This is a genomic window from Bradyrhizobium sp. BWA-3-5, from assembly GCF_032917985.1.
GTDB lineage: Bacteria > Pseudomonadota > Alphaproteobacteria > Rhizobiales > Xanthobacteraceae > Bradyrhizobium.
In genome coordinates this window covers 5,538,392-5,595,166 of record NZ_CP136626.1, presented here as the reverse complement: position 1 = coordinate 5,595,166, position 56,775 = coordinate 5,538,392, and the positions used below count along the sequence as shown (strand labels likewise).

General features: G+C 57.9%; 51 protein-coding genes and 10 pseudogenes (2 of these 61 only partly in view). 37 read left to right on the top strand and 24 right to left on the bottom strand.

Annotated elements, in window-relative coordinates; genetic code table 11:
* Positions 1-758, top strand: the 3' portion of a protein-coding gene (locus RX331_RS26940) for a TlpA disulfide reductase family protein (RefSeq protein WP_317252663.1). It extends 424 nt beyond the left edge of the window; 758 of the gene's 1,182 nt are visible here — the last part of the coding sequence; its start codon lies beyond the left edge, outside the window; the stop codon is at positions 756-758.
* A 1,983-nt stretch (positions 759-2,741) separates the two neighbouring features.
* Here RX331_RS26940 and RX331_RS26935 read toward each other — a convergent pair.
* Complete coding sequence (locus RX331_RS26935; RefSeq protein WP_317252662.1) at positions 2,742-2,999, bottom strand: hypothetical protein; 258 nt, start codon at positions 2,997-2,999, stop codon at positions 2,742-2,744.
* Positions 3,000-3,264: 265 nt separating this feature from the next.
* Positions 3,265-3,352, bottom strand: a pseudogene (locus RX331_RS26930) (IS5/IS1182 family transposase); the annotation flags it as partial.
* Between the two features lie 3 nt (positions 3,353-3,355).
* Here RX331_RS26930 and RX331_RS26925 point away from each other — a divergent pair.
* Together RX331_RS26925 and RX331_RS26920 are read left to right on the top strand one after the other, a co-directional pair.
* Positions 3,356-3,587 (top strand): annotated as a pseudogene (locus RX331_RS26925) (IS701 family transposase); the annotation flags it as partial.
* Between the two features lie 144 nt (positions 3,588-3,731).
* Positions 3,732-4,700, top strand: a complete 969-nt coding sequence (locus RX331_RS26920) for a metallophosphoesterase (RefSeq protein WP_317252661.1) — start codon at positions 3,732-3,734, stop codon at positions 4,698-4,700.
* A gap of 3,862 nt (positions 4,701-8,562) precedes the next feature.
* On the opposite strand, the pseudogene RX331_RS39055 reads toward RX331_RS26920, so the two are convergent.
* A pseudogene (locus RX331_RS39055) lies at positions 8,563-8,797 on the bottom strand (hypothetical protein).
* A 2-nt stretch (positions 8,798-8,799) separates the two neighbouring features.
* Positions 8,800-9,036, bottom strand: a pseudogene (locus tag RX331_RS26910) (transposase domain-containing protein); the annotation flags it as partial.
* A gap of 305 nt (positions 9,037-9,341) precedes the next feature.
* Between RX331_RS26910 and RX331_RS26905 the strand changes: the two are divergent.
* Positions 9,342-9,521: a hypothetical protein gene (locus tag RX331_RS26905; RefSeq protein WP_317252659.1), complete on the top strand. Its 180-nt coding sequence runs from the start codon at positions 9,342-9,344 to the stop codon at positions 9,519-9,521.
* Positions 9,508-11,577 (top strand): annotated as a pseudogene (locus tag RX331_RS26900) (recombinase family protein). Before RX331_RS26905 ends, RX331_RS26900 begins: the two are co-directional and overlap by 14 nt.
* Positions 11,578-11,601: 24 nt before the next feature.
* Here RX331_RS26900 and tnpC (RX331_RS26895) read toward each other — a convergent pair.
* From tnpC (RX331_RS26895) to RX331_RS26875, 5 genes and pseudogenes are all read right to left on the bottom strand, one after another.
* A pseudogene (tnpC, locus tag RX331_RS26895) lies at positions 11,602-13,029 on the bottom strand (IS66 family transposase); the annotation flags it as partial.
* 45 nt (positions 13,030-13,074) lie between these two features.
* Complete coding sequence (gene tnpB / locus RX331_RS26890) at positions 13,075-13,422, bottom strand: IS66 family insertion sequence element accessory protein TnpB (protein ID WP_317252658.1); 348 nt, start codon at positions 13,420-13,422, stop codon at positions 13,075-13,077.
* Positions 13,419-13,826 carry an IS66-like element accessory protein TnpA gene (gene tnpA, locus RX331_RS26885; protein WP_317252657.1) on the bottom strand — a complete coding sequence of 136 codons (408 nt, stop codon included), beginning with the start codon at positions 13,824-13,826 and terminating at the stop codon, positions 13,419-13,421. Before tnpA (RX331_RS26885) ends, tnpB (RX331_RS26890) begins: the two co-directional genes overlap by 4 nt.
* Positions 13,827-14,081: 255 nt before the next feature.
* Positions 14,082-14,327 carry a hypothetical protein gene (locus tag RX331_RS26880; RefSeq protein ID WP_317252656.1) on the bottom strand — a complete coding sequence of 82 codons (246 nt, stop codon included), beginning with the start codon at positions 14,325-14,327 and terminating at the stop codon, positions 14,082-14,084.
* Between the two features lie 1,631 nt (positions 14,328-15,958).
* On the bottom strand, positions 15,959-16,180 hold the full coding sequence (locus RX331_RS26875; RefSeq protein WP_317252655.1) for a hypothetical protein: 222 nt from the start codon (positions 16,178-16,180) through the stop codon (positions 15,959-15,961).
* Between the two features lie 588 nt (positions 16,181-16,768).
* On the opposite strand from RX331_RS26875, the gene ald reads away from it, so the two are divergent.
* Entirely contained in the window at positions 16,769-17,881 is a 1,113-nt protein-coding gene (ald, locus tag RX331_RS26870; protein ID WP_317252654.1) for an alanine dehydrogenase, read from the top strand.
* Between the two features lie 315 nt (positions 17,882-18,196).
* The gene (locus RX331_RS26865) at positions 18,197-18,562 is read left to right on the top strand and encodes a hypothetical protein (protein ID WP_317252653.1); all 366 of its coding nucleotides are present in this window, start codon (positions 18,197-18,199) and stop codon (positions 18,560-18,562) included.
* A gap of 782 nt (positions 18,563-19,344) precedes the next feature.
* Here the strand turns inward: RX331_RS26865 and RX331_RS26860 are convergent.
* From RX331_RS26860 to RX331_RS26845, 4 genes are all read right to left on the bottom strand, one after another.
* On the bottom strand, positions 19,345-20,025 hold the full coding sequence (locus RX331_RS26860; RefSeq protein WP_317252652.1) for an HAD family hydrolase: 681 nt from the start codon (positions 20,023-20,025) through the stop codon (positions 19,345-19,347).
* Positions 20,026-20,034: 9 nt separating this feature from the next.
* Entirely contained in the window at positions 20,035-21,621 is a 1,587-nt protein-coding gene (locus RX331_RS26855) for a hypothetical protein (RefSeq protein WP_317252651.1), read from the bottom strand.
* A 1,201-nt stretch (positions 21,622-22,822) separates the two neighbouring features.
* Positions 22,823-23,698 (bottom strand): enoyl-CoA hydratase-related protein, encoded by an 876-nt coding sequence (locus tag RX331_RS26850; protein ID WP_317252650.1) that lies wholly within the window; start codon positions 23,696-23,698, stop codon positions 22,823-22,825.
* A complete protein-coding gene (locus tag RX331_RS26845; protein ID WP_317252649.1) occupies positions 23,695-24,771 on the bottom strand; it encodes a LacI family DNA-binding transcriptional regulator in 1,077 nt (358 codons plus the stop codon). The genes RX331_RS26850 and RX331_RS26845 overlap by 4 nt, the downstream gene beginning before the upstream one ends.
* Positions 24,772-25,071: 300 nt before the next feature.
* Here RX331_RS26845 and RX331_RS26840 point away from each other — a divergent pair, with 300 nt between their 5' ends.
* Together RX331_RS26840 and RX331_RS26835 are read left to right on the top strand one after the other, a co-directional pair.
* Positions 25,072-25,983, top strand: coding sequence for a CoA transferase (locus tag RX331_RS26840; RefSeq protein WP_317252648.1), 912 nt, complete (start codon positions 25,072-25,074; stop codon positions 25,981-25,983).
* Entirely contained in the window at positions 25,877-26,284 is a 408-nt protein-coding gene (locus RX331_RS26835; protein ID WP_317258252.1) for a CoA transferase, read from the top strand. The genes RX331_RS26840 and RX331_RS26835 overlap by 107 nt, the downstream gene beginning before the upstream one ends.
* Positions 26,285-27,190: 906 nt before the next feature.
* Here the strand turns inward: RX331_RS26835 and RX331_RS26830 are convergent.
* Positions 27,191-27,478, bottom strand: coding sequence for a hypothetical protein (locus RX331_RS26830; protein ID WP_317252647.1), 288 nt, complete (start codon positions 27,476-27,478; stop codon positions 27,191-27,193).
* Positions 27,479-27,655: 177 nt separating this feature from the next.
* Between RX331_RS26830 and RX331_RS26825 the strand changes: the two genes are divergently transcribed.
* Positions 27,656-27,952 (top strand): hypothetical protein, encoded by a 297-nt coding sequence (locus tag RX331_RS26825; protein WP_317252646.1) that lies wholly within the window; start codon positions 27,656-27,658, stop codon positions 27,950-27,952.
* An 8-nt stretch (positions 27,953-27,960) separates the two neighbouring features.
* Entirely contained in the window at positions 27,961-28,500 is a 540-nt protein-coding gene (locus RX331_RS26820; protein ID WP_317252645.1) for a hypothetical protein, read from the top strand.
* An 85-nt stretch (positions 28,501-28,585) separates the two neighbouring features.
* Here RX331_RS26820 and RX331_RS26815 read toward each other — a convergent pair whose 3' ends face one another.
* Positions 28,586-28,807: a hypothetical protein gene (locus RX331_RS26815; protein WP_317252644.1), complete on the bottom strand. Its 222-nt coding sequence runs from the start codon at positions 28,805-28,807 to the stop codon at positions 28,586-28,588.
* Between the two features lie 296 nt (positions 28,808-29,103).
* On the opposite strand from RX331_RS26815, the gene RX331_RS26810 reads away from it, so the two are divergent.
* Positions 29,104-29,319 (top strand): hypothetical protein, encoded by a 216-nt coding sequence (locus tag RX331_RS26810; RefSeq protein ID WP_317252643.1) that lies wholly within the window; start codon positions 29,104-29,106, stop codon positions 29,317-29,319.
* Positions 29,320-29,359: 40 nt separating this feature from the next.
* Here RX331_RS26810 and RX331_RS26805 read toward each other — a convergent pair whose 3' ends face one another.
* From RX331_RS26805 to RX331_RS26790, 4 genes are read right to left on the bottom strand one after another with little or no spacing between them, the layout of a single operon-like run.
* Positions 29,360-29,599 (bottom strand): hypothetical protein, encoded by a 240-nt coding sequence (locus RX331_RS26805; RefSeq protein ID WP_317252642.1) that lies wholly within the window; start codon positions 29,597-29,599, stop codon positions 29,360-29,362.
* Between the two features lie 8 nt (positions 29,600-29,607).
* Positions 29,608-29,799, bottom strand: a complete 192-nt coding sequence (locus RX331_RS26800; RefSeq protein WP_317252641.1) for a hypothetical protein — start codon at positions 29,797-29,799, stop codon at positions 29,608-29,610.
* 57 nt (positions 29,800-29,856) lie between these two features.
* Complete coding sequence (locus RX331_RS26795) at positions 29,857-30,126, bottom strand: DUF1883 domain-containing protein (protein ID WP_317252640.1); 270 nt, start codon at positions 30,124-30,126, stop codon at positions 29,857-29,859.
* Between the two features lie 59 nt (positions 30,127-30,185).
* Positions 30,186-30,371: a YjzC family protein gene (locus RX331_RS26790; RefSeq protein WP_317252639.1), complete on the bottom strand. Its 186-nt coding sequence runs from the start codon at positions 30,369-30,371 to the stop codon at positions 30,186-30,188.
* 283 nt (positions 30,372-30,654) lie between these two features.
* On the opposite strand from RX331_RS26790, the gene RX331_RS26785 reads away from it, so the two are divergent.
* The 6 genes and pseudogenes from RX331_RS26785 to tnpC (RX331_RS26760) all read left to right on the top strand — a co-directional run bounded on the left by RX331_RS26785 (position 30,655) and on the right by tnpC (RX331_RS26760) (position 34,461).
* Complete coding sequence (locus RX331_RS26785; protein ID WP_317252638.1) at positions 30,655-30,954, top strand: DUF1778 domain-containing protein; 300 nt, start codon at positions 30,655-30,657, stop codon at positions 30,952-30,954.
* A complete protein-coding gene (locus tag RX331_RS26780; protein WP_317252637.1) occupies positions 30,942-31,463 on the top strand; it encodes a GNAT family N-acetyltransferase in 522 nt (173 codons plus the stop codon). The genes RX331_RS26785 and RX331_RS26780 overlap by 13 nt, the downstream gene beginning before the upstream one ends.
* Positions 31,464-32,020: 557 nt before the next feature.
* Positions 32,021-32,350, top strand: coding sequence for a transposase (locus tag RX331_RS26775; RefSeq protein ID WP_317252636.1), 330 nt, complete (start codon positions 32,021-32,023; stop codon positions 32,348-32,350).
* Positions 32,316-32,444, top strand: a complete 129-nt coding sequence (locus RX331_RS26770) for a hypothetical protein (RefSeq protein ID WP_317258380.1) — start codon at positions 32,316-32,318, stop codon at positions 32,442-32,444. Before RX331_RS26775 ends, RX331_RS26770 begins: the two co-directional genes overlap by 35 nt.
* Positions 32,441-32,794 carry an IS66 family insertion sequence element accessory protein TnpB gene (gene tnpB / locus RX331_RS26765; RefSeq protein ID WP_317252635.1) on the top strand — a complete coding sequence of 118 codons (354 nt, stop codon included), beginning with the start codon at positions 32,441-32,443 and terminating at the stop codon, positions 32,792-32,794. The genes RX331_RS26770 and tnpB (RX331_RS26765) overlap by 4 nt, the downstream gene beginning before the upstream one ends.
* A 69-nt stretch (positions 32,795-32,863) precedes the next feature.
* Positions 32,864-34,461, top strand: a pseudogene (tnpC, locus tag RX331_RS26760) (IS66 family transposase).
* Between the two features lie 70 nt (positions 34,462-34,531).
* Here tnpC (RX331_RS26760) and RX331_RS26755 read toward each other — a convergent pair.
* On the bottom strand, positions 34,532-34,891 hold the full coding sequence (locus RX331_RS26755) for a hypothetical protein (protein WP_317252634.1): 360 nt from the start codon (positions 34,889-34,891) through the stop codon (positions 34,532-34,534).
* A gap of 533 nt (positions 34,892-35,424) precedes the next feature.
* Between RX331_RS26755 and RX331_RS26750 the strand changes: the two genes are divergently transcribed.
* Positions 35,425-35,925 (top strand): hypothetical protein, encoded by a 501-nt coding sequence (locus RX331_RS26750; RefSeq protein ID WP_317252633.1) that lies wholly within the window; start codon positions 35,425-35,427, stop codon positions 35,923-35,925.
* 1,618 nt (positions 35,926-37,543) lie between these two features.
* On the opposite strand, the gene RX331_RS26745 is transcribed toward RX331_RS26750, so the two are convergent.
* Positions 37,544-39,001, bottom strand: coding sequence for an IS4 family transposase (locus RX331_RS26745; RefSeq protein ID WP_317252632.1), 1,458 nt, complete (start codon positions 38,999-39,001; stop codon positions 37,544-37,546).
* Positions 39,002-39,194: 193 nt separating this feature from the next.
* Here RX331_RS26745 and tnpA (RX331_RS26740) point away from each other — a divergent pair, with 193 nt between their 5' ends.
* The 3 genes from tnpA (RX331_RS26740) to tnpC (RX331_RS26730) all read left to right on the top strand — a co-directional run bounded on the left by tnpA (RX331_RS26740) (position 39,195) and on the right by tnpC (RX331_RS26730) (position 41,626).
* Entirely contained in the window at positions 39,195-39,596 is a 402-nt protein-coding gene (gene tnpA / locus RX331_RS26740) for an IS66-like element accessory protein TnpA (RefSeq protein ID WP_317252346.1), read from the top strand.
* Positions 39,593-39,940: an IS66 family insertion sequence element accessory protein TnpB gene (gene tnpB, locus RX331_RS26735; protein WP_135176416.1), complete on the top strand. Its 348-nt coding sequence runs from the start codon at positions 39,593-39,595 to the stop codon at positions 39,938-39,940. The genes tnpA (RX331_RS26740) and tnpB (RX331_RS26735) overlap by 4 nt, the downstream gene beginning before the upstream one ends.
* A 93-nt stretch (positions 39,941-40,033) precedes the next feature.
* Positions 40,034-41,626, top strand: a complete 1,593-nt coding sequence (tnpC, locus tag RX331_RS26730) for an IS66 family transposase (RefSeq protein WP_317258116.1) — start codon at positions 40,034-40,036, stop codon at positions 41,624-41,626.
* Between the two features lie 46 nt (positions 41,627-41,672).
* On the opposite strand, the gene RX331_RS26725 is transcribed toward tnpC (RX331_RS26730), so the two are convergent.
* Positions 41,673-43,130 carry an IS4 family transposase gene (locus tag RX331_RS26725; RefSeq protein ID WP_317252632.1) on the bottom strand — a complete coding sequence of 486 codons (1,458 nt, stop codon included), beginning with the start codon at positions 43,128-43,130 and terminating at the stop codon, positions 41,673-41,675.
* A gap of 559 nt (positions 43,131-43,689) precedes the next feature.
* On the opposite strand from RX331_RS26725, the gene RX331_RS26720 reads away from it, so the two are divergent.
* From RX331_RS26720 to RX331_RS39050, 15 genes and pseudogenes are all read left to right on the top strand, one after another.
* Positions 43,690-44,028, top strand: a complete 339-nt coding sequence (locus RX331_RS26720) for a hypothetical protein (RefSeq protein WP_317252754.1) — start codon at positions 43,690-43,692, stop codon at positions 44,026-44,028.
* A 216-nt stretch (positions 44,029-44,244) separates the two neighbouring features.
* A complete protein-coding gene (locus tag RX331_RS26715; protein WP_317252753.1) occupies positions 44,245-44,814 on the top strand; it encodes a hypothetical protein in 570 nt (189 codons plus the stop codon).
* Positions 44,815-45,189: 375 nt separating this feature from the next.
* A pseudogene (locus RX331_RS26710) lies at positions 45,190-45,441 on the top strand (cation:dicarboxylate symporter family transporter); the annotation flags it as partial.
* 1 nt (position 45,442) lies between these two features.
* Positions 45,443-46,090, top strand: a pseudogene (locus RX331_RS26705) (5-methyltetrahydropteroyltriglutamate--homocysteine S-methyltransferase); the annotation flags it as partial.
* A 539-nt stretch (positions 46,091-46,629) separates the two neighbouring features.
* Positions 46,630-47,067, top strand: a complete 438-nt coding sequence (locus RX331_RS26700) for a VirK family protein (RefSeq protein WP_317252752.1) — start codon at positions 46,630-46,632, stop codon at positions 47,065-47,067.
* 213 nt (positions 47,068-47,280) lie between these two features.
* Positions 47,281-48,354 carry an aromatic ring-hydroxylating dioxygenase subunit alpha gene (locus RX331_RS26695; protein WP_317252751.1) on the top strand — a complete coding sequence of 358 codons (1,074 nt, stop codon included), beginning with the start codon at positions 47,281-47,283 and terminating at the stop codon, positions 48,352-48,354.
* Positions 48,355-48,616: 262 nt separating this feature from the next.
* Positions 48,617-49,345, top strand: a complete 729-nt coding sequence (locus tag RX331_RS26690) for a PDR/VanB family oxidoreductase (RefSeq protein WP_317252750.1) — start codon at positions 48,617-48,619, stop codon at positions 49,343-49,345.
* Positions 49,346-49,774: 429 nt separating this feature from the next.
* Positions 49,775-49,906, top strand: a complete 132-nt coding sequence (locus RX331_RS26685) for a hypothetical protein (protein WP_317252749.1) — start codon at positions 49,775-49,777, stop codon at positions 49,904-49,906.
* Positions 49,907-50,602: 696 nt separating this feature from the next.
* Positions 50,603-51,325 (top strand): hypothetical protein, encoded by a 723-nt coding sequence (locus RX331_RS26680; protein ID WP_317252748.1) that lies wholly within the window; start codon positions 50,603-50,605, stop codon positions 51,323-51,325.
* A 232-nt stretch (positions 51,326-51,557) separates the two neighbouring features.
* Entirely contained in the window at positions 51,558-52,139 is a 582-nt protein-coding gene (locus RX331_RS26675) for a hypothetical protein (protein ID WP_317252747.1), read from the top strand.
* The gene (locus tag RX331_RS26670) at positions 52,140-52,865 is read left to right on the top strand and encodes an isopentenyl transferase family protein (protein WP_317252746.1); all 726 of its coding nucleotides are present in this window, start codon (positions 52,140-52,142) and stop codon (positions 52,863-52,865) included.
* A gap of 37 nt (positions 52,866-52,902) precedes the next feature.
* Entirely contained in the window at positions 52,903-53,409 is a 507-nt protein-coding gene (locus RX331_RS26665) for an LOG family protein (RefSeq protein WP_317252745.1), read from the top strand.
* Between the two features lie 203 nt (positions 53,410-53,612).
* Complete coding sequence (locus RX331_RS26660) at positions 53,613-54,641, top strand: IS110 family transposase (RefSeq protein ID WP_317252744.1); 1,029 nt, start codon at positions 53,613-53,615, stop codon at positions 54,639-54,641.
* Positions 54,642-54,929: 288 nt separating this feature from the next.
* Positions 54,930-55,172, top strand: a complete 243-nt coding sequence (locus RX331_RS26655) for an AbrB/MazE/SpoVT family DNA-binding domain-containing protein (protein WP_317252743.1) — start codon at positions 54,930-54,932, stop codon at positions 55,170-55,172.
* On the top strand, positions 55,126-55,506 hold the full coding sequence (locus RX331_RS39050; RefSeq protein ID WP_317258392.1) for a type II toxin-antitoxin system PemK/MazF family toxin: 381 nt from the start codon (positions 55,126-55,128) through the stop codon (positions 55,504-55,506). The genes RX331_RS26655 and RX331_RS39050 overlap by 47 nt, the downstream gene beginning before the upstream one ends.
* A gap of 455 nt (positions 55,507-55,961) precedes the next feature.
* Here RX331_RS39050 and bluB read toward each other — a convergent pair whose 3' ends face one another.
* Both bluB and cobS read right to left on the bottom strand, forming a co-directional pair.
* On the bottom strand, positions 55,962-56,594 hold the full coding sequence (bluB, locus tag RX331_RS26650; protein WP_317252742.1) for a 5,6-dimethylbenzimidazole synthase: 633 nt from the start codon (positions 56,592-56,594) through the stop codon (positions 55,962-55,964).
* Positions 56,594-56,775, bottom strand: a pseudogene (gene cobS / locus RX331_RS26645) (adenosylcobinamide-GDP ribazoletransferase) (it continues 606 nt past the right edge of the window). Before cobS ends, bluB begins: the two are co-directional and overlap by 1 nt.

Genomic DNA, 56,775 nt, shown 5'->3' with positions numbered 1-56,775 from the left:
ATGAAGTTTTGCCGAAAGTTTTCAATGGCATCTGGCGCACAAGCGATGAAGCTAAAGCCGCCGATACGAAGCGGATCGCCGAAGGTCAACGCAGAACGCGCGAAACACGCAAGCGAGCGTTGACCAAGACGATCCTTGCCAAACTGCAGCCAGCAATGAAGGCTGGGGATTGGGCGAGGGCGCTTTCGGTGGTCGAAGAGGCCGTCGCTGTGATGCCGGACGACATCAAGTTCCGCGTCCTTCAAGTGGATCTTTTACTTCACAAAATGCATGACATGCGGACCGGCTTGCCGGTCCTGCGCCAACTGGTTCGTGACGCGATCAACCAAAAATCCGAGGTCTGGATGGCCGGCGCAATGCGCGAACTCTTTGATCCGGCGAAGGACAACTCCTACTTCCCGTCAGCCGAGCGCTTTGCCATAGGCAAGGAGTTGTCGGAGCACATCCTGGCACTCAATCCTCCGCAACGCGACGATGGCCCCAAGTTCCTGTCCTATGCGGCGGTCGCTCACTATTATTACGAGAGCGGCAACAAGGATCGCGCGATCGAGTTGGTCGAGCTCGCTCTGAAGTCACTGGACAGTCCGGAGCCTATCCAGGACGAACTGAAACAGCATGTCTTGTCGCCGTTGCTCCAAGCCCTGGCCAACTACAAGGGCGAGAAGGCTTGTTACTGGGGTTCTTGTTCGGTTCCGCAAGCCAAGTCTGCTGAAGTGCCAAAGCGCAGGCGCCGCGGAAAAAATGAAAGAAAGGGGTGATAATCGGAATTTTACTTACTGGCCGACTCGTCCATTTCTCTGGCAGCCCATTCGCAAGTGGCGTCCAAAACACCTGATATTGACTTAGATCGATCAAGTGTCAGGAGAAGAGACTGGCCAAGAGTTGCCATAGCAATAGGCTGAGCTACCGAATGCTGAGGACAGTATCGGTGGGCATCGCACCTCGTATGCCAAAGCGAGTTGTGGCCCATTCGAAGCTCGGATGTGAGTGGCCGATGGCCCGCTCTATGGCGGAACTCCTCGCACCTCTTGATGTTCGGCGTCTCCTGCCGCTTCTGCCCTGAGGAGCCCCCGAATTTGTAATCAGCCGGGCGACTGTGGCTCCAGATAGCCTTTGTCAGCGTGGAGCCGCTCGATGGCGTTGCCGATCGGCGCCTCCATTTCCGGGATCACGGTTGCAAGCGCATGACGATCATAACGCAGCGCCTTAATATGGTAACGTGCTTTGGCATGCGCCTACCTCGTGGCCACCGAGACAGGGCACGGCGCCTTCACTGAGGACACGAGGTATCATGCGACGAGCGATGAGGGTATCGCAATTACTTCATTGCGGCAGTCGCTCCGGGGGGCGGCTCAATCCGACGGCCGCTATTCCTTTTGTGATGGGTGACCGCGTCCCATTGGATCTCGTGCTCACCTCTTATTGCTGCACTCCCGGCCCGGTCTACCCAAACAGCTGTATGATGTCCCACGCTTCGAAAATGCGACAAAGACGTAGGCGGTCGTTACGGTTGCAACAAAAGAGGCCGACCGCCTAATGGGGCGGCCCAGAACCCGATTATAAAGCCGAGATAAATGGGGGTGTGACACAGGTTTATAGTACTACAGCTGGGTTTGGGAATTGCGGGGCCGGCATGTCGCGGCCCTTGTGATCTGAACAATTCGAAGTGATTGATCAGAAAGCGTGCTCTTCAGCACGATCATTCAACCGATGAGTGAGACTGTCGCAGTTGTCGCCGCGACATAACGTTTCTGAATCTGCCAGATAATTGCCGGCAACAGGGTGCCACTACTCGCTTGCAGCGCAAAAGTACTTCGGTCAATGCACTTCGGCACATAGTGTCTCCAACAATCTTTGAAGCGCTTGCGCGCCACGACGCTGTGTCGAATGACAAACAGAGCCCTCAAGGCTGTCTCCGGCAAGCGCTTCCGTGCACGTAGGTTGGCCCGTGTCGATCGTCCTCGGCACGAGCAGGCCGCTTGCGAAGCCGACAGCACATAGAATTGTGATGAAGAAAGCGATGTCCGCGGCTGATCCGTGGAGAAAACTGACGATTCTTGAGATCCCAGTTCCGGAAGGCTCCTGAGGGATTCGTGCCATGATCGACTACGCTAAGCCCAACCTGCCGCACGCAGAAAGGCGGCGCCGAAGAATAGTAAAATAACGCGCTCAAAGCCATAGGCGCTTGGCTTGTCGCTAACATGACAAGAGTTTTTCTTGAGGACTGAATCGCTCGGAAGGTACTCAACAAGGAGCAGGTCTTCTCGATTCTGGTAGCGGACAGAAACAATGAGAGGTGTAAAGTGGATATGTATCTTCCGCCCAATCGGCGGACTGGTAATGCCCCGGGCCAGCCCCTCTTCTTGGATTGGACGAAGTCTGCATACTACCTATGCATGCCACTCGAACGTGATTTGTCGGATGATGCCTGTTGGCTCCTGGCGGACGTTAAACCAGCGCTCTGCTTGCTACTGGGTAAAGTGGACATGGCAGATGTCGGCGGCTCACCGGCCACTTTTATTAGGGTCAGAGCTCATTAATTTCTTTGCGCTCACAGTACGATCCTGATTCGTTTTTGGAAGGGGCTAGGATCGTGCGCAAGAATCTCTTTTGGCTGAGCGACGAACAGTGGGGGCAGATCGAACCGCATCTGCCGATGGATGTCCGTGCTGTCGATCGTGCCTGCGCAGCGACCGCTGCCGAGCCGGGGAAGTGCCGAAAAAGTCCGACGTCAGTGGCATTCATTTGTGATTCGTCAGCTTCTCGAAAGCTGTCCGTCCCAAAATGGAACTTGAAACAACTGTGCTCGCGGCGAAAAGAATGACCACCGAACGCCGCAGAAGACTCCACTCTCGCTCACGATCTCCTGCGGCAGCAGCAGCGGGCGCAGCAACAGCCAGGCGACCTGAGCGCACAAACCAGCTCACCGGGATGCCCATCCACGGATCAACCGAACCTTGAGCAGCAGCTAAGTGACTTGCGGCCGATCCATCAAACATCAGATTCAGCTGTCACTTTCGCACATTCCGAGATTGGATCCTCTTCGGCTCTGACCACTGGCAATGAGAGCGCGCGCTATCCAGGAAAGCGAGCGGTGCCCAGCCGCATCCTTTGTCAGGGGACGTGCCGAACTTGCCGCATCGCTGGCCGGAGCGAGCCTTGAGGCGCTCAGGAACGAGATCAGGCTGGCTGAGCAGCGAACGGAATCGATCATTTGCGTCTGCATTGCGCGCCCCCGGCCGGAAAGCTCACGGAATAGGTTTTCCCAGACCCCGCGTCTTGCCCAGCGCACAAAGCGATTGTAGATCGTCATCGGAGGACCATATTCGGCCGGGCAATCGCACCAACGGCGTTTGGACGTTATCACTTCGAGGGGCGATCATGGCAAGGTCTTCATCGCGACGCCCTCATGACAATGATTGCCCACGCCTTCCTGCAACATCGTCGCATCGCACACGCGGGGCGGAAAAAAAGAATCAACGGACCTCCGCTTCAGCCAACCATGCCCGCCGTACGTCACGCGATCGTCGATCTCTCCTTCGGCCGCCGTCTCAAAGGTGTCCATACTGCCGAAAACAAATCCTTGAAAAACGCTGCGCAAACAGATTCTGCCAAACTGGTGCTAGCCTGCTACGCCATGGCCTGAAATTGCGCGCGGCCCGGTGCCGACTGGACCAATCATGCCATTCATGCTTTTGTTTGGAACGGCCTCCCAATGGCGAGATTAGAACTTGGATCCTCTTTCGAACTTTGCCGCCGGAACATCTCTGCAAGACCTGATCGAGCGAATTGGCTCAGAACATGTTGAGCGGCGACTGAAAACCGAAGTCGAGCGCGAGGCCCAGCTGTTTGGCCAGGGACTGATCTTTTTCAACCTTGAAAACTGGTACTCAGCACCTTGGATTATCAGAACTGCGCTTAAGCTGACTGGACTTTATGGCCGTGCGCGTCGAAACGCTGACCACGTCCTTGTCAAAAAACACAGCGTGGCTTTCGCGAATCTTCCCTCGGCATTTCACAATTTCACTATCCTTCACATTAGCGATCTGCATGCCGACGTAAGTGTAGGCGCGATGCGGCATCTGGTTAGCGTGGTCGGCCGCCTTCAATACGACATTTGCGTCTTAACCGGCGACTATCGCGGCAAAACATATGGTCCATTCGAAAAATGTCTAGAAATCATCGATGAACTGCAGGCCCAATTGAATGGGCGAATTTATGGGGTGCTTGGTAACCACGACAGCATCCGTATGGCCCCTGCAATGGAAGCCATGGGAATCTGCATGCTATTCAACGAGTGCGAACCGATTGTTCGCGATGGACAGCGTATTTTCTTGGCCGGCGTTGACGATCCGCATTTCTATCGGGCAGACGACATTGAGAAAGCCGCGTCGCAGATTCCTTCAGATGCATTTTCGATTTTGTTGGCGCATACGCCGGAAGTTTACGATATAGCGATGAGCGCCAGATTCGATCTCATGTTATGCGGACACACCCACGGAGGTCAGCTTTGCCTACCCGGCGGAATTCCGATCAAGCTGGAGGCGGCCTTACCTAGATTCATGGGCGCTGGACCATGGCGCTATGGCTCGATGGTCGGATATACCTCTGTAGGCGCTGGCACGAGCCTTCTGCCAGTGCGGTTAAACTGCCCGCCGGAAATAACTCTGCACACCTTGCGCGAGGTAAAGCAGCTCTAGTTCACGGGCCAGTGGCAGAAAGAATGCGCTATCAAAATTTGGGCCGCGGTATCAAATCAGAGCCAACGCGCCGCATAAGATCACGCCTAACGGCCCTCGCAGTGCTCTCTATTGATACCATGAAGGCTGTGGAGCACTACGCTTTGGTGAATGGCGATGGGAGTGGGCCATGATTTCACCTTCCTTCCGAAGGCGCCGTCACCGCGAGATGCGGCGCGCATGACGCGTCGAGCTCAAAGAACACGAGACAAGTACGCCGGACGCAAAGTTGGGACCCAGACGTTTCAATTAGATTAGCGATTTCGAGTCTTCCAGCGGCCGCGACAATCGCCGCGAAGCAGTAGTCTTTCGCACGCCAACACTGCGGATGCTTGTCCGCTTTCTGACAGCAATACACGGCTGTCGGGTTCAGAACACCGCCAACGCTCGCCGGGCAGAAATTTTAAAGAGAATCGGAGACCAAGCTGTTTGAACGCGGATGGCATGGCTGTTGCTTTTGAGAGGCAGCAACACTGAGAGAGGCGAGGGCATTCAGACGCGCAGGACGAGCGATGCTCTCCTTAAACCCGTGTGTCCATTTCTGAGAGAGAGCAACGAGCGCGCGGAAAAAGCGTTGACAATCGGAAGGAGAGCAACATGCCTTCAGGCGAGACAAAGCATGATCTTTGGCGAGGGTGGCATCGACAAGTCGAACTGCTCGCAGAAACGTTAACGGCAATGGCCGGATCGGCCACAAGATACGTGCACGAAATGGCGAGCACTATCGCCGGAACCGCGAATGCGGGATCGGACGGTGCCAGTGATGCTGACGAGGGTTTTTTGTGGGTTTGCCGCGCGATCCCAAGGCGGATCTCACCGGATTTTCCGCACGTGAAAGGCGCAGGACGGGCTTTGCTGCGAACCAGCCACCTTCTGGGATCTCGAAATCGGTGCCGTGATGAAGATGGGCTACAAGAACGATCTGGTGCATCGAACCCAGCGGTCCAGGGTGGGTCAAGGCCTTGTCATTCGATTAACTGTTTGGAGGAGATCGTCGCCCTGGCGCGGTTGTAGAATGCGCGTCGGGATCCAAGGAGGCCGATCACTATCGCATGCTTGAAACCAAACTAAACAAATACTCGGCAAAGGTATGACCCAATCTAGAATCGAGCACAGCATTGCGGATGAGGTCGGAAGTCCATCATCCGCAGGGCAGTCGCTTAAGTCCTCGCTTGATGGAGAGCTAAATGACTTCGCCGGTGGCTTCTTCCGCACTTCAGGGAAGCTCGTCCGCATTCTTGGGAGCTCAGGGCTTGGATGTCGTGCGCGAAAAAGCTTCGCGCGATCCATCGCTGGCTCGGTAATGTGCGGCTGTTCGTTCTGCTGTCCGCGATGTCACTCGATGTACGGGGGCGCACGCTGAATGGCTCGTGGTATAAGTGGTTGATGCCGAAGAGCAGCGTGAACACGGCTAACGCAAGCGCGATCATGCGATAGTGCCATTCGACCGAGATCTGGCTGATACTCGCGCTGAGCTTGAAGAGGGATTGTCACATCGATCCATCGGCGGCGATTTGTCTGTAGTGTGCGTAATAGGTTCAAAATCGCTGGATCTGTACGCCATTTCGCCGTCTGCTTTGCAAGTTTGCACTGCGCTTCCAATTGTAAAAGTGCCCAAGTTGAGGAGATTGCGATGAAGGTCGGTGTTCCCGAGGAAGTCATGCCGCACGAATTCGATGTGGGCCTTGCGGCTGGAGCTGTCCGCGAAAATGTGGTAGCCGGCCACAGGGTGATAGTCGAAACAAAGGGCTCCGCCGGAAGTTGGCGCAACCGACAACAATTATCGCAAAGACGGGAAGGGCGCAGCTGCGAGCGAACCAGATCCCCTTTAGGTATCGTTTATCTAGCGCCGGAACCCCGAGGATGTGCGTGGCTCAAACAAGGCTAGCGCAGAGTGCCTTTGAAAGATCCAGATGCCGTAGCGGCAATCGTCTCAACTTTGCGGCGCGTTCACGGCGACAACATTGCACGCACGTTACTTGCAGACGGCATGAGCTTGGCGGTACTTATCGATGCAGCGTTCTCCTTGCCGATAAGCAACAGTGATGCGGTCCGAATGATCGCGAGAGCGCTTGACTCTGGCGATTTCAGATTCACACCGGACATAGGGCCGCTCTGGCGCGTGCGGTACATTTATGAAGATCGATGTGCATCGATGTGCGTTGTGGATATGGAGATGTCAACGCCGAATAGGATCTTCGCGAGCACTAAGATTTCGTTGCAGCTGTCCATATGATGCGAAGTCCAGGTCCACTGCCGACATTTTATCTCTAACCGAAAATCGGCCAACTACGTTGGATGAGGTTTCGTTGTCGGTATCAAACAAGCAGGCAAAGAGTGGCGTCTACGAATGCTCAGTCAGAACCGGGTTTAGCGGCATCGTGTTCGTCGACCTAGAAATGGCCTTCATTCAGTCCGACCAGTCGCACCTTCGTGAGAACGCATTAAACTTGACGGCTCCTTCCTCGTGGTACTGGACTTCCAGATCTACTCCTGCAGCTCTTGCGGCGTACTTCGTTGCGGCGTTGACGGGTTTGTCGCGTCCGGGATGAGGTTAAGTGCGGCCGGCGCGCCGCCGCACTCACCGTTAAGCTGGACTACCTCGGGACGAGCAGACGGCGGGCGCGCAACGCTATAGGCTGTTGCCGCATCACCAAGCAAAACCAGTTCACATGAGCGAAAGCTTGCGCTTGGCCGCTTGCGTCTCCATTTGTTCCTAACGGGTCCTTCAACGCTGCATTGTCAGTATGCGTCGGCCATAAGGCGATTAAGCCACATCGTCTCCACCCAACCTTCAGCCGTTGACCTCCGAGCCTCCAGCTCGCCGAACACGGCTTTCCGTTTGTAGATGCCGGCCCCTTTTAACGCCGCTTCAGGCATAACTTGGGAGCCGATACGCCGGCCTCGTGTTGCTCCCTGAATCCCTATGATCTGCTCTTCATGATCTGCTCTTCCGAAAAGCGGGCACGCCGCTTCCGAGCCGGCAACGTGTCTGATCAGTTTTCGAAGCTATGCCGCATTTGTCTTTGCTTCTCGTGCACCAAACCTGTAATTATTCCATGCTCCTCGCGTCACTAATCTCCTTTCACAGAGCTGGGTGCCGCGGCATTGTCATTGATCACGTCGGTCAGTTTGCTGGATCACTTGGTCCTTGCACTTCGTTTTGAATGGGCATTAGTAGGGAACAGCCGGCGTTGGTAGTTGTTGGCTCACCTGTTGTAATAAGCTCGCCTCGACCCCGCGCCGAGGCGAGCTCGTTGCGCTGGCTCAGTCCCATCCCGGATCGGGGTCGATTAGGCACACTTCTTCTTCACCGTCGTCGTAGCACACCATCAATTCCCCCGCACTCACCCGTTCCGTGAATGCAGCTGCCGCCGCGATCAGAGCAACAAAAAGGGCTGTTCTCCAGGAACGCGTTCTGTTGTTCCAAGACCCAGCAGCGCACGCTTTTTGAATCATTATACTTTCCTCAGTTCGTACATATTCGGGTACGGTGACGTCCGGACGCCGATCGCCACTAGTACAATCTGACGTAGCGTGCGAATCAATCCCTTTTTGAGGTCACCTCGTTCGAATACTTCAAACCCGGTCCTCCAGAAGGCCCAGCGCGCCTCGGTCAAGTTGCGTCGAACTGATGGCGTCTGATTTGGCGCGCGGTGAGCTTGAGCCGAACAAGAACCAGTTCATCACTGGCTTCGAGTATGTGAAAGTGACTCTGTGACTGCCGTGAACGGCGACAGCTCCGTCGGGCTTTCGTTGCTGGCGGGCCTTCTCCCGTTTGACAGTATCCATCCGAGCTAGGCCGCGGAGTGGATTCCCGATTTCACCGCTTGAGGGGTTCGGGGTTTTCCTTGTGTATCCTGACGAGCTCCATCAGATTTTCGATGCCGAAGTCGGTGAACGCCATGACGCCTTCGTCACCTATGCCGTAAACCCAAATGACGCCGTCCTCCGGGTCCATTCCGTTGGCCACGTCCCAGAGCCAGTCCTCCGTCTTCGCCGAGGTCCTTTGCGACGCGACCGATTTTGAAGACGGAATGAACTTTGTTGACGTGCACGGCTACGCCGCCTGAGCGGAGGACGTCGACGTGGGAGGCGTCCAATTCCACGGCAGCAACTCGTGCAGCCGGCTTTGCGGCATGTCGGCGATGCGCGCAAAGACGTCGGCGAGCCAGGCTTTCGGGTCGATGTTGTTGAGACGCGCCGTCATGATGAGCGTAGCCATCACGGCGGCCCGCTCGGCACCGCGATCCGAGCCGGCGAACAACCATGCCTTTCTTCCAAGAGCCATCACCCGTTCATTCTGCCCATGTCGGGCAGGAGTTGGAAGTTCAATACCGCTGGCATCCCTATTTCAGCTGCAAGGTCGGCATCCGGCGCATAGCGCAGCGAGCAACCGGTCGATTTCTGAGCGTTAGGGGTCGGCGGGCGTGGTCGTTACCATCGCCGACTGGATGCTCGATCCCGTCATTTGCGCCGGGATGTCCATGGGCACGCCGTGCGTGGACCTCGCGGCACTTGTTGAACTGAAGCGGCTGTTGATAGGCGCCGCCAACACGGCACACTCCTGGGGCAATGCCGGAATCGTTCAGGAGAAATGCCATGACGTATCCCAAGCTGCCGTCGACAATAGCGAGTTGGCAGATGAACCTGCTGTTCGACGCCAAAAGATCGGAAGGGATGAGTCCCACGGAGCGGAACAGAGTTGTATTGATACTGGCTCAGATGCTGATGCAGGCGGCCGGCCTCAACGTCGAGGAGCTTGAAGATGACAAGCTCTGAGCTGATTCCTGCGGCCGTTCTTAAACGCAAGGCGGTCGTATATGTGCGCCAGTCGACGCAATCCCAGGTCATGACCAATCTCGAGAGCCAGCGTCGCCAATATGATCTGGTCGACGTTGCCCGCCAGCGCGGATTTGTCGACGTGGAAATCATCGATGACGATCTCGGCCGATCGGCAAGCGGAACGGTGGCGCGGCCTGGGTTCGATCGCCTAGTTGCATGGCTCTGCGCCGGCAAGGTCGGTGCGGTCTTGTGCTTCGACGCGTCGCGGCTTGCGCGCAACGGTCGCGATTGGCATCACCTGCTTGAGCTGTGCGGGCTTGTCGAAGCCCGCGTCATAGATCTCGACGGCGTCTACAATCCCCGCCGGCCCAATGATCGCTTGCTTCTGGGCATGAAGGGCAGCATCAGCGAGTTCGAACTGGGCGTACTCCGAGCGCGAATGCTGGACGCCGCCGGCTCGAAGGCGAGCCGTGGTGAGCTGCGACTGTCAGTTCCGTTCGGCTATGTCTGGCATCGCGAAGTCGGACTTGGCCTTGATCCCAACCTCCGCCACCAAGAAGTGATCCGACTGATCTTCACGCGCTTCCACCAGCTTGGCAGCGCGCGCCAGGTGTTGCTTTCGATGAAGACCGATCAAATCCATTTCCCAAGACCCTCCGATGAAGGGTGCATGACCAGCTTCGAATGGGTGCCGATTTGTTATCGCAACGTCATCGCGGTTCTCAAGAATCCGTTCTACGCAGGAGTCTATGTTTACGGAAAAAGCGAGAAGCGCACCGCCATCGTCGATGGGAGGGCACGGCGAAGCGACGGGCACAGCAAACCCTTTGGGACGTGGGAAGTGATGATCAAGGATCATCACGAAGGCTACGTCACCTGGGACGAGTTCGAGCGCAATCAGAAGCAGCTCGCCCTCAACAACTACGGCCGTGCCGGAGGCGTCAAGACCGGGCGAGGCGGAAGAGCGCTTCTCTCAGGCATCATGACCTGCGGACGATCCGGACGACGGCTCAGCGTCGCCTATACGGGCAATCCGCAAAGTCGGCCGGTCTATCGCTGTGACAAGCCAAACCTTATGATGGGCTTGCCTCGGTGCATGACCTTCGGCGGTCCGCGGGTCGATTCCGCGATCGCGAGGGAACTGCTCCGGGCTGTCGAACCAATGGCGATCGAAGCCGCGTTCAGGGCGGAACGGATGCATCGGGAACAAGAGGAAGACTAACAGAGAATCCTGGATCTGGAACTGCAGCAGGCGCGCTACGAGGCAAGCTTGGCCGAGCGCCGCTATGCCGCCTGTGATCCTGACAATCGTCTGATCGCGGCACAGCTCGAGAAGAATTGGGAGATCGCGCTCCGCCGCGTTCGCGATCTGGAGGAGCGCCGGCCGGCCGCAAAGCAAGCGGAGATCGGAGTGTATCCGAATGCTTTTGCCAATTTGGCAGAGAACCTCTCTGAGGCTTGGAATGCGCCGGGCGTCACGATGCGTGCACGCCAACAATTGCTGCGGGCTTTCGTCGACATCATCGTCGATGTCGACGAAGAAGCGCGTGACGTCGTGCTTACGATTCACTGGCGCGGCGGCCAGCACTCCGAGCTGCGCGTGCGCAAACCGCGAACCGGAGAACATGGCTGCGCGACGACCGAAGATGCGCTGGCGGTCATGCGCAGCATGGCCGGTCGCTGGTCAGACGAGCATATCGCCGCGTCGCTTAATCGGATGGGCCTGCCTACCGGTCAGGGCAAGACCTGGACGGCGCATCGCGTCTCTTCAGTTCGCCGCGTGCGCGGTATCCATGCCTACCGATCTGCGGAAAAGGATGGCGAATGGCTGACCTTGACCGAAGCGGCCGCGGCGTTGCGCGTCACAAGTCATATGATACGCCGTCTGATCAAATCCGGCGTACTGCCGGCGGTGCAGGTTGTGCCCGGCGCGCCGTACCAGATTCGCGCCGACGACTTGGCGTCGGAATCGGTCAAATCTGCGGTGGCCCGAAAAGGTCGCCCGTATCGCGTCGACGACACCGACACGATTCCAATGTTTACAGACACTTGAAGAAGGAATGCACAATGAATCAGGCATCGCAAAACCGCGCAGCGCTCGCTCTGCGGCATTGTTGGTCAGGCAAATCCTTCCATCATGGGCAAAGCGGGCAAAGCCATCCCACCGGTTGAGCAGATAGTCAATCGGCTTGATGACGTTGGACGAACGCGAGAGCCGGGCAGATTCCGCCCGCAGCCAAGCCTCAAAATCGGTCAGCAGCGGCGCGCTTCTCACCTGGCGGACCCGCAGCCGCTCCTCGGCGCTCAGCCCATAGATATCACGCTCGATCTCAAACAGCTGGTCAATCCGACGGACCGCTTCCAGCGCCAGGGGCGAGATCGCCGCTGCCGACCGTCCACGGCGCGCGTTCTGGGCGATATCCGCCAGTTCGAAGAACGCCCTCCGGCCGTGCGCCCAGCAGAAGGCAGGCGTGGCCGGCGACGCCTTGCGCCCGGATCGAAGAGAGCATTGAACCCGCTATAGGCATCGGCTTGAAGGATGCCGGCGAAGTTCTGAAGATGCCGCGCCGGATGTTCGCCGCGCCGATCGCGCGAGGCGCAAAACAGCGCCGCCGGCGGACCTTGCCCGCCAAATGGCCGATCGTCGCGGACATAGGTCCAAATCCGGCTAGTGTCCGTCCTCCCCTTCGCCAGGATCGGGATCTTGGTGTCGTCGCCATGGAGCCTGTCGGCGGAGAGCACATAGGCTTCGATTAGTTCAAAAATCGGCCTAACCGCAAAGGCTCCGGCGCCCACCTGGTCCGCCAGGGTCGAGACCGACAGGTCGATCCCTTCGCATTTAAAGCGCTGGCTCTGTCGGTTTAACGGCTGATGCTGGCCAAATTTGTCGAACAGGATCGTTGCCAGAAGCTGGGGTCCGATATAGCCCCGTGGCGTCGCATGGAACGGCGCCGGCGGCTGCGTAATCGCCTCGCAGTCTCGGCAACTGAACTTCTGCCGCACCGTCTCGATCACTTTGAACCGTCGTGGGATCTCCTCCAGCGTCGAGGTCACGCTTTCGCCAAGCTTCGACAGCCGCGCCGACCCGCAGCAGGGACATTGCGTCGGAGCCGGCAGGACCACGCGCTCTCGCTCGATGTCGTCGGGGAAGGGTTGGCGAACGGGCCGCTTGCGCTCAAACGAACGCACCGTCTGCGTCTTCCCGGCCTTTCTCGGCGGCGAGTTCATCCTCGGTCGCAGCCGCCTCGAGCTCTTCAAGCTCCAACTCTAGCTAGTCGAGCAGTCGCGCCGACCGCTCCGAGCGCGCGCCATAAAGCGTCCGCCGCAGCTTCTCGATCTCGAGCTTGAGGTGGGCGATCAGCGCTTCAGTGCTCGATTGCTTCGCCTGGGCATTGGCCGCTTCAGCAAGCTTGGCTTCCGCTGCAAGCCTGGCGGCGCGCTCGGTCAGGATCATGGCGTGCGCGGCGGCAAGATCGGGCGGCAGTCCGTCAGCGGCGGAGTCCATGACCAGATGGAATCATATTCGCCGCCAGATTCAAACGACAAACTTTCAGCCCACGCTCGTGGGACGCCAGGACTCCTGTGGATTGCGCCAATCGATTCCGGACAAGAGGTAGCTCATCTGCGCCTGCGAGATCGACACAACGCCGTCAGCCAGCGACGACCATATAAAACGACCTCTCTCCAACTTCTTCGTAAACAGGCACGCTCCCTGGCCATCATGCCAGATCACCTTCAATAAATCGCCCCGGCGTCCACGGAAGCAAAACAAATGTCCGCTCAGCGGATCGCGGCGCAGCACCTCTTGCACCTGCAACGACAAAGAGGCGAAGCCTTTGCGCATGTCGGTGTGACCTGTCGCCAGCCACACCCGAACTCCCGTAGGGATCGGAATCATCGCGGATCCAGAGCCTCGATGATCCGGCGAAGCGCCTCAACGTCGACGCTCGCATCGACAATGACGCGCCGCCCGCCGGTCAGCTCGATCTCAATCCGACGCTCGGTCGAATGTGCTGTCGTACTACGCGATGAATCCGCCGCCGACGCCACAGGCCCATCCTCGGCCACAACTACCATGACAAGGCGAGCCTCGGATTTGGTCCGGTTCGCTGCGAAGGCTCTTCGCCAGGTCACCAGCAGAGAACGCGACAGGCCATATCGCCGCGCCGTCGCCGCAACCAAACGCGGCTCGGACATGCTTTCCAAAACAATCCGCGCCTTCTCCTCCTCAGACCAACGCCGTCGCCGGCCCGTCTCCACCACTTCAAGTCGATTCAGCGCGCTGATCGTATGGCTGTCCATACGTACAGTTCTCAACCATCAGGTCAGCCCGCCGCAAGGCGGCTCTCCTCGGTTCTCCTCGGAGGCTTACCATTTGTCTAACTACGGGAAACGCGCAACTACTGCCATGAGCAGGGCACCGTCCGATGAAAGAGCGAAGCTGTGTTCTCCCGATGATGGATTGCTTCGTGCCCAGTTGGCCTACACGGGGCCAAAGCGTACTAGAGTACTGCGCGAAAGGTAGGCTCCCTTCGCTCAGCCGAGGCGCGGTGGATACTACAGGTCTGAAGGCCGTCCTAGTTCGGCGCGCAGCTTCCAAATCGCGCTATTTGCAAGATGCAATATGTCCTGCTCGCCGTTTCTGCGTGAGAGTGCCAGATAGGTTCGTAGCCGATTGCGCAGCAATTCCTTTGCATTATGCACAAGCAATGGATCGGTCTCGACAAAGCGCCATGACTTGTCGAATGCGGCGCTCACGAGGCTGTCAGAGGCCTGGTATCGCTCGGGTGAAGTCTGCTCCATGTTAAGAACTCCAGCGTAACATCGAGCGAATACACAACTCGCCCGATCAAAAGTGGGTACGTCGATCGGCCCGCTTTTTGGAAGACCAAAGCACGGCCTCAAACAATCCACCATACAAGTACTCCGGCCAGACAGGCGTCGTCGATTGGTTAGAGTGCGCCTGGCGTCCGTAAGTCTGTTGAAAGCACTCTCGGATGGACCGAGGAAGCTAATACGGACGTTTGGTGAAGCTGAGATGACTGCGTTCGCTTTCAAGCCCATTTAGTTCTTCGCGCAATCTGGCATTGTTGTAGGCGCGTCGCCAAGCATGCGTTTCGGTGGTATCACTCTGCGGATCGTCACTCCGCGAAAGGACAGTCGTATCCTTCACCTCTGCTCAGCAAGAATGGCAATTAGACGTCACTACCTGCGACGTCTGGATCTTCATGTCGTAGAACGTGAGGTGCCGCCGCTGAGGGGGACATGCATTGCTTTGAGAGGGCGCGGCAGTTCGCGCACGTGCATCAGGCCGGCAATCCGCGTGCGGTACAGACGTTCCCATTGTGGTCCCCAGCTCGACAACAGCGACGCTCGTGAGGTTAGATTGTTGGGATTGTCTCCAAACAAACAAATCGTCGCTTCTGGTGTCGTACGCCTCAAGAGATTGACGTCGCATGTGTAAGGCCGCGATGCAAAAGAGCAAACGCGCTCGCCAAACTTGTGAAAGCTTCGAATCGTCTACCGAAGAGCGGACTGCGATGCGATCGAGAGCTTTCCATTAACGAATAACGCTAAGAATTGCCCGTCATTCCAAGCAAGCACGTGAAACGTAATTCCTTGGACGGTCTCACGTGACGTGATGGTGCCTGCGCAGCCGAACAGGTAAACAACGTCTGCGTAGTTTGAGCCCAGCCGAACGTTGCTGAGCTCCGAATCCGTGACGCGACAATGCCCGGCCGGGAGTGAGCGAGCGTTAACTGACTTGTATTCCGTATCCAGGTCATCGGGCGTGGCCGGATTGGCGGCAGCTCCGCTTGGCGGAGCGCCGGCTCGTGCCGGTCGAGGGGCGCTCGAGATCTGGGCTAGCTGCATGAATAGCCACGCGAAGGCTGGAATCGCGGTGATCCGCAGGACTACTCGCCAGTTGATGGAACGCCCTATCAGGTGGAATGCTTGATAGATTTTCATCGAATGCCAGAGGCTTGCTAACGTCAATACTCAGCCATTCACGTAGGAAGGGGGCAGGCCATCTGCAATCCACGGTGAAAGGCTGTATGCGAAAATGTGGGCTTCGCCTCGCGTTAGTGTTGCTGAGAAGTAGAATGACGTGTCGTGGACAAAGCACCTGTACTCCCAAGCCATTCGGTTCGAGTATTAGGTCCGACTTTTCACCGTGATGGTACAGATTAGGCAACCCGCCAGGACGTAGCAGTAGCTGATGTTGTTGTATCGGCTGACTACGTTGCGGAACAAGCCGATTCCGCAATACACACGCCTTTCGAGTTTACACTCGGACGATAAGACGACCGAGACTATGAGCCAACGCGACCGCCGCTGCCCAAACGTGTGGTTTCATATTGCACCTGCTACGGATTGGCCGCAGAAAGTTGGGCGGAGCGACCCGACCGTGGCCAGGGCGCGCGGAGTCACCCCTACCTCACGGGCGCATTGGTGATGCTGCCTGAATAGGCAAGCAACGTGCCGAAATCAAAAACATCAGCTTCTGCAGGCGCTTCGCTTGAATCTGTTCGAGGGGCTTGAATCTCACGTAACGTCAGGGTGTAGAGAGTGGCAAAGCTAACGAATCGGGCCTCGTGGTGTCCGACCAGCATTCCCGAAGCGAAACTAAGTGTGCCGCCGATGCTACTGTTCATTTTGCTGTCGATCTTCTTCGCTGTGTTCGGCGCACTGTACGCTGTGAGCGCATGGCTCTCCCGTGGGCAGCACGAGCGCGACGCGCCTTGCGTTCGCCCTACCCAAACACCCAAGCGACGAGCATTCTAACCTGTAGAGCGCCATCACCCGATGGGCTGCACGCTCAGCGCGGCTCGCGCGGCCTCTAAATCCATCTGGAGGAAATATGCAGTGCTTACTGGCATCAGAAAGCAGCGCTTCACTGAAGGCATTTAACGATGCCGGTTCTGAACAGTTCCGTGCCTCGTTACTTTGACTGCCCAGCATGACTCTAACCAGCACGGAAGTCGAACGGGTTCAGGTAATGCATCGCTCTAGATACGCCCTTATCTTCCAGCGCGCGCTGAAGGTGCTCGATCGCGTTGCTGAACAATTCCATTCGATTCGACAGTGATGGCACTGAGCTCGGCGCTGGAATGCCATTTCGATGGAATCCTGCGTGATGCTATCAAGAATAGCTGAATTTCGGCGCTACTTGGGCGCCCGCGTCGCAGGTTTGCATCGCTCTTTCCATTATAAGAGCGGTTGTCCAAGTTAGGAGATTGCAATTGAAGGTCGGCGTTCCCAAGGAAATCAAGACGCACGAATACCGGGTGGGCCTGACCCCTGGAGCAGTCCGCGAATATGTGGCCGCAGGCCACAGCGTACTGCTCGAGACCAATGCCGGTGCTGGTATAGGTGCCACAGATGAGAATTATCGCACGGCTGGCGCAACCATTCTGGACTCTGCTCGCGAGGTGTTCGCGTCGAGCGAGATGATCGTAAAGGTCAAGGAGCCGCAGCCGTCCGAATGGACCCAGTTGCGAGAAAATCAGATCCTCTTCACTTATCTTCATCTGGCCCCGGACCCCGAGCAGGCCAAGGGGCTCATTAAGTCCGGCTGTACAGCAATCGCCTACGAAACTGTGACTGACGCGCATGGCGGGCTTCCGCTTCTTGCGCCGATGAGCGAGGTCGCGGGCAGGCTTGCCGTCGAAGCGGCCGGTGTGGCCCTGAAGCGGTATACGGGCGGGCGCGGGCTGTTGATCGGCGGCGTGCCGGGTGTCCAGCCGGCCCGTATTGTCGTGATTGGAGGCGGCGTTGTCGGTACACATGCGGCGCGGATGGCCGCGGGATTGGGTGCCGAGGTCACCATCCTCGACCGTTCGCTTCCTCGGCTTCGTGAGCTGGATGAACTTTTCGAAGGGCGCGTTCGTACTGGGTTCTCCACGATAGAAGCCGTTGAGGAGGAAGTATTTGCGGCGGACGTTGTGATTGGCGCAGTACTAGTTCCTGGTGCCAGTGCGCCGAAACTCGTCAGTCGGAACATGTTGAGCTCGATGCGCAAAGGCTCCGTCATCGTGGATGTAGCTATTGACCAGGGCGGATGCTTCGAGACATCGCGTCCGACGACGCACGCTGATCCAACTTACGAGCTAGACGGCGTCATTCACTATTGTGTGGCCAATATGCCGGGAGCTGTCCCGCTGACCTCGAGCCAAGCGCTGAATAACGCCACTCTGCCTTTTGGTTTGGCTCTCGCTAACAAGGGATTTGCAGCCATCCTCGAAAATCCGCATCTGCGCGCAGGCCTCAATGTCTATCGAGGGCGGCTGACTTATAAGGCGGTGGCCGAGAGTCTCGGCTTGCCATTCTCACCGATCGAACAGGCTGCGGCCTGATCCCAGAGGCCCTCAAGGGCGTTTCCTCCCTTACTTGGGCCACTCCTTCGGAGTGGCCCCTTTTTTCGGAGGCTACGAACACTCAACGCAATTTGATTGTCTTGTAACTCGCAGATCAAGTCGGGGAGCTCTCCCGGAGAATATCCAGTCATCTTTTTCAGCTGCACGGCGATACGAAAACTTGGGGCTAATGGTGATGATGCACCCGTTCGTAGCGCTCGCCTTCCGGTGTTTTAAACCGCCAAGGCGACCGGCGACCGCCGCCATCCATTCGGGTTGCGGGTGGGTGGACGCCGAACGAGAAAGGAAGCGGTGATGGCGTTGAGAAATACGGAACTGCGCTACTACGACAGCAATGTCCTGCGCCTCCCTGACGACAAGCGGAAGGAATATCATGAACAGGTGGATCGCCCGATCGCCGAACTGTGCAAGTCCGTCCGCGACAAGACCGAGATCAAGATCACAAGGGTAGTAAAAGCTGGCTCCTTCGCCAAATATACCATCTTACGAGAGACGAGCGTCGATCCCGGCGATGTCGATGTGGTGTTCTATATTTCTGGACGTGATGCCGACAAGGAGACGCTCGATAGTCTGAACAACACCATCTACGACCTGCTGATCAACAGTATCCCAACAAGTCGGCCGAAGATTTCGAGATCCAGCGCAAGGCTGCGACCGTGACCTTTGTCGGCACGGGCTGAGCGTCGACATCGTCCCGGTGATCCAGGACGAGAACCGGTCAGGCTATTTGACATCCGTGACGGGTCGAAAATCCAGACCTGCGCTCCCTGCAAGATGAATTTCGTCCGGGATCGCAAGAACCAGGACGGCGATTTCCGCACGCTGATCCGCTTAGGAAGAAGTGGCGCAACTATGCTGAGATCAAGCCGCTCAAATCCTTCGCTATCGAACTCATCACGACCCATATGCTGGCGATGCAGGGTAATCTCGGGAGCATCGAGCTGCGCTTGCGGAATTTCCGTCTCTACATCGCCCAATCGGGTTTGAAAGAGCGGATTAGCTTGCCCCGAGAATACGGCACCGTTCGGGACCTTCAACGATTGCGTGGTCATCCTCCACCCTGTTTTGCCCATACCGCGAAGCCATGCAAGGCAAGGCTCTTTCTCAACGCCACTGCATTCGGCCTCTGATTGCGACATCGACATTATTCCGTCGCTAAACAGCCAGGTCGTCCTTGATTGTGACATTGCGGATCGCGTGTTCGTATCCATAAAGTTAAAACCGTACTTTGGGGCTGTTCGGCCAGCGTGCATTGAAGCAGTACCTCGCGAAGGCGAGGACAAAACGACAGCATCTATATGCCGCTCCAATTCAGCAACGGAAGCCCGTTCATAGGCACCCAAGCCGATCCGTGCCAGTTCCCGTGCTTCCCGCGCCGATAAGGCCGCTTCTTTGTCCGCCGCCGTAGGGGGTGGGAGTAAAGCCGAGTTTCAGCCATGGTCCTATACGTTCCGAAGAAAGCCGTGCCTTTGCAAAATTGGCAGCACCTCATGATGGTCATGAATGATGTAATCCGGCTGCGCAGCCTGCAAACGCGACTCGGAAACAAACCCGCCGGTAATGGATATGCTGATAAGCCCAAGCTCGCGCGCAATATCCGTTTCAATCGGCATATCGCCGATGATGAAGGTCGACTCGGGCTTCAGATTATTTGCTTGCATATACAGGCGAAGCCGTTCGCCTTTGCTCATGCTTTTGAATTGAGTGGCGCGGCTTTCGAAGGCGAGAACGTCGTTGACGCAATCGTCGATTCCGAGCCTGCGGATTTGCGAACGAAGAGGGTCGACTATATAGCTGCTGAGAACGATCGTTGAGACCGCCTGTTGACGTGCCGTTTCCAAAATGCAGCGGGCGCCTTTGCGCAGATGAGCCTTGCTCGCCAAGGGTTCGTAGGTATCGTGAAAAATAGCGCTGCCATCGCTATCCACGATTGCGGCTTCACCTTCCGACATTCCGACACTGCGGTATAGGACGGAAAGCGGGAGCTCGCACTGTTCCCGAAAAGTTGGCATATCGATCTCGGCGCGACCGAAGCGGCCTAAAAGGGCATTGATCGTTTTCAGCAACGCATCGGCATCGTCGAGCAGCGTGCCGTTCCAATCGAATACTAGAGTCGGTTTCATGATGTGACCTTAGGCAACGGCTGATTCTGGGAAGGGAAGATCGGAGATTAACTTGTCCAAATTCTTGTTCGCGCGTTTTTGCCCCGCTGGGGTTGGCATCTCGAACGTAAACGGCGACAAATCGATTCCATTATGCCCTTGCGGAAGCAAGGATACGAGAACTTGGAAGGGTAGATAAGTGACAGTCGCAGAGTTGATGGATACGGCAATTGTGCTTTCGATGACCCTGAGCATTTGCGGTTCGATGTTATGAAAGCGCAGGCTTTGCTTCCGCTGTTCGGGTTGCAAAGTTTTCCATATTTGCCAGAAGGCCAACTCCTCCATCGTGTCGATACCCATGCCGTAGTAATTTGGCGCCACTATAGGCGGTGAACCGATTGCCCAATGCACAGCTTTGGCTCCGGCGGAAAGGAGCATGTTCGTGACAGCCCGACTTGTGTCGCCGCGAATGAGAGCTTCATCGACCATGATTATGGTGCTGTCAGCGACGTCCTTCTCTGCGACACGGTATTTTTTGGAAATAAGAGATATGCGCTTATCAACGATGCCTACAAGCGTCCGTTGAGAAAATTGCGTGGCGATGACTTCCTGACGTCGAAAGATGGCGCCATCCTCGACCAATGATGCAAAAAGACCATCAGCATACGGCCCGCCGGTTCGCGGCATGGAAGAAACGATAATAGGGGCGGTCCCCACTTCAGCTGTCAGTCTCGGCGCGATAAGTTTACCAAGAGCCGCTCCGATATTGTAACGGGTTTCGAGATGAGATTGTCGTTTTGATGTGTCGGGGCTCCCTAGGTAAAGCGTTTCGTAGGCGCACAGCCTGGTGTTATGTCGAGCATCGCATACAGAGCGATCAAGGCATTCTCCCGTTCTTCCGTTCACATACTTGATGTGGCCCGGTAAAATTTCCTCCGCCTTGCCTTGGAGTCCGGAAAAGGCACAGTTTTCCGAAGCAAAAAGCAGAAAGCCATCGTCGGTTTGCATGAATTCCAAAGGTCGTAAACCGTATCTGTTGCGGAAAGCAATGAGATTTCCCTCACCATCCAACAAGAGTGCGCTGACGGCACCATCGATGCGGTTATCGATCTCTCGAAACAGTGTTTTGTGATTCACCGGCAGACCATGCCGCCAATAATGAGCTTGACAAGTGCGCTCAATCAGCTTGAGCAAGAGTTCGGCATCCGTTTCGCCATCAAAGCTATGCCCTTGAGCGAGCAATTCTTTCCTAATCTCATCAGCATTGACCAAAGCCCCGTCTAAAGAAATCGCCAAATGGCGGTAACCGGCTTGATGGTTGTGAACAGGCTGAACGTCGTTCTCGTCGTGTTCCCTGCTAGACGGGCTACGAATGTGTGCAATCGCTGCGTGAGGCCTGAAATCGGCGTACTGTTCATCGTAGTCGATCGTTGTTAGATCGCGTGGCGGCTGAGACGACTTTGTATATTGAACGCGCTTTTCATGCATGAAAGCGGCGAGACCAAACCCCGCCTGTCCGCGAAGTGCAAGTTTCGGAAGCATGTGCTTAAGCCGATCATAAACCGTCTCCCGTGAACGACTTGACGGCAACAGAACAGCGCCAGCAACACCAGACATGCAATTTATCCTTCAAAGACGACAATTGTTGTCGTCGTCATTCGACACTGCGAGTGTCGTGTTCAACCAAGACCCCGCGTCCCACTCCGAGACTAAGACAGATGTATTCCGCCGGCGCGACGCGAAGCACGTCGTTGTTCTGCTCGCTTTTAGCAAGGCTTGTGCCAGCGTCTTAAATGGCACAGCTCACGCCGGCAGATCGCTACGGCTCTGGAAATACGAGTGTTTTGATCAAGCGGGTGCCGATCCAAGCTGTTCGATCCACGACATGTTGGCCGGGGCGCGACACGTCTTACGCAAACAGGCGTCACGAATTGAACGTCCGTAGTCGGAGCGGCGCTAAGGTGAGAGTCACCCGCCTGCGGTGTCGCGGTAATGGTTACAAGTATCATTGGCTTCCGGTGCACTATATGCGGTGCCCGTGAGCGCTGATGGCGCGATCAATAACAAGAACACGTACCTGACCGTCAAAGCTCGGCGGCTTGGCCGATGGCAGGCCGCAGGATCGGCCGACTCTCCCTTTAGGCGCAACGTGCGCTCCGGTTTCGAGTCGATGGGATCATAGGAAGTGGGCAGGCCAGCTGCAGATGATCGATGCCGTTAAAGCGCTCGGCATTGATCCCGCCGATGTCGCAGCCGGCTCGCTGACATCACGTTCATAGCCGTCTTTCTGTGAAAATCCGCGTCCCTAACCGAAGACCATCAAGTGATTTTCAAAGAAAAGATGGATCTGTCCATGAAGAGGACGGCGATGCGGCTCTCATAGACGTGCGGTCTCGGTCGAGACGGGACGGGCTTACAACGTCGAAACATCGGCGGCGACAGCTAGATGGCGCTTTCCGCTGGTACCAGTGCACGGCCGTGCCGCTCAGCATCTGGCCGTAGCGTTCGGGAATGGTTCGGCATTTGGATGAATGTGCACCACGACAAACTTTCTGGCCGGCACAATGGCCCATCGAGGCTCACCGGGACGCAACTGAGGCCGCCGGCGACATTCTGAACTGGTCGGTCAAGCAGCTGGCCGAGCGAAGTGGAATGTCGCGCGAGTTCATTCGCCGGCCTGTGGAGTACAACGGCAGTCCGCCGATTTTCGACGAGTTGATGGAATCCTCTGAGCAGGTTTTCGGTTGCGAGAATCGAATTGTTTCCCCTGGTTGTTAAGCCATTGAAAGCTTTGGCGAAGCAGAGCTCTGATGATCTTCTAAGTCCCCCGATAGCTAGGCGACCGCTTCTCAAAAAAGGCGTTCATTCCCTCTTGCTGGTCGGACGTCGTAAATGCGTGCCTGATGGCTTGTCGTTCAAATTCGAGACCGGCATCAAGCGTGGTTTGGTAGGCGGCGAGTACAGCCGCTTTAGCCAGTTCCGTGGAACGCGGCGGCTTGTGCGCGATAACTTCGGCAACTTCGAGAGCGCGACTCTGTGCCTTGCCGTCTGCCGTGACCTCGGCAACAAGCCCAGCTTGATGGGCTGCGCGCGCAGAGATCGGTTCTCCGGTCAGGATCATGAGCATCGCGAGCGACTTGCCGGCCACGCGGGTCAACCGCTGGGTTGCTCCGTCGCCCGGCAATATCCCAATATTAATCTCCGGCTGCCCGAAGGTTGCGCCTTCACCGGCGATTACGATGTCGGCCAGGAGCGCGAGCTCGTGACCACCGCCAAAGCAAATCCCCTCAATTGCGGCAATAAGTGGTTTGGGGAAATTGGCGATATCCCGCCAGGCAGAACGTCGTGCGGAATTGTCGACGGCTTCGAACCCTCGTTGCTGCATTTCCTTGATATCGGCGCCGGCGGAAAAGAACGTATCGCTGCCACGAAGAAGGACGCAGCGGACGTCATCATCCAGCGCGGCCTTGCGAAGGGCGGCCCCGAGTTCCGCGATCAGATCATTGCTCAGGGCGTTTCGTTTGGATGCCCTATTCAATGTCAAGAGCACCACATGCGGCAGGGGTGAGGTCCAAAGAATGAGGTCAGGCTTGGCGTTCAAGGGTAGCACCTTTGCAAGTTGCGGATCAGCGGATTTACACAAATCGTTTTCGCGAATGCCGTCCTGCATGCCAGCTAGCTTGCGAGGCTTCATCGTGGCCGCCTCGGCAGGCGGTCGGCTATCCGTGGTGGCGCGGTGGACGACCGCATCACCAGCCGGTAGGGCAACAGGATGCTCTTGGGGACGGGCCTTCCCGCGATCGCATTAATTAGATAGTCGGCTGCGCCGCGGCCGATTTCCGCGGCGGGAATCCTAATTGTCGTAAGCGGCGGATCCACCTGGGCGGACAGTTCCACGTCGTCAAAGCCGGTAATTGAAAGCGCCTGCGGCACGCTCAAACCCATGTTGCGGGCTTCCGACATCGCGCCGATGGCCAGCGTGTCGGTCGTGCAGATCACGGCGGTCGTGTCGGGATGGTCAGTGAGCAGTTGGCGAAGCGCGCTTTGTCCTTGCGCGAGCGAGTAGTCGGCCCTGATGACTTGAGTCGGCTGGAGCTGGATACCGGCTTCAGCGAGAGCGCGCTGAATGCCATCGAGTCGCGCGCGCGAACGGTCATTCGACGGCGGAATGTTGGCAATTGCACCGAAACGAACGTGTCCCAGGCTCAGAAGAAATTCAGTCATTTCGCGAGTGGCACGTTCGTTGTCGATGCCAATGGCGGGAATGCCGCCGCCCGCCTTAGAAACGTAAGTCGTAATGACGGGAACACCAGTTTGCTCTACCAAAGTTCTCAATTCGCGACCATGCGAGCCCCCCACGAGCACAATGCCGTCGATGCCGCGCTCGATGAGGCTCTGCATCTCCTGCAACTCGCGGCGTTGATCATACTGCGAATTGGCGATGAATAATGTGTAGCCGCTTTCGCTTAGGCGGTTCTGCAGGGCCTCCACGCCTTCGGCAAAGATTCCAAGGCCTAGCGTCGGAACAATCGCGCCGATCGTCCGCATGCGTCCCGATTTTAGTGCCCGGGCCGCACTGTCCGGCGTATAGGAGAGATTGGCGATGTAGCGCATCACTTTGTCGCGCAGTTCGGGCCTGACAATTTCTGGATGATTTAGAACCCGCGACACCGTCGCCGGCGACACGTTTGCCTTTCTCGCGACGTCCTCGATCTTCACCCTGGGCTGCGACCGGCCTTTGGGATCGGCGATCGATTTTTTGTCCATCTGATCTGCTCGGATTGGCCCATAACGGGCTGTTAACATCCGTTGGAGGTGAACCACCTGGAGGATTGCTAATCTCAAGCTAGTGTGCAGGAGATCCGTGGTTCTCATTGAACATTATTTGAGCGTCCAAGCCACATCAAGCAGAGCGCGCCGGCGGCCATGCTCTGAATGTGCAGCGCTTAACTAGCTTGACGCCCCCGATCGGGGCGACTAACCTGAAAACGATTTCAGAAAAGCGAAGATGGCGGAATGTTGCCGACATTGACGCGAGATAATTAAAGGGACCCAGCAAGAACAGTTATGGTCGATCTTCTCAAGGGCGTTCGGGTCCTGAGCTTCAATCACTTCCTGATGGGGCCTATGGGTGTGCAATTTCTCGCCGACCTCGGCGCGGACGTGATCGCTGTGGAGCCGCCAGACGGCGCCTTCCAGCGGAAATGGGGTGGGGCAGACAAGCAGGTAGATGGTCAATCCATGCTGCTTCTGACCGGCAATCGCAACAAGCGGAGCCTGACGCTCGATCTCAAGAAGCCGGACGCGGTTCTGGTTGCGAAGAAACTGATCGCAACATCGGACGTCATCAGCGAGAACTTCCGCCCTGGCGTGCTCGACAAGCTTGGGCTTGGATATGAGGACGCCAGGAATATTAAATCCGACATCATCTATGCCGCAGCGTCCGGATATGGCCCGGACGGCCCGTACGTGAATCGACCCGGCCAGGACCTCTTGGTTCAAGCGTTGGCGGGGCTTGCTACCATCACGGGAAGCCGCGATCACGGCCCCCGAGCGGTGGGTGTTTCGGCAGTTGATCATCACGGCGCCGCTCTCTTTGCGGCTGGCATCCTAGCCGCATTGGTAAGAAAAGCGCGCACGGGGCAGGGGTGTCGGGTCGATGTCAGCCTACTGTCTGCAGCGCTCGACCTCCAAATGGAGTCGTTCACCTGCTATCTCAACGGGCAAAGACCCAACGACGTGCGCCAGCCGGGTCCGATCGCAGGATGGTATTATGGCGCACCGTACGGCATCTATGCTACGGGTGACGGGCACATCGCGATCTCGCTCGGATCGCTCGACGTGCTGGCAGATGCGCTTTCAATTCCCGCCGATCAGCGCGTTCCCGACACCGAAGCTTATCGGCGGCGCGATCACATCGGCAGCAATTGCGGCCAACATCGCCAAACGCACGACATCGGAGTGCCTTGCGCTGCTTGAGGCTGGCGGAATCTGGCACGCCCGCATCAACGACTATTCCGACGTCGTCGTCGATCCGCAGGTGATTCACAACAAGAGCTTCCAGGTTGTGAAAGGGGCGACGGGGGCGCCGATTACCCTCGTCAGCCATCCCGTGTGTTATGACGGCGAGGTACCGGAAATACGTTTGCCGCCGCAGCCGCTCGGGGCACAGACGGAAGAAATCTTGAAGGAGCTCGGCTACGACGCCCAGCAATTGAAGGACCTCTACGACAAACGCGCCGTCGGCTCAGTGACATCCCTTCACGCAAAAGAGCTTTAGCAACAGCGAGCTCCCGCCCGCTTTCGGTCTGCTCTTTCCACCGTCGCGCTCGCCCTCGTCAGCAGGAAACGCGCTGGAGCAGCAATTGATCGCGGCTTTGACGGGCACGGGCGAGTTCCTTGCCTTTAATAGCTCGACCGAGGCACTGCAAATTGGATCGCAGGTGGTCCTGCGACTTCTGCCCGGGCCCGGCAAGAAGGAAAGCAATCCATTCCGAGCGAACTTGAGCTGCGCTTGGGCGACGGAAGCTACACCGGTCGCGGCCTGTCTTGATTCCAGTCGGATCTCACCTACGAGCTTGTTCCGTCTGGAAACATCCCACTCGGGTTTACCTACAAGCACGGCAACAATCAGGATACGGACGTCTTCGCTAGCTCATACCGGGTCGTCTGATCGGGAAGCTCTGATTGGCGCAGGCGCGATCATGTTTGCTCGCCGCCCTGCATCTGCCCGCTATTCTCGCCGCAAGGTCTCGATTAAAGGAGAAAGGCAAGATTCGCGAGCGATCCGCCGCGGTGCCGTTGCGGAAGCAACAACCCGCCAGCCGAGTTTCACCGGCCCGTGGCAGGCACGAGCACCTCGGTCAAAGGACGATGCTCGCCGGGTGGTGTTTCGTGTAAGTAATTGTAATGAGGCCCGACTACATACCCCGCACTCTTCATCTCGAAACCGCGGTCATTTCCGAAGTTGATCTGCTCGCTCAGCACCAGGTCATCATCGTTCTCGCCGAACCAGGGGCGGGAAGGACAGAGCTCTTGCAGAGCCTTGCGGAAAGGCTCGGAGTTCAATCGTACAGGATTCGCAGCGCGAGTCAGCCATGCGTTAAATCATCCTGGCCGCTGTCCATACACCGGCCAGCTATCGCGACTCACCAGCGGCTTCCTAGAGGCTTTGACGGGAGGGCCCTCACCAGGGTTCGAAACGAGACTCGCCATTCGGCGGATTGATAATGCGCAGGCTCCATTTCGTCGAGCCGTCCGCCGACTGACAATCGATCTTCTCGATCCTCCGGCGCGCGTCCTCGCCCATCTGTGTGTTTGTAAGTGGGACCGGACAATTGACACCATGCATTTCAATAATTTGACGAGTGAATCTTTGGAACTCTGGGCGCTTCCGGTAGTCAATGGTGGTTCCGGTCGCTGGGACCGCAAGAATCAGCATCGCTAGGGAGGACAGCAAAAAGAAAATCCGCATGGTGCGCCCCGTCAGCAGTCAGTCACAACTTACCAGTAAATAAATTGTTGCTAGGCCGCTCAAGCCAGGGGATTCATTAGCGACTTACTTTTGATGTTTCCCCGATTTGTCCCCCTTGCAAGCCCTTTCCAAATGACTCGTTCACAGCGTCGTGCGTCACCATCACGGGGCTGATTAATGACTGAATTGTATCTGCCGACGACCATCTATCGCGAAATCATTGAACGCCTGCTGCCCGTCGCGGGCGCCGGCAATGCCGATCAGATCACGGCCGTTCTCGGTCCGCTGGCAAAGGATCGCCTGGTGCCGCTGGCGGATCGCCTGGCACGCCTGGCGCCATGCCCGGCGTGCGGCATGGTGACCAGTAACGAGGTCAAAATCGCACTAGGTGAGGCAGGCGACATCTGGCCGAATCACATCCGGAGCGCAGTGGCGCTCGCGCACTATGAGGATCATGTGGCGCAGTTTCACTGATTGCGCTCTTGCAAGACGCGAAATGGCCGCGCGGCGCACCCCTGCGCGGCCTTTTTATTGCATCGTATTCTTCCTATCGCATTCCTATTTTTTTTGCTCTACGTGGGACGCCCCGTAATCAACCGATCAGAGGTATTGCGCTAATGCAAACTGAAATCGATCCGGCCTATCTCGCCAAATCCAAGCCGCTCGCGAAAGCGCTTACACCGTTGGCCAGGCACTCGAAATGCAACGCAAGGCATTTTTCCCCCAAGCGATCGCACCGAATGCTACAAGCTCTAGGTTGCTATAACGGCACGGCGGAAGAGCACAACGTTATCTTTGATGCCGTTGAGCAAAAGACCTGCGGCGACTGCTGGGAAAAATCGGAGGAACGGCGCAAGTCAGACGTGGGGCAATCCTACGAAGAGTGGATGCAGGATTTTGAACCGGCCAAGATCGAGCCACTTGATGAGCGAGACGTCCCGGCCGAGCATGTCCACATAATCAAAGCGGAAGGGGATGCGGACGACATTCCCGATCGCCTACACATTATCCGGCGAGAATGATCGACGCTCTGTAGCTTTAATCGCGACGCAGCATTGAAAAGTAACATCGGGCGCGGATCACTCCGCGCCTTTTTTGTTGCGCGAACTACGCCCAGGTTGATGCACGGGATTTTGCCGCATTCTCAGCGGCAATAACCAGGGCCTCGGAGAGTTTGAGCGCCTGTTCGGCCGTCACCTGAAAATGAACGCCCACAACGCTAGCGATAGAGAGAGTGATCTCGTCATCGATCTGCTCAACTATGATTGCGGCCGACTCGTCGATTTCGATCACCGCGACAAGGGAGAGGTCGTCAGGGTCCTTCACCATCACTACAACTCCGCGGGCCACCCCGGTGCAACATCAACCATCACCATCTCATGGACAGGCTGCGCACACGCGTGGCCGACCGGCGGGTTGTGGGGTTGGTCCGGCAGCGCAGCCTGCCGGCGAGATCATGGTCGGAAGACAGCGTAACGAGATCCTGCAGCTTCAGCGGGCCAACGTCTCGACGGCATCGGCTGAGCTGCTGCTAACGAGGATGCTGGCAAAGATCGAAGGGCTGTGCGCGGAGCGAGACCGGCTGGTCCGACGAAAGGACGCGTGCTAGGTGGCCGGAGTTGGTGATGGGCGAGCGGCTGAAATGGTACGACGACAAGGCCGACAACTCGCCGTGGATCGACGCGCTCGCCGAATTGCGTCAACAGGCCGCGCGCGAGGGCCATTGTTATCAGCACGTCCAGGCGATCACTGTCGCGATCGATCAGTACGCGGAAGCTGCCTTAGGCAATCGGAGCTATTTCTTGAACAAGCCCTACAGCACAGCATCGGCGGGTCATTAAAAGGTAATCAAGAGCCGTGATGCCACGGTGGCACGAGCGACTAAAGATTAAAACTGAGGATCATCGGCCGGTTTCCCTCCGACGCGGCGCTCTTTGCGCGTTGGAGTGCCGAATATCGAGCGTCGCGATCCAATCTCTTCAAAAGATCAGGATCGAAGACTGTTCCTGAAATGTCGTAGTCACCAGACGAGCGGCATCGGACCGTCTTTCCGTCAAAGGTTTCAACGGTAATATCCTCGGCCTCCGCCTCACAAACTGGGCAATTGATGTTGTTAGCCATGGTGAACACTACTCCTCCGATTTCAACCCATCTAGACGGGTTCGTAGAAGATCAAGGTCGGCTTGGAGAAGATGGATGCGCCCGCGGAAAGCCTTCAATTCGTCGGGTGTCAGGATCTGGTTGGCCTTCTCGGCATACTCAAGGCGCATGCTCGCTTTAAGTGTTTCGATGTCTCGCTTCAGCATTTCTTCTTCGGTCATGGCTTGCCTTCTTGTGAGCCTCGGCGGTCGCTTGGTGATGGAGAGCCTCAAGGCCCGCTAGGCAGCCTTGAGGTAGCTGATGCTGTAGCGAATATTTGCTTGGCCGCCCGCAAGATCGATCGTTACGTTCCAATACCCATCATGGGGTACGGCGACTCGGGCAGGCAACGCGCGAAAAAATCCGCCGTATGCCCGATGTTGGCGCCCAGAGCGGAAAGCTTGAAAATTGGAGTCGTCTGTCAGTCGTACGTTGCATTGGTGACTGCACTGAACCACAACCACGTCGCCGGCGTGCAGGAGCTCTCTAGTGTGTATAAAATCAGCCATCGCCTTTCTCCTGTTGAGTTCCCGTTGCTGCCTCGAGCAGCAACGGGAGTAGTCTTCGCTCAACGTCCGTTTTTGTGCTTGGTGGGGTCTACCAGCGTGTAGCCCATACCAGGCTTCGGAGTAGGGGGGAGCGGTTCACCCCGCGTGACAGTTCGTTCTTCGCCGGTCCCGCCGCCGCGCGGGCCGACTTGCTCGTACTGTCCCGAGCGGGGGGCTTCTTCACCAGGTTTGTAAATTTTAGCCATGACTGGCCCTCCTCATTGTGAGAGCCGGTGTTGACCGCGGGCGACGAACCGCTCATTTTGGTTCGCTGAAAAGCGCCTGTCCCACGTCGGCTCTCGACCCACGGGGCGGTTTCGGGCCGTCGGAAGTTCCAGTTCCGGCGGCCTTTTCTTAGGAACGAAAATACTGCGTACCGATTAACCTGTACGTCCAACGTATATACAGAATTGTGTTGACGTTGTCAATACAGCGTTATACGTTTGCTAATAAAAGAGAAAGAAAGAGTCTCGGTCATAGGAGGTTACAATGTCTGCCGCCGTTATGGAGACGCCAAGGGAGACAAAGCGCGATGCCGTCATCAATGTTCGCCTACCCACCAAGCTGCGGGATCTGATCGATAGCGCCGCGGCTGTGGTTGGGAAGACTAGGACCGATTTCATCCTGGAGAGCGCTAGAAAACACGCCGTCGACGTCCTTCTGGACCAAACGCTGTTTTCTCTCGAAACCGCCCAGTATGAAGAGTTTCTGCGTGTATTGGACGAACCTGTGCAGCCAAATGCCCGTCTCAAACAGCTGCTCGCGAGTAAGTCGCCATGGCAGAAATAAAGCCGTACGAAGAGGCGCTGGGACCAATCCTGGCACCAGCGCCTCTTCTTCCTTCACATGACGTTTCCCGCTTCGACTGTGGGAAAGTTCCCCTCAACGATTGGTTGAAGCATACGGCACTCAAGGCTGAGGCCCGTTCAGCGCGCTGCTATGTCGTTTTGCGACGCCAGCACGTAATCGGCTTTTATTGCCTCGCCGCCGGAGCTGTTGTTCACGAAGGGGCACCTAGGAAGTTGCGGCATAACATGCCCAGCCCCACCCCAATTGTGGTCATTGGTCGGCTTGCCATTGACAAGGAATATCAGGGACAAGGTCTTGGGCGTGCTCTTCTTCAAGACGCGCTTTTGCGGATTACGCGAGCGTCGGAGTTGGTGGGCGCTCGGGCTGTCGTTGTCCATGCAGTCGATCAGGAGGCCATTCCGTTCTACGCGCGATACGGTTTCAAGTCCTTTCTGCTGGGGAACCAAACGCTTTACTTGCCAATCGAAGAAATTATTCAGTCCCTTTAGCGGTGAAATACCTTTCGCCTTTTTGACTTATACTAAAGCTCGAAAGTGTGTTCGCTTGTTGATTTAGTTGAGCTTTGTCCGCCCTGTCACGGCGGAGGCCGCGGGTTCGAGTCCCGTCTCTCGCGCCATTTCTCATTGGCTTGGTGCTTGGTCTCCCGAGACTGCTCAAAAAACGTCGCTGCAAACAAAAGGCCGCCCTCAGGCGGCCGTTTTTATTCCAACCACTATCGATCTCTTTTAACGGAACGTCGAGATGCTTCGAGCTGGTGACCATCGGCTTGCTGGATCGCGTAGCCCGCCGCCGTTCTGATGCCGGTAGGATCGGTCAGCGCTTTTACGCGGGATCATCGATTTTGTTGATTTTGTCGACTCAGGTGCTCGTACCCAAGGAATTTCTTCAACTCTGAGGTGGGGACTAATCCGCGTAAAGCGGTATGGATCTGCGGGGTACATGTGTTTTGCGTTTCCGAAAACGATGGTAAGCGCTTAGCCGGAACTCTTGCTTCGGGATCGGTATAGCTGTGCAAAGAAGCCTCCGGCTTGGACGGAGGTTTGGAATGGGATTGGACAGCAAAAAGGACGTCCATTTGGGCGGCTCATCGGCGGGGTCGGTGAGCCGGCTTGAAGTTCTTGAAGGACCATCGGGGCGCCGCGTACGTTCGGAAGCTGAGAGAGCTCGGATCGTCGCCGAGAGTTTGTTACCCGGTGCCCAAGTGTCCGAGGTGGCGCGCAAGCACGGAGCGACGCGCTGGCAGATCTACGATTGGCGACGGCGGTTTCGACAGCGAGGCATGTTGCCGCCGTGCGAGGCGTCGCAGCCGACATTTCGCGCCGCTGATCGTGGAAGATGCGTTGGAGGAGCGTCAGGTTCCGGCGATCAAGCTTGAGATCGCGATCGGCGATGTCGTCCTGCGGACGGATACGGCCATTGATGCCGAGCAGCCGTCCCGGGTGATCCGCGCGCTGCGAGCATCACGATGATTGCGGCCGGTGCTGATCTGAAGATTTCCGTTGCAATGCGGCCGATGGACTGCCGCTGTGGCCATGATGGGCTTGCGGCGAAGGTGCAGGAGATGCTTCGTCTCGATCCGTTCAGCGGCGCAGCCTTCGTGTTCCGATCGAAACGAGCGGACCGGATCAAGATTTTGGTCTGGGATCGAACGGGCCTGGTGTTGGTGCACAAGCGTCTCGAAGGTTGCAAGTTCGTTTGGCCAACGATAGCGGACGGCGTGATGCGGATGTCGCCGGCGATGTTCGCGGCCTTGTTCGAGGGGCTGGATTGGAGGTTGGTCCGTCCAGAAGAAGCACGGCGCCCGCAGGCGGCGGGATAACTGCGGCAGAATGACTCGGAAGCTATTTTGAACGTGGCACGCGCGGCGGCGATATGCTCGAAATAGCGCATGAGCATCGCGGCGCTGCGCGACGAAAACGAACGCCTGAAGGCGCTTTTGGCGCAAACGCAGGCGGCCTTGAGCGAGCATCAGGGGGCGCTGGAGGCGTCGGAGGAAGCCCGACGCCGCCTGGAGGTCATTCTCGGTGAATTGCGACGCGACAGGTGGCGCGAAGTCCGAGAAGCTGCGACCAGATCAGTATCATTTGCCGCTCGAAGACGTGGAGATCGCGCAAGGCATCCTGGATGCCGCGCAGGAGAGAGCCGAGAAGGTCATCCAGGGCCGATCGCGAAACGCGACGGGTCAAAGCTCTCATCGCAATCGCGGCTGCTTGCCTGCCCATTTGCTGCGGGTGGAGCGGATCATCGAGCCTGCGAGCACGCTCTGCCCGTGCGGTTGCGGCGCCATGACGAAGATCGGCGAGGACGTCAGCAAGCGCCTTGACGTGATCCCGGCACAATGGCGCGTGCTGGTCACACGCCGCCCGAAATACATCTGCCGCCGCTGCTCCGACCCTGTCGTGCAGGCGCACGCGCCGGAGCACGTCGTACCCAGCGGGCTGCCGACCGAAGCGGCCATTGCGCACGTGATCGTCTCCAAGTTTGGCGACCATACGCCGTTTTACCGCCAGTCCGAGATCTATGCGCGCCAGGGCATCCGGCTCGATCGGGCGACACTGGGCAACTGGTCCGGTCGCGCCTGCTTCCATCTTCAACCCATCGTGGACCACATGCGCCGCCACCTGGCCATGGCGGATCGTCTGTTCATGGACGAAACCACGGCGCCGGTACTCGATCCGGGGCGCGGCCAAACGAAGAAAAGGCTACTTCTGGGCGATCGTGTCCGATGACCGCGGCCACAGCGGCCCAAGTCCGCCGATCGTGCTGTTCCGATATGCCCCCAGTCGCAGCGGTGCCTTCGCTGACAGTTCCTGGACGGCTTTGGCGGACGCTGACTGCAATGCGATGCCTATGACGGTTATGATCAGCTGACCAAAGTCGCTCGACTGCAAGGGCCTTGGAGGCTCGTGCATTGCTGGAGCCATTTGCGCCGGCGCTTCGTCAAATTGGCCCGCAACAGCAAATCGCCGATATCGCCAAGGCCGCCGTTCGGCACATCGCACAGCTTTACGCCATCGAAGCCATGGTGCGCGGTGCATCGCCGGACATCCGGCTGGCCGCGCGCAAGGAGCATTCGTTGGCTCTCGTCGCCGCTTTGAAAATGTGGTTCGAGAAGCAGCTGTCGATGATCTCCAGCGGCTCGACACTGGCCGAAGACATCAAGACATCCGCTATGCACTCAATCACTGGCAGGGGCTGACCCGCTTCCTCGAAGACGGGCGCCTCGAGCTCGACACCAACCCGGTCGAGAACGCCATCCGGCCAGTTTGCCTGACCAGGAAAAATGCGCTCTTCGCCGGTCATGAAATCGGGGCAGAAAACTGGGCCTTGCTCGCGTCGATCGTCGCCACCTGCAAGCTCAACGACGTCAACCCGGCTGCCTACATCGCCGAAACACTCGAGGCGATCATCGACGGCCATCCCCATAGCAGGATCGAAGACCTCATGCCGTGGCGATTCCGCAAAACGTCAAGCCAGCCTCAATAGGGTTCCGGCTAAGCGCTTACAAACGATGGTTTGTTCGCGCTCGGCTAACGCGAAGACGAAATGACGCGTATTACTTTGTCGTACAGCGGTTGAAGCGGGAAAAACCCATACGGGCGATTGTGTCGAGGAGGTCGGCCACGTCGTCGTCGGTAATGGATGCTGCCAGCAGGCGGCCCCATTGCTCTCGGCAGCGTTTCAAATACCCAACGTCATTTTTCCAGGACTTTTTGCGAGGTGCTTCCTCACCGCGTGGGCCCTTCGCATATTCATCTATGTATTTGTCGGCGAAGGCATCGAAAGTCAGCTGATCCGGCTTGGGCCGGCTCGCTCGCTTCTCCATAGCCGGGTCGGCGCCGTTCGCTATCGTGCCTAGGAGGATCTTGGCTTGGGTCCGAGCTGCCTCCGGCGCCATCTTACCAACGGCCGCCACGGTGTAGCGCCGAACTGGCGCTGTTCACCCGGTTCCAGCTCGATAGGCGAGGAAGGACTTGGTCCCGGTCGGGCGGATCCGCACCCCAAGCCGGGCGGCTTGGCGTCCAAACCGTGTATTCGGACGCGCGTTTTTCCAGGCTGTCGACCAGGCTCTTTGTGATGGTTTGACCGCTCATTTTGGCACCGCCAAGCACGGGGGAAGCACCGTGGGGCCAATCAGAGCATGCTGAAGCAAACACGAAGTAGCGAAGAGGTTAAATTTCGCATCCAAACCAGGAGGATAGCCAAGTGTAGCTAACTGCCTACGGGATTGTGCCGCTGTCTGGGAGACTAGGGGTCGGAGTTCAAATCCTCTCGCTCGGACCATCAAACCTTTAAAGCCAACGAAGAATGCAGAAGGGCGCAACAGGCGCCTTTCGTTGTTGCGCGCGACCATCCAGCTCTGCCCCCGCAATAAACCCCCGGTTAACTATGGATCGTTACGATCTGCCATGTCCGGGGGTGACCTCCCGGCCAAACGGAGCGGATGTTATGCCCGTCGAGATGTTGTCGTATGCCGAGTTGGGCGAAAGGCTCAAGGTTTCTCCGGAGGCCGCGCGTGCCCTGGTGAAGCGACATCGCTGGCCTCGTACCCGCGCCAATGATGGGAAGGCGCTCGTCCAAGTCGATCTCACCGAAATCAACCATTCCCCCATATCCCGTCCGCCGCAGGCGCAGACCGGTCAGCAGCTGGTCACCGCCCTCAAGCAGCAGATCGAGACCCTGCAGGCTGAGCTCACGGAAATGAAGGTGATTGCCAGCGGCTACCGCGGCGATTTCGAGCGAGAATGCGAGCGCACCAACAAGCTGCTGGCCGAGCTGCTTAAAGCAACCACTGAGACCATGGGAGCCCGCGAAAAGGCGGCGTTGCTCGAAGGCAAGCTCTCGATGATGACGCAGCCATGGCGGCGCCGGCTGGTCGATGCCTTCACGCTTGCCCTGCCGCAGGTCACCTCCAGCGCGCGCGAGAGCACTGCTTCGCCAGCTAATTGATCCGGTCCTTTCGGCCGTACACTTCTTGAGCACGATCTGGGCCGGCGGCTCGATCATAATCGTCGGCTTCCATGCCGCTCGAATTGACGTCAGGTCGATTTCTTTTTCGACCGGTCAAGTTCCGAGAGAGTCCCGATGACGATGAAATCGATCTCTCCCTCGGGAGTCTGAGTTTGGGATAGTGCGCAGCCTTGTCCCAATCGGTCAATTCCACACGTCTGTGGTGTCTGGCGACAGCGAGGCAAGATATTGTGGGCCGTCGATGAACGCATCGATGTCCCGGCTCAGTCGATGGTTGGTGTATATCATCAGGGCTGTTCGGCCACCCAGGATCGGACCGGCTGTTCCTGCCGTGTGAGATCCGAGAGTCCGTCGAGCGTCCGACCGAGGAGTTTACGCCATGCGCTCAAGTGCACTCTCCAATGCTGGGCTACTTTCGCCGGTTGTTGACTTCATCGCTTCATGGGAGGCCGCCAAATCTTGAATGGGAATGGCGTGGCGTTGTGCAAATTCCAGAACAAACTCAGGTCGTACTTCCGTGAAGAACGTTGTGATATGTGCAATCTAATTTCGCCAGTCTCTCGAGGTGATACGAGCCACAAGATCGGTCGAACTCATTGTTCGGCGATACGGAGCGTTCGTGGTGCCGAGAACGAGCTCATCAATATCATTTGGTCTGAAGGCGCGATTGGAATAGGGATGGCTGCCCTTCTCCGGTTTTGTCGCGGGAGGATCGGCATCAAGCGCATCCGCCAAGCCGCGCCGGCGATCCTCGAGGCGCTTCAGTGTCATGACGTCGTTGACGAGAACACGTCGATGCCTTCCGACCAACCGGAAAGGAAGCTGCCCGAACCCATCGTTGGTAAACCAGCGGCCGAGAGATGCCGAGAATTTCGGCAGCCTTCTCGGCTGAGATTTCCGGGTCTGATCTTAGCGGGAGAACCTCACCCGTTTCGGCCAGCGCTGTGAGAATGCTTCTCATCGCACGTAGCAGGGATGGCGGCAGTTCTGCCTTGAGTATCTGGCCGTCAGCGTGGGTAACGAACACACCGCTATCCTCAAGCGTTGACTCGATGTCCCTTGCGCGCCTCGTCCTGATCGCTACTTTAGACGGGTCAGATCTTCGGCCACGATGGCTTCCATCCGTAATAATTGAAATAAATGTAATATCTGTAGGTCTCGCAACAAGCGGTAAATTCGCAACGTTTGCTCCCGGAGCCGCCGTTAGCTTATACGTCAGCCACTACAATCTCTGCCGCGTTCATGAGGCGCTGCGGACCGCGCCAAGCGTCGCCCTTGGCGTGGCAGACCGGGTCTGGACTGTTGGTGATTTGTTAGACGCAGCGCTAGCAATCGAGCCAAACCGGCCGGTTCGGCGAAATTTCTGTGTAATCGACGGCGGAAAGACCTAAGATCAATCAACGCGCGGGCGCGTGATTGCCGTGTGGCTTTTGGCTCGCAGAGCCAGAGTCATCAGACGGCGAAGGCTGAACTGCCTTGTTGAACTCACTCATCACCTCCGTGACTAGCTAGGGTTCAGACTCAATTGATCCAATAGGCGACGATCGCGGCGAGGTGGACGGCAGCCAAGAAGTTTCGTAACCGTCCGGTGAGGCTTTCAATTACCCACAAATTCTCCTCCAACCATGACGCCCAGCGCGATGTCGGTGAGGCGTGACAGCCCGCGCCACATGAGGGTATTGCCGGGCGGCGGATCGCTGGCGCGGGCGAGATAACCGCCGAGCCGGGCGATCTTGATCAGATAGTGCGAGAGCGTTTTCTGTCTTACTTTTGGTTTGTCGTTGACGAGGCGATCGAGCACGCAGATTTCAGTCGCAGTCAACGCGAGGGTTGGCGGTGCGTCTGGGGCGGAACGGTTGAGCATCGTCATCCAGAAGATCCGCCAGCTCAGGATGCAAAAGAGCGAGATCAGATTGGTCAGACGCTGGGCGGTCCTGAGTTTCGACTCCTCAGCTTTGCAGCCCGATTTGAGGATCTTGTGGAACACCTCGATCTTCCATCTCAAAGCATACCATTCGAGCTTCTCAATGGCGTCGGTGCGGGAACCAACAGGCAGGTCGGTGATCAGCTTCCAATCGATCTTCTTTCTGTTTTTCGGCGTCCCGCGCTCTTCGGCATGGATCACCGTCAGGGTCAGAGCGGGATAGCGCTTCTGCTTTCCGATCGGCGGCAGGACGCGAATCTTGCGATACCTGATCTCAAGAACGGCCTGGTCGGGATCGCCGTTGCTGTCTCTGACCCCGATGCGATGGAGCCCTTTGACGGCGACCTCGTCCATTTCGTCGGCGATCGTGTGATCCCCGTCTCCAGCCAAGCGGTCGACGCAGGTCCTGATCAGGAAATGCGTTCCGATCTCCTGTGCTGCGCAGAAAAGCTCGTAGATGTCACTCTCGCGATCACCGATATGGATGCATCGTCCCGGATGATCCAAGAGTTGCGTAGACTGCTTGAGATTTTCCAACCACCGGACGCTTTCCTTTTTCTCGATCGGAATCCGGGTCGGATTGATCTTCTTTTTAAGCGCTGCCGTCCCCTTGAATTTCTTCCGGGTCCAGAACTTAATGGCCGCCAGCCCCAGCGGCACACCCTCGATTGTAACTGCGAGGCTCGAATGCATCAGGATGCCGCAAACCGTGTGCGATCTGAGGCGGCCCGCCTTATCTCGTCCACTGTTTATGCGCTTGGTGATGCCGATCGCTTCTGACTTTTCGCGTTGATAGCTAAATTCGGTTGTGTCGTGTAGCACAAGAACGAGACCTTCAGCGGCGGCGGCACGATCACGTGTCGATTGGAAATGGCCGGCCAGAATGTCCGCTTCGCTGACCCGGTCATTAGAAAAGAAGCGGTAGGCTGCCTTGGTATTCGCCCAATCCTGGCAGACGAGCGGAATGCTTTGTCCCATGGCGCTTCCAATCTGCGTGAGCAGTTTGCGGAATCTGTCGCCGAGCCGCGCGTCCCTAAACTCGCATCCACTGGTCTCTCGATCAATCCAACATTCACCTTCCAAGGATCGCAAACAGCCTTTTGTCGATCGATCCCTTAATCTCAGCCCCATAGAGCACCCCCTCGCGAATCAGGTGCTCAGCAAGGAATCACAAGTGATTCTTTCGACTCAAGATTTCGCCGATCAGCGGATCAGTCCGAGTGGTCAAAGTTATGGGTAATTGAAAGCCGGTGAGGGCCGCCTTCCCGGATTGTGCTCGGGCGTGAGATGATTTGCTCATTAATTTGCAAACAAATGAGCAAACGTGACGAGGGTTACGGTTCTGTCCGGTCCAGAGCGGCGACGGCGGTGGACCACTGCCGAGAAGCTTCGGATCGTGGAGGAGAGTCTGGCGCCTGGGGCCAGTGTTGTCGAGGTTGCTCGACGACATGATGTTCACCGCAATCTGGTCACGGCTTGGCGGCGGCAGGCGCGCACTGGCGTGCTCGCTTTCGAGCCCGGGCCGATGCAGCGTCAAGCTGACGAAGTCCGTTTTGCGGCAGTCTCCATTGCGCCAGAACGGCAACCGTTGACGGCACCCTCTGGGACCTGCGGTGCGATCGAGATCGAGTTCGCGGCCGGGGCTCGGATGCGGATCACGGGCGCGGTTGACGCGGCGACGCTGAGCGCAGTCGTGGCGGCGCTGACTGACGGACGGCCACGATGATCCCGTTGCCGGCCGGCGTGCGGGTATGGCTCGCGACCGGCTATACCGATATGCGGAAGGGCTTTCCGTCGCTGGCCTTGCAGGTTCAGGAGATCTTGCATCGCGACCCGTTGGGTGGCCACCTGTTTTGCTTCCGCGGTCGTCGCGGCAATCTCTTGAAGGTGATCTGGCATGACGGCCAGGGCGCCTGCCTGTTCACGAAGCGCCTGGAGCGGGGCCGCTTCATCTGGCCGAGCCCGGCCGAGGGCGTGGTGACGATCTCATCGGCGCAGCTCGGTTATCTCTTGTCCGGGATCGACTGGAGGCACCCACAAGAGACCTGGCGGCCGACCTCGGTCGGATGAGGCTTTGCGCTTCCCGGATCGTGATGGATGTGATTCCATCGCTTCGTGACCACATCTGAATCGCTTCCCACCGATCTTGCCGCCGCGCATGCGATGATCCGCGCGGAGCGCGCCGCGCGCCTTCAGGCGGAAGCGGTCGCGGCGAGCGCCAAAGCGGAAGCTGCCAACGCGAAGGCGACCGAGGCCCTGATCGGTTACCTCAAGCTCGAGATCGAGAAGCTGCGTCGCCAGATTTACGGCAGCCGCTCGGAGCGCAAGGCACGGCTCCTGGAGCAGATGGAGCTTCAGCTTGAAGAGCTGGAAGCAACCGCAACCGAAGCCGAGCTGGCGGCTGAGAGGGCGGCGGCTCGGACGCAGACCGTCAAGTCCTTCCAGCGCAAGCGCCCGTCGCGCAAACCGTTCCCCGATCATCTGCCGCGCGAGCGGGTCGTCGTCGCCGCACCGGAGAGCTGTCCCTGCTGCGGCTCATCGAAGCTATCAAAGCTGGGCGAAGATATTACCGAGACGCTGGAGGTCGTTCCCCGGCGGTGGAAGGTGATCCAGACGGTGCGCGAGAAGTTCTCGTGCCGGGACTGCGAGACGATCACCCAGCCGCCGGCGCCCTTCCACGTGACTCCACGCGGCTTCGCCGGCCCCAACCTCCTGGCCATGATCCTGTTCGAGAAGTTCGGCCAACATCAGCCCCTGAACCGGCAGAGCGAGCGCTACGCCCGGGAAGGCATCGATCTGAGCCTGTCGACACTGGCCGACCAGGTCGGCGCCTGTGCGACCGTCCTGCAGCCGCTTTATCGGCTCATCGAGCGCCATGTCCTCGCCGCCGAGCGGCTGCACGGCGATGACACCACGGTGCCGATCCTGGCCAAGAGCCAGACGGTCAAGGGACATATCTGGACCTACGTTCGCGACGACCGGCCGTTTGCTGGCCGGGCGCCGCCGGCCGCGCTCTATTACGCCTCGCGCGATCGACGGCAGGAGCATCCCACGCGGCATCTCCAAAGCTTCACCGGCATCCTGCAGGCCGACGCCTATAGCGGCTATAACGAGCTGTATGACGCCTCGCGCGCGCAGGGACCGGTCACGCCCGCACTCTGTTGGGCGCATGCCAGGCGGCAGTTCTTTGAGCTGGCGGACATCGCCGCCAATGCGAGACGCGGCAAGAACGCCACGGCGATCTCGCCGATCGCGCTGGAGGCGGTCAAGCGCATCGACGTGCTGTTCGATATTGAGCGCGGCATCAACGGCCAAAGCGTCGAAGAGCGGCTGCGGGTGCGCAAAGAACGAAGTGCCCTGCTTTTAACGGCATTGGAAGCGTGGCTGCGCGAGCAACGCGCTCGGCTGTCGAACTCGTCCGCGGTCGCCAAGCCGATCGACTACATGCTGCGCCGCTGGGACCGGTTCGCTCGCTTTATCGATGACGGGAGGATCTGCCTGACAAACAATGCGGCGGAGCGCGCGCTCCGCGGCTTTGCCCTCGGCCGCAAGTCCTGGCTCTTCGCCGGCTCCGAACGTGGTGCCGACCGCGCCGCTATCATGGCGACGCTAATCATGACGGCAAAGCTCAACGACATCGACCCGCAGGCCTGGTTGGCGGACATCTTGGCCCGCATCGCCAGCACCCCGCAAGGTCGGCTCGATGAACTGCTGCCTTGGGAATGGAAGAATACCCCTGTTCAGTCCGCTGCTTGATCGGACCATCGCGCCACGCGACTACCCGTGCGGCCCTCACCGGCTTTCAATTACCCACAAATTCTCCTCCAACCATGACGCCCAGCGCGATGTCGGTGAGGCGTGACAGCCCGCGCCACATGAGGGTATTGCCGGGCGGCGGATCGCTGGCGCGGGCGAGATAACCGCCGAGCCGGGCGATCTTGATCAGATAGTGCGAGAGCGTTTTCTGTCTTACTTTTGGTTTGTCGTTGACGAGGCGATCGAGCACGCAGATTTCAGTCGCAGTCAACGCGAGGGTTGGCGGTGCGTCTGGGGCGGAACGGTTGAGCATCGTCATCCAGAAGATCCGCCAGCTCAGGATGCAAAAGAGCGAGATCAGATTGGTCAGACGCTGGGCGGTCCTGAGTTTCGACTCCTCAGCTTTGCAGCCCGATTTGAGGATCTTGTGGAACACCTCGATCTTCCATCTCAAAGCATACCATTCGAGCTTCTCAATGGCGTCGGTGCGGGAACCAACAGGCAGGTCGGTGATCAGCTTCCAATCGATCTTCTTTCTGTTTTTCGGCGTCCCGCGCTCTTCGGCATGGATCACCGTCAGGGTCAGAGCGGGATAGCGCTTCTGCTTTCCGATCGGCGGCAGGACGCGAATCTTGCGATACCTGATCTCAAGAACGGCCTGGTCGGGATCGCCGTTGCTGTCTCTGACCCCGATGCGATGGAGCCCTTTGACGGCGACCTCGTCCATTTCGTCGGCGATCGTGTGATCCCCGTCTCCAGCCAAGCGGTCGACGCAGGTCCTGATCAGGAAATGCGTTCCGATCTCCTGTGCTGCGCAGAAAAGCTCGTAGATGTCACTCTCGCGATCACCGATATGGATGCATCGTCCCGGATGATCCAAGAGTTGCGTAGACTGCTTGAGATTTTCCAACCACCGGACGCTTTCCTTTTTCTCGATCGGAATCCGGGTCGGATTGATCTTCTTTTTAAGCGCTGCCGTCCCCTTGAATTTCTTCCGGGTCCAGAACTTAATGGCCGCCAGCCCCAGCGGCACACCCTCGATTGTAACTGCGAGGCTCGAATGCATCAGGATGCCGCAAACCGTGTGCGATCTGAGGCGGCCCGCCTTATCTCGTCCACTGTTTATGCGCTTGGTGATGCCGATCGCTTCTGACTTTTCGCGTTGATAGCTAAATTCGGTTGTGTCGTGTAGCACAAGAACGAGACCTTCAGCGGCGGCGGCACGATCACGTGTCGATTGGAAATGGCCGGCCAGAATGTCCGCTTCGCTGACCCGGTCATTAGAAAAGAAGCGGTAGGCTGCCTTGGTATTCGCCCAATCCTGGCAGACGAGCGGAATGCTTTGTCCCATGGCGCTTCCAATCTGCGTGAGCAGTTTGCGGAATCTGTCGCCGAGCCGCGCGTCCCTAAACTCGCATCCACTGGTCTCTCGATCAATCCAACATTCACCTTCCAAGGATCGCAAACAGCCTTTTGTCGATCGATCCCTTAATCTCAGCCCCATAGAGCACCCCCTCGCGAATCAGGTGCTCAGCAAGGAATCACAAGTGATTCTTTCGACTCAAGATTTCGCCGATCAGCGGATCAGTCCGAGTGGTCAAAGTTATGGGTAATTGAAAGCCTCACCGGACGGTTACGCTAAATGCATCTAGCCGTTCGTAGTTATGTGCGAGTGCTCTCGTTGTTGTCGGCCCAGAGTCTCAGCAGAGAGATTTGAACGGCCGCAAAGGCGGTCCGTTTCGCGCTCGGTTAGACGTGCTGCGCATCATCCAGATGCGCTGCCCGTTCTGAGATGCGCAATAGTGAGGCGCGTGACAGCTTTGCGCTCGACGCTCGGCCCAACTCAAAATGCATCCTAAGCAAAACAGTCTGGCGCCTCAAATCGGGTTCCGCAGATGATGTGTTGCAAAGCTAAGAGGTGATCGTGCGGAAGGACGGAAGGACTGGCCACAATCCTGTTGCTCAGAGTGATGTGCTCCTAGTTAGTTTCGAGGGAAACGCAGAGGTCAATCACGCCATTGCGGAGAGAAGTTAACAGTCGGGTCTAGGCCATCAAACCAGGGGTGGCACGTGCCCTGAAGCGTTCGCGCGTTGTTGACGAAGAGGCCGCGCGCGTTGGCGCACGCCAGTATCCGCGCTTCAAACAGCTTGGCGCCGGACGAACGCGCGGTTTGACAGTCCTGACCTCTCAAATCGTCTGTCCAGAGACAGTCGTCGTGCATTCGTCGGCCGTCAAACAAGTTTCGAAGGCCGCGCCTTCACTTTCTAATGAAGCTAATTGGCTCCGTCTTTCTATCCAAACTGTGAATGCCTTCAATCAGAACAATCTATTTTACCAATCGGAACAACTGCTGCTAGTCAAAGCGCCGGCTGAGATGCAACTAAAACATAGCAGATCGTGAAAATTGATTGTCGATTACTAGGGGCCGTCATCAGACGTTCGCGCTCTGCGGGCCGGCATGTCTCAGTACAGAAGCTAAGTGCTCGCGCGACAGCGAGCTGCTGGCGTGCATTGATTCCGAATTCATGCCAGAACAATTCATGAGGCAGTCATGACTATGACAGTGTACGGGTCTAGAAAACCGAGGCCAATAGAGCGCCTGAAACGACATCATTGGGTGACAGCGCTTTATGCGCTCCCACTTCGATTTCTATCCGTTCCTCTGCAGAATCTCGTCAAATTTGTCACGTTGATCCAAGTTAAGATCGGTCCAGATCCGAACCTCACTGGACCGCAGCCTGTAGAACCTGCTGTACACGTTCATCGCTGCGATGCGCGCGTGCAGCACCTCAAGCAGAGCATCGAGCAGCAAATAGAAGAGGTTGCAAGACTGATCTGCGAAGGCAAGAACGCGCTTGAGGCGGCGCAAGCGCTCAACGAACTTACAAGCGAGTTGATAGCGGCACGACTCGGGTTCTGCCCGGAGCGCGAGCAGCTAACCGGCAGTGCGGTCACAAGCGGTGGAGTGGGGCAACTAATCCGGGAACAAAGCATCGTATACGATCCAGAACAGCTTTCGGATTTGGGAAGAATTTTTGATGAAGCCTTCGCGGGGCTACCGAAAGATCTGCGAACTCCCACGAACCGAACAGAGATCGCCAGACTCATTTTTGGACGCGCAGTCATAAGTAAGATCGAGCTCGGTCCCTTCATTAGGTTCATAATCGCAATTGCCTCTGCCGTTTGATTAAGTATTGGTGTCGTCTCGGGATGTGGTTGGAGCGAAAGCGGAATCCTTTCGGGGTTTACCGGACTGGCGTGCATGTCTCTCGCTGATCTGAATTTCGGCAACAAATGAAAGGCGAGAACTCCGGTCTCTTCGACGGAGAGCAACTCGTCTTTTCGGATGAACGAAGGCTATTATGCGCAGTGTACACTCCAACTCGAACGAACGCGTCCAAATCGGGTGAGGACGTAGTCCTAGGATGGCTCTTCTGTACGCTCGCATGCCACTTCCTAAAAGAACGTGAGATCTTGGAAGATCCATATCATCGGATGCGCGACGCAACGCTTAAGCGACAATGCAGGAAAGAAGAGGGGATATCAACGTAATGGGGCAACGATCGCGACGACAGGCCCGGTAACGCCGAGCGCCTCAAAACCGTGGGACCGAATCCTCTACGTTCAAGTGCTGATTGCGATTGTGCTCGGCGCGATCGTCGGCTGGCTGTGGCCAAACTTTGCTACTAACGAATGGATCAAGGCGCTCGGGGACGGCTTCATCAAGCTGATCAAGATGGTGATCGCGCCGATCACCTTCTGCACCCTGGTCTCGGGCATTGCCGACATCCAAGATGCCAAGAAGGTCGGACGGAAAAGCCATGACCGTCGAGTGGTGGACATACGCGCAGTCGCTGACGGCAAAGCCGATGAAGGCGATGCTGACCGGTCCGGTCACTATCCTCAACTGGTCGTTCGTCCGGGACGACATTCCACGCAGCGAGGCCTGCCGGCAGATTGCGCTGGCGATCCGCGACGAAGTCGCCGATCTCGAGGCCGGCGGCGCCGGGATTATCCAGATCGACGGGGCGGCGCTCCGCGAAGGCCTGCCGCTGCGCAATCCGACTGGAAGAGCTATCTCGACTGGGCCGTCGAGATCTTCCGCATCTGCTCCTCGGGCGTGCGCGACGAGACGCAGATCCACACCCACATGTGCTGTTCGGAGCTCAACCAGATCATCGACGCGATCGGTGCGATGGATGCCGACGTCATCTCAATCGAGACATCGCGCTCCAAGATGGAGGTCCTCGACGCCTTCAAGCACTACCGCTACCCGACGAGATCGGCCCCGGCGTCTATGATATCCATTCGCCGCGGGTACCAAGCTCGCGCGGCAGCGCCTCTCGGATGCACAGCTCTGGATCAACCCGGATTGCGGCCTGAAGACGCGCAAATGGGAAGAGGTGAGGCCGGCGCTTACCAACACGGTTGCGGCCGCGCGCGAGCTGAGGGTGCTAGCGTAACGGCGGGCGTCCGCCTGGCCCGGATCGAAGAGGGGGAGCCATGCGGTTCTGGATCAAAAAATCACTCGATTTGAAACGGGGCAGACCATCCACATCAACATCGCGCTCGTCGGCAGCACGTGGCGCGGCGGGAATCGCACCGTGCTCGCGTTGGTCGGCGGCGACCCCAGCGCATCGAGATGACCGAAACGTCCGAGCTACTGCTCGCGCGACATTTCGGCACCTCCGGAAAGGCAGGATGACGAAATGACGGCAAGACCGGCCGATCGCGTGTTTGAGTGCCATTCGTCCTTTCGGCGCCGCGACCGCTGGACCAAATAGTGCAGAGGGTGTCACAAATTGTGACTCCACTTCGCAAACCTTACATACGAGTTTGTGACGTCAGATTAGCCTTCGCAACCACTTGCGCGCGGTTGCGACACGTGTAGTTGTCGCGAGGCGAACGTGCCTGATGTCTGGATTCCACGAAGCTGTTTGCGATAGGACATCGGGCAAGTTGGCGCTCGCGCAGCCTGTGGTTCAAGTGGAGAGAAGAGCATATGCAGCTCAACGGAAACCTGACGATCCTGTTTTCCTTGCTTCTGGCTGCAAGCGTAAGCACGATGGCCCAGGCTGATGAGCCCTCGCCGAAATACGCCGAGGTGCTCAGTGCTTTGCACGCCGGCAAGAATGTGAAGCTCATACTGGACCTCAACCGGTGTACCACCGTAGATGGCGGCAAGCCCGGGCCGGCCGTGCAGGGCGGGCTGGTTATCAGTGCCTTCAGGGTGACCGCCCAGAATGGCATCAGCTTCGCCAATGCGCATCAAACTGTGGACAGCTCGGGACGCCCGGTGACGGAATACATTCGCCACAGCCTCAGCCGCGACGGCAAGCTCACGGTGCGAGCCTCGAAGCTGGCCGCCGGGGCGGCCGAAGCCGCGACCCAGGGCGAATTTGTCTGCGAACTGCCGGAGGGCGCGAAGTTCGTCTGGTAATCTAATGTCGTGTCAGGTTGTAGGCTTCGCCATGCCTGTAGCTCATTGACAAACAATTCGAGCGGCGTGGCTTGCTAATTGCGAAGTATGTCATCTGAGGGTGATGATTGACCGCCGAGGCACGTCTCGTGCCAAGAGCGGCAAGGCGCGGGCCGCTGGAATGGGTTGAGACAAGCCGGCGAACATCGACCGGACCAGGGAGAGACACTACCCATGAACGTATCCAAGCCTTTTCCGCTCAACGCCTGGTACGCGGCTGCATGGTGCCACGAAATCGGCCGCGAGCTTTCCCCCCGCACCATCTGCGGCAAGAACGTTGTGCTCTACCGGCTCACCGACGGCGTGATCGCCGCACTGGAGGATGCCTGCTGGCACCGGCTGCTGCCGCTGTCGCTAGGACATCTCAAGGGCGATGACGTTATGTGTGGCTATCACGGGCTGGTCTTTAATTCGGCCGGCCGCTGCACCTACATGCCCGCGCAGAAGACGATCAATCCGTCAGCCTGCGTACGCGTCTATCCGGTCGCCGAGCGGCATCGGCTGGTCTGGTTGTGGCCCGGTGATCCCGCGCTGGCGGACCCTGCAAAAATTCCGAATTTTCACTGGAACGACGGCAGGCAATGGGTCGGCGAGGGCGGCACGTTCTATCAGCTGAAATGCGACTATCGCCTTGTAATCGATAACCTCATGGACCTCACGCACGAGACTTATGTGCATGCTGACAGCATCGGCGACGAGGCGATCACGGCCGCGCCCTTCGATGTGACCCACACTGGCGACACCGCGACGATGACCCGCTGGATGATCGACATTGAGCCGCCCCCGTTCTGGGCGCGCCAGCTCGGACGGCCGGGCCGTGTCGATCGCTGGCAGATCGTGACGTTCCAGGCACCGTCGGTCGTCGTCGGCGACGTCGGCGTGGCGCCGACAGGTACGGGCGCGCCGCAAGGCGAGCGCTCGCACGGCGTCAACGGTGCGTTCTTGGCGGCGATCAGCCCCGAGACCGAGACGACCTGCCATTATTTCTGGAACTTCGTCCGAAATTATCGCAGGAATGATGCGGAATTGACGAGAGAGCTCCAGCTCGCCCACGTCAATGGCGGAGCGGGCGTCTACGATCAGGATCACAGGGTGTTGGAGGCGCAGCAGGCCGCGATCGAGAAGAACCCGCGTTCGCCCTTCTACGATCTCAACATCGATGCAGGCGCGCTCTGGGCACGGCGGCTGATCGCCGGGATGTTGGCCGACGAACAGACCAGCATGATCGCAAACGCTGCGACCGAGTGAGCGAAAAGTTATGGTCAAGCCGATCGAATGGGTTAGCGCGCGCATTCGCGCCACGCGCGAGCTTACTCCTGACGTCCTTCTCTTCGAAATCGAGGCGGACCGCGCATTCGTCACCGGAACGCCCGGCAGTCACATCGACGTCGTTGTGCTCATTGACGGCCGGCCGCAGCTTCGAAGCTATTCGCTGGTGGGACCTTGTCCGGACGGACTCTATCGCATCGCCGTCAAACGGCTCGCGTCCAGCCGGGGCGGGTCTATCGGCATGTGGCGCCTCAAGGCGGGCGAACGGCTTACGATCTCCGCGCCGAGCAACAGCTTCGAATTGAGCTACGGCCAGCCGGAATATCTGCTGCTTGCCGGCGGCATCGGCATCACGCCGATCTACACGATGGCACTGGCGCTGAAGCAAGCAGGCGCGAAGTTTCGCCTGCTCTATGCCGCGCGCAGCCGCCGCGACCTGGCGCTCGCAGACGAGCTAGCCCGTCATATTGGCGAACGGCTTCAGCTCTTCGTCGATGAAGAGGAACAGCGCATCGACATCGCCGGCGAGATCGCCCAACTCGATCCGCGCGGCGAGCTCTATGTGTGTGGCCCGTTCGGCATGTTGGAGGCGGTCAGGCGCCTGTGGTACGAAGCAGGCAGGCCCGTGGCGCACCTCCGCTACGAGACGTTTGGCAATGCCGGCAACTTTGCGGACGCGCCGTTCAAGATTAAAATTCCCCGACTGGGTCTCGAAGTCGACGTTCCTGCCAACCGCTCCATACTGGACGCGCTTGAAGATGCCGGCGTCGACATGATCTTCGGTTGCCGACGCGGAGAATGTGGCCTGTGCGTCCTGCCGATCCTGGAGGCGTCGGCCCCGGTCGATCATCGCGACGTGTTTTTCAGCGGCGAGGAGCGGGCGACGAACGGGAAGCTGTGCACCTGCGTGTCGCGCGCAAAGAGCGGTTGCATTACCGTCGATACACCCGATCGAATTCCGACCCCGTAATCTATGTTATGCCAATGGCATTTTGTGGTGACCGCCTGCTCGCCTTCCTTGAGGCGCTATAACACGCCAAGCTGAGCCGAATGGAGCCGGGACGACGACCGCTCGACCAGCCGCAAGTACGTCGCAAACGACGGGCCCTCCCCAAAACCATTCGGCATAGTTGGGCAGTCGCATAATCGGCGAAAAAGGAACGGCTTCGACCCGCAGGCTTGATGTCCTCGCCCGCATCGCCGCCCATCTGGCTCACCGTCTGGCTGGACGGGGATCACACGATTGTCGACGAGAATGGACAAGGTCGTTGTCAAAGGGGGCCATGGCATCGAAGTCAGCAACAGCAAGGGCGATCGCGACGGGGCCGTTCTTTAAATCAGATATCGCAAGATTCGCATCCGGCCGCCGATCGGAAAGTAGAATCGCTATCCCGCTCTGATGCTGACGGTGATCCATGCCGAAGAGCGCGGGACGCCGAAAAGCAGAAAGAAGATCGATTGGAAGCTGATCACCGACCTGGCTGTTGGTTCCCGCACCGACGCCATTGAGAAGCTCGAATGGATGCTTTGAGATGGAAGATCGAGGTGCCCCATAAGATTCTCAAATAGGGTCGCAAAGCTAAGGAGTCGAAGCTCAGCACCGCCCAGCGCCTCACCAATCTGATCTCTCCTTTGCATCCTGAGTTGGCGGGTCTTCTGGATGACGATGCTCAATCGTTCCGCCCCAAACGCGTTGCCACCTCTCGCGTTGAGTGCGATTGAAATCGGCGTGCTCGATCGCCTTGTCAACGACAAACCCAAAGCAAAAAATGCTCTCGCACTACCTGATCAAGATCGCCCGGCTCGGCGGCTATCTCGCCCGCTCCAGCGATCCGCCGCTCGGCAATCCTGTCATGTAGCGCGGCCTGTCGAGCTTAGCCGACATCGCGCTGAGCGCCATAGTCGGAGGGGAATTTGTGAGTAATTGAAGCTACGCCGGACGGATACCGACCAGCCCCACGAGCCTTTTGGGCGTTTCGCCGCAGGAAGCGCTCGCTCGGCTATCGGGAAATTCAACTTAGGACACTTGCAGCAAAAACGGATATTAGAAGTAAGTTTTCGGGGCAGGGCACGACACCAGCCTTCCCGAAGCGAAGTCCGTTCGCCGGGAAGATGGATCAGGTCAGGCCGTCATGCGGGTTGTCGACGCATCCAACGATGTGATCACGCTTCCGGAGATTGACCGACCCGCTCCTCTCTAGATGTGAGCTTTCAGGAGGTTGGGACGGTGATCCATGCCGAAGAGCGCGGGACGCCAAAAAACAGAAAGAAGATCGATTGGAAGCTGATCACCGACCTGCCTGTTGATTCCCGGGCCGACGCCATTGAGAAGCTCGAATGGTATGCTTTGAGATGGAAGATCGAGGTGTTCCATAAGATCCTCAAATCGGGCTGCAAAGCTGAGGAGTCGAAGCTCAGGACTGCCCAGCGTCTGACCAATCTGATCTCGCTGTTTTGCATCCTGACTTGGCGGGTCTTCTGGATGACGATGCTCAACCGTTCCGCCCCAGACGCACCGCCAACCCTCGCGTTGACTGCAACTGAAATCGGCGTGCTCGATGGCCTCGTCAACGACAACCCAAAAGCAAGACAGAAAACGCTCTCGCACTATCTGATCAAGATCGCCCGGCTCGGCGGTTATCTCGCCCGCGCCAGCGATCCGCCGCCTGGCAATACCGTTATGTGGCGCGGGCTGTCACGCCTCACTGACATCGCGCTGGGCGCCATGGCCGGAGTCGAATTTGTGGGTATTGAAAGCTTCACCGGACGGATACCGTTGCTCCGAGTCCTCCCCATGAGCACAGAGAGAAGGCCTGTTGGCGGAGCCTTCTGTGTTATTCCGCAACCAAGTCTCCCGAAGCTAACAGAGCGTTGCCCCAGAGAAATTGCTCGCTGGCAATTCCGCCATTTTCCCTGCCGGCGCAGCCAGCGACTTGTGTCCGGTGTCTGACATCGTACATGTCGGTTGATTTCACGACGGCGCCATTTTAATTCAATCAATCAACAGCCTAAACAGCTGGGTCGGCGTTGGCGCGGCGGTTGCAGTCACGATACCGCAACGCTGACTGAGGGCTGAGTGCACGCAGACGCGCGACAACGAGCGATGCTCTCCTCCGTTGAACCCGACGCGTGTCGCTGCCCGCGACCCGAGCCCCACAACTGCTACTCAAGGAGGCGATTCCATGGCCCTGTATGACGCAAACCATGTTCCCGATTTCCTCCAGTTACTGTGCCTCATGGAGGCCATCAGCTTTGAGGATTTTGAGTTCGCTACGGTTTTTTCCGAGTTGTTGGCCTGGGTCGCCGGGCGGACCAGAAGTCACGGGTGCACGCTGCCAACGCGAATTGGTGGAAAGCGTCTTGTCCTCCTGCATTCCGCGGTCAATGAAGCAAATTGCGACATTGAGGAGAATGACATCGCCTGCGTCCATCCAACAGCGCCCCTCTCATCCTCGCGTTTGGACCACGAAGCTCATTTATTCAGTGCCTTGGCGAAACCGGGCCTGCGCGCATGTCTGCTCTACGATGCTATCGAGCCCGCAATTGGCCTGGATCTACTCCGTTTGGTGGGGGGCGAGAAAAGTGTGGAATGGGCTTTCTCGGTTCCTACGGGGCGCAGGACCAGCGGTTTGCTGTTTTCATACGGATGGAAGAGGGGTGGTTGCGAGCAGGTTGTCGCGGTGCTCCACAGCTATCTCCCGACGCTTGCGCCATCAACTAGGCGCGGCTTCTCCAATCAGATCCAGATGCGTGGTGATGCATAAATGAATCCTATTCTTCATCTCATCTGGGGGCCCACGAGCACAGGAAAAACGGCGGCCGCCGTGGCCGCTGCCGAACGGACCGGCGCGCCGGTGATATCGCTGGATCGGGTGCAGTGCTGTGCCGAAATACCCACCGGAAGCGGTCGGCCAACACCCGCCGAACTGCGGGGCACACAAAGGATTTATGTCTGCTCGCGGAAGCTTATCAACGGCGTAATCCCGGCGCACGAAGCACACAAACTGCTGAAGCTACGGGTCGCCGAATGCGCCCTTCGCCACCGGCTGATCATTTTAGAAGGGGGCTCGGTCTCGTTGCTGAACACAATGATTGCCGATGAATATTGGGACTGCTTTCAGTGGCGGTCGGATCGGTTCGAACTAGGCGACCCAACCGAGTTCCTGAGCCGCGCCCGTGCTCGCGTGCGGGAGATGTTTGAGCGCAGAGGGGGGCGAGCCTCGTTGTTGGAAGAACTCGTCGAGCTTTGGCGGGATCCGCGCCTGCATCAAGCTCTCGCCGATATTGACGGCTATCGAGTTGCAATCCGCTTCGCCGCCGAGCGAGCACTGCCGGTCGCGGGGCTGCTTAGCCTTGATGCTGAAACTAGGGAAGAACTCGTCGAGGGTATCGCCCAGGAGTACCTCGACCATGCCCGCTGGCAGACGCGGGAGTTCCTTGAGCTGCCGCTGAGCTGGAAAGTGACGGGCTTCGGCAGCCGCCACAAGTAGATGGCCTGAGCGCAGCGCGGGTAACGGCAGGGACCGATTGGCGTTGACGCTCGTGAAATCTGTTGGTGTTTTCTGCGGGTCGACAGATGAGGCCGCCCTGCCTTATCGGGCTTCCGCAGTTCGCCTCGGCCTAACTCTTGCGCCAAGCCGGGCTGACGCTGATCTGTGCCGGTGGCGGCACGGGCCTGATGGGAGCCTGCGCACGCGCGCGCACGAAGCCGGTGGGCGCGTGCTCGGCATTATCCCTGAGTTCCTCACTGCTCCGGAACGGGCGCTCGAAACGGTGGAGCACGTCGTTGTCGCCAACATGCATGACCGCAAGATGCTGATGTTCGAACGTTCCGATGCGTTTGTCGTGCTGCCGGGCAGCATCGGGACTTCGGAAGAGGCCGTAGAGATTTTGTGGCATCCACTCGGTCTACACGCCAAGCCCGTCGTGTTTTATGATCGCGAGGGGTTCTGGCAGCCGCTGTTCGAACTAGCACACCGTAAACGCCACGCCGCCGGAATTCATGAAAGTCTGGATCTCGGTCGAACGCATTGATGAGGTCGTGCCGGTCCTTCAGCGCACCGGGCGCAAAAGCGATCACGCCGGCAAGCAGTGTCAATCGGCCTGCAAATTTTGGACGCCGATCCCCCGGCTTAGGGGGTCAATATTGCAGACGATGACGTAATTGCGGCCGGCGCCCGCGGCACGAAAGGTCCGCTATCTTCAAGCCTTCCACAATCTTACGAATCGGAGGGGCTATGAAGCAATATGTTGGGCTGGATGTCTCGCAGAATGAAACGTCAGTGTGTGTGCTCGACGAGGTAGGTCAGGTCTTGTTCGAGGGAAAGGCCAAGTCCGACCCCGGGGCGCTCACGGCACTGCTTCGGAAGCGGGCTCCACACGCCGAGCGCATTGGTTTTGAGACCGGGGCAATGGCGAGTTGGCTGTGGCACGAGCTTCGTAGGGTTGATCTTCCAGTGGTCTGTATCGACGCTCGGCATGCGCACGCGGCTTTGTCAGTGCGCATGAACAAAAGCGATCAGAACGATGCTCGAGGTCTGGCCGAACTGGTACGGGTTGGCTGGTATCGAGAAGTCAAGGTCAAGAGCGAGGAAAGTCAGAAGATCCGTGCGATACTCGTGGCGAGATCCCGGCTCGTGGCCATTCGTCGAGATATCGAGAACCAGGTCCGCAGTCTCATCAAAGAATACGGCTTGCTGTTCCCCCGTGCGATCGGACTGCAATTCCGCAATCAGGTTCGCGAGCTATTGGGTAAAGATCATCAGCTCCTCAGTGCGATCGCGCCGCTTCTGTCGATCCATGAGCAGATCTGCAAGCAACAAGGCACATTCGACAACGAAGTCCGCCAGTTGGCGAAGTCGTATGAGACGACGCGCCGTCTAATGACGGTTCCTGGTGTTGGCGTGGTGACTGCTTTGACGTTCCGCCACACGATCGACGATCCATCGCGCTTCCGATCGGCGTCAAGCGTCGGCGCCTATCTGGGTCTTACACCGCGGCGCAGCCAATCTGGTGAAACGGACATCAACGGCAAGATATCCCGATGGGGCGACCGTCTGCTCCGGACTTACCTGTTCGAGGCGGCGACGGTGCTGCTTTATCGGACCAAGAAATGGTCTTCTCTCAAGGCTTGGGGAATAAAGCTTGCCAAGCGAATTGGCATGAGAAAGGCAAAAGTCGCCATCGTCCGCAAGATCGCCGTGATCCTTCACTGCGTCTGGGTCGATGGCACACCGTTCGATTGGGGTCAGGCGAAGGAAGCCTGATCCTGAAAAACGATCTCTCAACAGCAATTTTCTGAAAATATTCAATCCTGGTTCCGGTAGCCACTTGCTGACCCCTTTCCAGCCGCACTGCGGCCGTCTGCGCTGTTATGAGGGTCTACTTGCGATGGCGATCTAGTCAATCTAAGTGACAAAGGTCACAGATATCAATGGTAACAGAAATTAATAGGGCGGTCGGTATTGAAATACTCCCATCTGGAACCAAACTGGTGTATCGTCATTGTATCGACGAGCCATTGGGGCTCTGACAGCTTTCCGTAGGGTACTGCCATGAACGCGCATTTCTCCAAATGGGGCAACAGCTTAGCCGTTCGTATTCCTTCTGGCCTAGCCAAAGAACTCGAAGTTTTCGAGGGAAAAGCTGCGGATATTCAGGTCAAAGGCGGCTCTTTGGTCGTGACACCCTTGGATCGTCCGGTCTACACGTTGGACGAGCTCCTAGAGGGCATGACCGCAGAGAACGTGTATGGCGAAATCAACACTCACGGACCAGTCGGCAACGAAATCTGGTGAGCCGTATTGCCCAGATAGGGGCGATATCATTTGGCTCAACTTTCATCCACAGGCGGGACGCGAGCAAGATGGCTGGCGCCCCGCTTTAGTTTTGAGTCCAAAGCGCTACAACCAATTTGCACGCCTGTGCGTCGCGTGCCCAATCACATCTCAAGACAAACTTAACAACTTCCAGGTCGAGCTGCCCGATGGCTGCGGAGTCACGGGATGGGTAATCAGCGACCAGGTGAAGAGCATCTCTTGGTTTGACAGGAGATCGCAGCATCGTGGCCGCGCCACGGATGCGGTAATTGCAGAAACAATTGCCAAAATCAGAACTCTAATCCCGCTCTGATCGCCCGCCTCTTTTCACTGGTCGGGGCTTCTCTTTTTCTCCCCAATGAAGATTTATGCGGCTTCTGCCTCATCTTGAGCGTCCGCTTCAAGACTTCGTCCCCGGGACGGATTGTCCAGATGCAGAGCTTTCCACAAGTTAAAATCGGGACAACCACCGGGGATAGTTGCGTTCTGCGTGGACTCTCGGGCCCGGAGGCATGACCATAGCGACAGCGAGCCGGCATGCTGATTCGTGACGTGGCGAGGGCCGGTCTGCCTGCGAGTTCTTTGTGCCGCCGCCTACTCGAGCCCAAAACATCACTATCGGAAAGCTGACCCAGGCTCATATGATAGCATGCTGGCCTGCTGGCAGGCGAGGGGCGTAGAGCCATACTGAGTTAACCAAAAAGTTCACTTCGGCAAACTGAGACACTACAAATCTCTATTCTTCGACCGATCGCTGCCGCCAATGGGTTAGCGTCGAACCGTAAATTCCTTCGACGTTCGCCGATATTCCCAGTTGGCGCGTTCAAGTTCGGGTCGATCAAACTCTCCCTGGGGATAGCCCACGCAGAGATAGCCAATGAATTTCCAGGACTCCGGTACTTCAAGAATCTCGTGGATGCGTTCAGGGTTCAGGATCGACACCCAGCCAAGTCCGATGCCCTCTGCGCGTGCGGCGAGCCACATGCAGCAGATGGCCGCGGCGACGGAATATTCGATCATTTCCGGCATCGTTGCACTCCCGAGGCCATAACCGAGATCGCTTGCCTTGTCCGCGAACACGGCCAGATGACCGGGCGCCTCTTCGAGGCCGGCGAGCTTCAGGGTCGCGTACAGCGCGGCGCGTTCGCTTGAAAAAGAATGCAGCGCATCGGCGTTGCATGTCTTGAAGTCATCGATCACAGCGCTGCGTCTCGCCTGGTCTTCGACAATGATGAACCGCCAAGGCTGACTCAGGCCAACCGAAGGAGAAAGGCAGGCGACCTCAATGAGCCGCTCCATGGCATCGCTCGGCAGAGGATCGGTACGAAAGCGCCGCACGTCGCGGCGCCACACGAACAGGTCGCGCAGTTGCCGGCGAAAAATTTCGTCGAACGGGACCATCAGGGTCGCAGTTCCCTGTGGAGGAGGGCGGCCGCCATCAGCAAAATCGCGATCTCGCCAATCTGCTCAAACGCGCCCAATATGTCACCTGTCTGTCCTCCGATCTGCCTTGTGGCAAGCCATGCCAGTATCAGCCCGACCAGCGCCAACAAAATCACTCCGATCATCGCCTTGCTCGGCC

Excerpts from the sequence above, each read along its gene's own strand:
- RX331_RS26935 (WP_317252662.1), bottom strand. The coding sequence starts at position 2,999 with ATGTTTGATGGATCGGCCGCAAGTCACTTAGCTGCTGCTCAAGGTTCG.
- RX331_RS26905 (WP_317252659.1), top strand. The coding sequence starts at position 9,342 with ATGACGTATCCCAAGCTGCCGTCGACAATAGCGAGTTGGCAGATGAAC.
- tnpB (WP_317252658.1), bottom strand. The coding sequence starts at position 13,422 with ATGATTCCGATCCCTACGGGAGTTCGGGTGTGGCTGGCGACAGGTCAC.
- tnpA (WP_317252657.1), bottom strand. The coding sequence starts at position 13,826 with ATGGACAGCCATACGATCAGCGCGCTGAATCGACTTGAAGTGGTGGAG.
- RX331_RS26880 (WP_317252656.1), bottom strand. The coding sequence starts at position 14,327 with ATGGAGCAGACTTCACCCGAGCGATACCAGGCCTCTGACAGCCTCGTG.
- RX331_RS26875 (WP_317252655.1), bottom strand. The coding sequence starts at position 16,180 with ATGAACAGTAGCATCGGCGGCACACTTAGTTTCGCTTCGGGAATGCTG.
- RX331_RS26865 (WP_317252653.1), top strand. The coding sequence starts at position 18,197 with ATGGCGTTGAGAAATACGGAACTGCGCTACTACGACAGCAATGTCCTG.
- RX331_RS26860 (WP_317252652.1), bottom strand. The coding sequence starts at position 20,025 with ATGAAACCGACTCTAGTATTCGATTGGAACGGCACGCTGCTCGACGAT.
- RX331_RS26855 (WP_317252651.1), bottom strand. The coding sequence starts at position 21,621 with ATGTCTGGTGTTGCTGGCGCTGTTCTGTTGCCGTCAAGTCGTTCACGG.
- RX331_RS26850 (WP_317252650.1), bottom strand. The coding sequence starts at position 23,698 with ATGAAGCCTCGCAAGCTAGCTGGCATGCAGGACGGCATTCGCGAAAAC.
- RX331_RS26845 (WP_317252649.1), bottom strand. The coding sequence starts at position 24,771 with ATGGACAAAAAATCGATCGCCGATCCCAAAGGCCGGTCGCAGCCCAGG.
- RX331_RS26840 (WP_317252648.1), top strand. The coding sequence starts at position 25,072 with ATGGTCGATCTTCTCAAGGGCGTTCGGGTCCTGAGCTTCAATCACTTC.
- RX331_RS26830 (WP_317252647.1), bottom strand. The coding sequence starts at position 27,478 with ATGCGGATTTTCTTTTTGCTGTCCTCCCTAGCGATGCTGATTCTTGCG.
- RX331_RS26825 (WP_317252646.1), top strand. The coding sequence starts at position 27,656 with ATGACTGAATTGTATCTGCCGACGACCATCTATCGCGAAATCATTGAA.
- RX331_RS26815 (WP_317252644.1), bottom strand. The coding sequence starts at position 28,807 with ATGGTGAAGGACCCTGACGACCTCTCCCTTGTCGCGGTGATCGAAATC.
- RX331_RS26810 (WP_317252643.1), top strand. The coding sequence starts at position 29,104 with ATGGGCGAGCGGCTGAAATGGTACGACGACAAGGCCGACAACTCGCCG.
- RX331_RS26805 (WP_317252642.1), bottom strand. The coding sequence starts at position 29,599 with ATGGCTAACAACATCAATTGCCCAGTTTGTGAGGCGGAGGCCGAGGAT.
- RX331_RS26800 (WP_317252641.1), bottom strand. The coding sequence starts at position 29,799 with ATGACCGAAGAAGAAATGCTGAAGCGAGACATCGAAACACTTAAAGCG.
- RX331_RS26795 (WP_317252640.1), bottom strand. The coding sequence starts at position 30,126 with ATGGCTGATTTTATACACACTAGAGAGCTCCTGCACGCCGGCGACGTG.
- RX331_RS26790 (WP_317252639.1), bottom strand. The coding sequence starts at position 30,371 with ATGGCTAAAATTTACAAACCTGGTGAAGAAGCCCCCCGCTCGGGACAG.
- RX331_RS26785 (WP_317252638.1), top strand. The coding sequence starts at position 30,655 with ATGTCTGCCGCCGTTATGGAGACGCCAAGGGAGACAAAGCGCGATGCC.
- RX331_RS26780 (WP_317252637.1), top strand. The coding sequence starts at position 30,942 with ATGGCAGAAATAAAGCCGTACGAAGAGGCGCTGGGACCAATCCTGGCA.
- RX331_RS26775 (WP_317252636.1), top strand. The coding sequence starts at position 32,021 with ATGGGATTGGACAGCAAAAAGGACGTCCATTTGGGCGGCTCATCGGCG.
- tnpB (WP_317252635.1), top strand. The coding sequence starts at position 32,441 with ATGATTGCGGCCGGTGCTGATCTGAAGATTTCCGTTGCAATGCGGCCG.
- RX331_RS26750 (WP_317252633.1), top strand. The coding sequence starts at position 35,425 with ATGCCCGTCGAGATGTTGTCGTATGCCGAGTTGGGCGAAAGGCTCAAG.
- RX331_RS26745 (WP_317252632.1), bottom strand. The coding sequence starts at position 39,001 with ATGGGGCTGAGATTAAGGGATCGATCGACAAAAGGCTGTTTGCGATCC.
- tnpB (WP_135176416.1), top strand. The coding sequence starts at position 39,593 with ATGATCCCGTTGCCGGCCGGCGTGCGGGTATGGCTCGCGACCGGCTAT.
- tnpC (WP_317258116.1), top strand. The coding sequence starts at position 40,034 with ATGATCCGCGCGGAGCGCGCCGCGCGCCTTCAGGCGGAAGCGGTCGCG.
- RX331_RS26725 (WP_317252632.1), bottom strand. The coding sequence starts at position 43,130 with ATGGGGCTGAGATTAAGGGATCGATCGACAAAAGGCTGTTTGCGATCC.
- RX331_RS26700 (WP_317252752.1), top strand. The coding sequence starts at position 46,630 with ATGCAGCTCAACGGAAACCTGACGATCCTGTTTTCCTTGCTTCTGGCT.
- RX331_RS26695 (WP_317252751.1), top strand. The coding sequence starts at position 47,281 with ATGAACGTATCCAAGCCTTTTCCGCTCAACGCCTGGTACGCGGCTGCA.
- RX331_RS26690 (WP_317252750.1), top strand. The coding sequence starts at position 48,617 with ATGTGGCGCCTCAAGGCGGGCGAACGGCTTACGATCTCCGCGCCGAGC.
- RX331_RS26685 (WP_317252749.1), top strand. The coding sequence starts at position 49,775 with ATGCTGACGGTGATCCATGCCGAAGAGCGCGGGACGCCGAAAAGCAGA.
- RX331_RS26675 (WP_317252747.1), top strand. The coding sequence starts at position 51,558 with ATGGCCCTGTATGACGCAAACCATGTTCCCGATTTCCTCCAGTTACTG.
- RX331_RS26670 (WP_317252746.1), top strand. The coding sequence starts at position 52,140 with ATGAATCCTATTCTTCATCTCATCTGGGGGCCCACGAGCACAGGAAAA.
- RX331_RS26660 (WP_317252744.1), top strand. The coding sequence starts at position 53,613 with ATGAAGCAATATGTTGGGCTGGATGTCTCGCAGAATGAAACGTCAGTG.
- RX331_RS26655 (WP_317252743.1), top strand. The coding sequence starts at position 54,930 with ATGAACGCGCATTTCTCCAAATGGGGCAACAGCTTAGCCGTTCGTATT.
- RX331_RS39050 (WP_317258392.1), top strand. The coding sequence starts at position 55,126 with ATGGCGAAATCAACACTCACGGACCAGTCGGCAACGAAATCTGGTGAG.
- bluB (WP_317252742.1), bottom strand. The coding sequence starts at position 56,594 with ATGGTCCCGTTCGACGAAATTTTTCGCCGGCAACTGCGCGACCTGTTC.